The organism is Lysinibacillus sp. BNK-21, from assembly GCF_048684915.1.
GTDB classification, from domain to species: domain Bacteria; phylum Bacillota; class Bacilli; order Bacillales_A; family Planococcaceae; genus Lysinibacillus; species Lysinibacillus capsici.
Genome location: NZ_JBLQTS010000001.1, coordinates 3,161,936 through 3,219,606, shown reverse-complemented (window position 1 = coordinate 3,219,606; position 57,671 = coordinate 3,161,936). Strand labels below are relative to the sequence as shown.

Below are 57,671 nucleotides of genomic sequence, written 5' to 3'. Positions count from 1 at the left end.
CAGGAATGGCAGCAGATATAGATGATGAGACAGAACAGCCTGTTAGTTCCTTAAAGTCAGCCACTGGTACTGCTTTCGCTGGAAAAACGGGCTTTACTAAGGTCGCTGGACGAACACTTGCAACGGCCTTTCAAAAGGACGGGCAAATCTGCGTTGTCGTCACATTAAATGAATCAGATGATTGGAATGTACATCGAGGCTTATCCAATAAAGTATGGCAAGATTATAGTCTTGAAACAGTAGTGAAAAAGGGTAAATACAATGTCAATAAAAAGTTGGCTATTCGTTTACAAGAGCCCGTTCGACTACAGTTAAATAAAGAGGAAAAAGAACAGGTGAGGCAAGTATTACATGTTTCAAGGAAACGCCAAGAAGCAGTCTTGTCTATCTTTATAGGAGAAGAACGGATTTATGCAACGCCAGTAAAAGTTGAATCAGCGGATCGTTAAAAACGATTTGCTGATTTTTTACATTATTTGATCAATTGATGTTAAATTTGGTAAAATGATAATGAATTTAAAGTTCTTAATTTTCGAAAAAAGGGGTGAGGAAATTGAGGAAAGCTTCAATGGAAAGTAATGGTAGGCAAATTCAATTTGGGCTAATCATTATCTTATTCTTATCAAGTTTAATTGTGCCTGTCATTCTTCTATATCCAATTCAAGAGATACTATATCGACCTAATGAATTTTATTATTTTGCACCTTATTTTAATGCTTATATTATCTTTATGGTCTCTTTATTTGTTATGGGCCTCGTACTACTAATCAATTATTTGATCATACCTAAAACGAAAAAAAGAAAGAATATAAAACGTGGTCTAGTATCTACTTCCTTATTAATTGCCTTAGGTTTCATCGCATTAAGCTTTAATACTTATAAATGGATAGATTCAAGAGGTATTCATATGAATCCATTTTTTAGTTTAAAAGTAAATTTTGTCGAGTGGGAAGAAATAGTGAAAGTTGAGCAGGTTAATCTAGAAAAAAGTGGTGTGACAAAGCCTGATCATCTGGTTTTTACATTTCAAGATGGTTCCACAATTGAGGAACCTTTGGCAGGCAACATGGTACTGGCTAAAAACTATATAGCCAATGAGTTAAAGCAGCGTGGCCTAACAATTGAAAATGTATACAAATAAAAGCTGCCGAATGGTAGCTTTTTTTGTGTCAAAATAAACATTTTACAATCGATTCGCATGATTATCAAATGAGTATACTGCTAGTAAACAAAACAAAATCTCAGTTCAAATGTTAAGAAATTAACGAACGAGAAATTAGTCGGAATACTTAATTAAAAAATGTGAAATTTGTTTTTCTTTAATAATGTCTAAAAGTATGACATAATTTTCACAGATTAGCGGGAAAAATAACCCTATTCATTGGATCGAAATCGAATGATGACGAACGTGTCAATGTGAAAGAAAACTAGAGGTGAAAAAATGGAAAGATTACAAAAGGTCATTGCCTATGCAGGCGTTGCGTCAAGGCGCAAGGCAGAGCAATTGATTTTAGAAGGTAAAGTTAAAGTAAATGGTGTAGTGGTTCGTGAGTTAGGAACAAAGGTATCTAATTCCGATACAATTGAAGTAGAAGGTGTAAAACTAGAAAAAGAAGATAAGGTATATTTCTTACTTTACAAACCACGTGGAACAATTTCTGCAGTTACAGATGATAAAGGACGCAAAACTGTCACAGATTTATTTCATCATATTCCGCAACGTATTTTCCCAGTTGGTCGTCTTGATTATGATACATCTGGATTATTGCTATTGACAAATGATGGAGAATTTTCCTATATGTTGACACATCCGAAATTTAAAATTGACAAAACATATATCGCTCGTGTCAAAGGAGTGCCAACAATTGAAGGGCTTAAAAAGCTTCAACGAGGGATCAAATTAGAGGATGGAAAGACAGCACCTGCTAAGGTAAGTATGACATCTTTCGATGAAAAAGCGGGCAAAGCTATTTGTGAAATTACGATTCATGAAGGGCGCAATCGCCAAGTTCGTCGTATGTTTGAAGCGATTGGAACACCCGTTGTTAAATTAAAACGCGAACGCTTTGCTTTTTTAGATTTATTTGGTCTTGCTCCAGGAGAATATCGTGAATTATCAAAGCATGAAGTAAAGCAACTACGTGTGTTAGCAGAAACAGGAAAGCTTGATTAATGCAATGTTGCCAGAAGAAAGTGTGGATACCAATAGAGGTATTTGGATGTTTACACTTTCTTTGTGGTGAAATCGTTCATAAATCATTCATAATTAATAGCTAAGTGTTTTTGTATCATTTTGCTATAATAGGTGAGAATAGTACACCTAGTAGCAGTTTGTTCAAAAAAGCTGTAACACATTTAATCCGGTATTGTTGACGTCAATGTGAAAGAAGCTTTTACATATTTATAGACGTATAGAGAATGAAAAAGTTCTATTTGTTTCTTCAATATGTAAAAGCAACGCAAGCCGTAATTGATAGGGGGTTTATTAACTTGGAGAAAAAGAAAAAACGTCTTGTACTGCGAACTGTCATTTTAGCTGTGTTAGCGTTGGCAATCGGGTACACAGTATATGGAACAGCAACAAAGGAAAAAGTAGAGTTAGTAGCAGTAGGCTCTGAGGCACCTGACTTCACGTTAGTAGATTTAAACGGTGAAAAACATAAATTGTCGGATTATAAAGGGCAAGGGGTATTTTTAAATTTCTGGGGAACTTGGTGTAAGCCTTGTGAGAAGGAAATGCCTGCAATGGACAATCAGTATCAAGAATTTAAAGATCACGGTGTACAAACATTAGCTGTCAATATTGCTCAAACAGATTTTGAAGTACAGAATTTTGTCGATCGATATGGGTTGTCATTTCCAGTAGTTATCGACAAAACAAAAAGTGTTATGACTGCTTATAATGTAGGACAATTACCTGCAACAGTGTTAATTGATCCAGAAGGCAAAGTGGCCAAAATTATTACAGGTGAAATGACGGAGAAAGATATTGCTTCGTACATGGAATTAGTGAAGCCAAATAAGGAGTAAATGACGATGGAAAAAATCATTTGTGCTTGTGGTCATAGTAATCCATACGGCACGAAGCTTTGTGAGAAATGTGGTCGTCCTTTAACCGAAGAAGAAAAACAAAATAAAGTTGTTGATATGCGCTATGATGGTATGGCCATTCGCTCCAAAACATATAACAAATCATTTGTTGATAAAATATGGAATTTCTTCTCAAGTGTTAAAGTTGGTATATCCTTAATTATTATCACATTAATTGCTGCTTCAGTCGGAACATTACTACCGCAAGAGTTTTACGTAAAAGCTTCTGATATGGAGAAGGGGGCTTATTACGCAGACGTATATGGTACATTCGGTAAAATTTATTATACGTTGGGGCTTTCGGATTTATATAGCTCATGGTGGTTCCAGATTTTAGTTGGTATGCTAGCAGTTTCAATTATAGTGGCAAGTCTTGACCGAGGCATTCCACTTTATAAATCATTAAAGAATCAACGTGTTAAAAGACATGAAAGCTTTATGAAGCGTCAGCGCATTGTTGCAGAAGGACAAGTGTCAGCGAGTGCGGAGGAAACGCTTGATAAAGTGGCTCAAAAAATGACTGAGATGAAGTATTCTGTTCGTCGAGATGGTAGCGCTCTCTTAGCTGAAAAAGGACGCTTTTCTCGTTACGGTCCGTACATAAACCATGTAGGTCTCATCATTTTTTTAGGTGGGGTCATGCTACGTCTAGTTCCAGGCTTCTATGTTGATGAATCGATATGGGTGCGTGAAGGTGAAACACGAGCTATCACTGGAATGGAAGGCTATTTCATTGAAAACCGTGACTTTATTTTAGAAACACATGATAATACACCTCAAGGTGAGCAAGTTAAACAGGGTGTGAATGTAGTGGCTAAAAACTTCCAGACCGATATTACACTTTACAAGCAACCTGAAGACGCATTGCCTGGGGATACGGAAAATCTAGAAAAAGTAAAAGACTATTCAATTCGTGTAAACCATCCTTTAAAAGAAGATGGCTTTGCTCTTTACCAGATGGATTATCGTCTAAATGAATTAAAACAGATGAACTTTGAATTAATTAATAAGACGACAGAGAAATCTTTAGGTAAGGTAGAGATTGATTTAACAAATCCTAAAAAAGAATATGATTTAGGGAATGGTTCATCCGTTCAAATTCTTGTCTATACACCTGATTTTGATGGATTTGAAAATGGAGAACCTCAGACTAAAACGTCTATTCCAAATAATCCTGCATTTTTATTTAAAATGACTACACCAGAAACTCCTGAAGGAGAAGTAAGCTTTGTTGAAATTATGCAGCCTCCTTTAGAACCACTGGGTGAAAATAAATACAGAATGAAATTTGCTAGTGCAGAGATGCGTGATATGTCAGGTATTACGGTGCGAAAAGATAGTACCATCCCTATTCTGTTTGTTGGTGGGGTCATCTTTATGATCGGTGTTGCCATTGGCTCTTACTGGAATCATCGTCGTTTATGGCTTCAAGTAGAACCAGACGGCCGTGTGTTAATGGCTGCCCATGTCAACAAAAATATGTTCAGCATGAAAAAGGATTTAGATGCTGTTACAACATTTGCTGCATTGCCTCCGTATAAAGATCAGTTAGAGAAAGATGAGGCTGACGAAGAGCCCACTAATGGTGGCATTAAAGAAAAGGAAGGTGACAACACCTTATGAGTTTGATTGACTTAAGTGGAAACTTACTATTTGTAGCGTTTATTGCTTATCTAGTTGCGACATTATTATTTGGTGGTTCAATTAAGCAAGGTAATGCTACGGGTAAAAATACTGGCAAATGGGGCAAGCTTGCCATTGTGGTTACTATTATTGGTTTCCTATCACAGCTTGGCTATTTTATTACGCGTTGGATTTATACAGGACATGCGCCAGTAAGTAATATGTTCGAATTTACAACTGCCTTTGGTATGTTCATTGTCGGCGCGTTTATCCTAATTTATTTTATTTATCGTTTGACTGCACTTGGATTAGTGGCACTGCCTGTTGCGCTTTTGATTATTGCTTATGCAGCAATGTTCCCGAAAGAAGTAAGTCCATTAGTGCCTTCATTACAAAGTCATTGGTTAACAATTCACGTTATTACAGCAGCATTAGGGCAATCTATTTTAGCCATTAGTGCTGTGGCAGGACTTATTTACTTATTAAAAGTAGTAGATTTAACAAAGCCCTCTAAACAACGTTTTTGGTTAGAAGCTGTCATGTACTGTCTTGTAGTAGTTGTTGGATTTGTCGCGGTAACATCTACATTTAGTGCTATGGATTATGAGTCTAGCTATAATTATGTGGATAAAGAAGGAACTACTCGTAAAATTATTTACAATTTACCTCCAGTATTCGGTATGAATGAATATGAAGTGATAGAAGAACATGGCATGTCGCCATTAGTAGAAATGCCAGCGTTAATTAATGCTAAAAAATTAACAACCGTTGTTTGGTCATTATTGGTAGGATCTGTGTTGTATTTATTAATTCGTTTAATTGCTCGCCGTCGAATTAGTGCCATTTTCCAACCACTTGTTAAACGTGTCAATTTACAATTACTTGATGAAATTGGTTATCGTTCAGTGCTGATTGGTTTCCCTGTATTCTCCCTTGGTGCTTTAATCTTTGCGATGATTTGGGCACAAATTGCTTGGAGTCGTTTCTGGGGTTGGGATCCAAAAGAAGTATGGGCTCTTATTACATGGTTATTCTATGCAGCATTCCTGCATTTACGTCTATCAAAAGGCTGGGAAGGTCGAAAATCTGCTTGGTTAGCACTAATTGGTTTTGGGATTATTTTATTCAACCTAATTGCTGTTAACTTAATTCTTGCAGGTTTACACTCCTACGCGTAACCTGTGAAGCAACAAGCCTTTTCGCTGTAGCGAAGAGGCTTTCTTTTCTTTTCAATATGTGTCACACCATGTACAATAGAAGTTAGAGAAAGATGGAAGAGAGGGATCGTGAAAGTGTCAGAAAATATTTCAGTATTAGTAGTAGATGACGAGGATCGTATTCGCCGCTTATTAAAAATGTATCTTGAGCGAGAAGGATACCTTGTTGACGAGGCCGAAAATGGAGAACAAGCGATCGAGAAATCTTTAGAAAAAGAGTATCACTGTATTTTACTTGATATTATGATGCCTGAAAAAGATGGGCTAGAAGTGTGTGCAGAAATTCGAGAGCGCGCAGCAACACCAATTATTTTATTAACTGCCAAAGGCGAAGAAGCGAACCGTGTACAAGGCTTTGAGCTTGGTGCAGATGACTATATCGTAAAACCATTTAGTCCTCGTGAGGTTGTGTTACGTGTGAAGGCTATTTTACGTCGTTCACAGGCTTTCTCACCAACGACTAATGCATCTTCTTCAAAAGATTTAGTGGTGTTCCAACACTTAATGATTGACCATGATGCACATCGTGTGACTGCAGAAGGCATTGAGGTTAATTTAACACCGAAAGAGTATGAATTGCTGTACTTTTTAGCGAAATCGCCAGACAAAGTATTTGACCGTGAACAACTACTAAAAGAGGTATGGCATTATGACTTCTTTGGTGATTTACGCACAGTAGACACACATGTAAAACGTTTACGTGAAAAGCTCAACCGAGTTTCTGAAAACGCTGCTAAAATGATTGTGACGGTTTGGGGCGTTGGATACAAATTTGAGGTTGTCAATGAATAGAATATGGAATAGTGTTGTCGGGAAGCTATGGGTAACCATATTGCTTCTCGTTTCATTTGTATTATTTGTTTTCACGGTATTAATGCTTGAATTTCTTCAAAATTACCATATGCAGCAAGCAGAAATTTCATTGCGACAAACAGCAGCAACGGTAGCAAGTATAGTAGATGACAATGAAACAGCCGAATCTACCTCTGAATTATTAAAAGATATTTTACCTACAGGAACCAATGCATTGATCGCTATCAGTCATGTTGAAGTGTCCTTTGCGATGCAAGAGGGTGTCAACAAAAAAGAAATACAAGATACTATATTAGCCAATAAATCTTTTCATGAAGTGTTTCAATCAGATGAGCCGATTATTAAAGAAATGATGATGCCTTCTTCAACTGATCAAGAAAAGATGGAATCTTATGTCGTACTTGGTTTTCCCCTAAATGTTGAAAATGCAGTACATGGAGCTGTCTTCATCTACCAAAGCCCAGATGCGCTACATAAAACGTCTAAGGAAACTACGAAAATTGTCTTTTTAGCAGCCTTCATAGCATTTGTGTTGACGACATTCTTCGCATTCTTCCTTTCTTCACGTATAACTTCGCCATTAAGAAAAATGCGTGAATTAGCTTTTGAAATTGCAAAAGGGAATTTTGAAGCGAAAATGCCTACTACCCAAAATGACGAAATTGGTCAGCTTGCCGTTGCCTTCAACCAAATGGGCCGTCAATTAAAGCATAATTTAGAGGTTATCAATCAAGAAAACGAACAGCTTTCTAATATTTTGACATCTATGACAGATGCAGTGATTACGTTTAATAGAGATCGTACAATATTATTAAGTAATCCACCAGCCGAACGTCTGATGCAAAAATGGTTTGTCAACAAAGGCTCCCAAAGTGCTAAACCAATTCCACCTGAGCTGTATCATATGCTTGATCATGCACTGATGTTTGAGGATAAACTAGAAGAGGAAATTGAAATGGATGGCAGCTATTATACATTTACCATTAGTCCTCTTTATAGTGGGGAAATGATACGTGGTGCTGTCGCTGTTATTCGTGATATGACTGAACAGCATCGCTTAGAAAAACTAAGATCGGATTTTATTGCGAATGTCTCTCATGAGCTTCGGACACCGATTGCCATGCTTCAAGGTTACTCAGAAGCATTAATGGATGACGATTTTATTCAGGATCAGGAAGAGCGAAATGAGATTACCAAAATTATTTATGATGAATCGAAGCGAATGGGTCGCCTTGTGACAGATTTATTAGATTTGGCACGTATGGAATCAGGGCATATGACGCTTTATAAAGATGAATTACCAATTAATTCTACTTTTGAACGTATTACACAAAAATTTGCACAGGTAGCAAAAGAAAAGCACGTTCGTCTGCTGTTTGAGAGTGAATTTAATGACGAGGCCATGATTAATATAGATGAGGATCGCATTGAACAAGTGCTTACAAATTTAGTTGACAATGCCCTGAGACATACAGATGAAGGGTCTGTGACTGTAAAAGTAGAGCAGGAGCCGACATTTGCTAAAATATCTGTTCAAGATACAGGACATGGCATTCCTCAAGAGGACTTACCCTATGTCTTTGAACGTTTTTATAAAGCAGATAAGGCACGTACTCGTTCCAAGGGTGGAACTGGTCTCGGCTTAGCCATTGCTAGAAATATTGTGAAGGCACACTCAGGTAATATTATGGTAGACAGTGTGTTGAAAGAGGGTACGACCTTCACGTTTTATTTACCGTTCGATTAATAACAAGTATTGCTATTAATTGGCTGTAACTTCTATGAATGTAAGACGACAAATATTATAGAACGGGGGTGGAGTGCTTTGAATGACTCCGTGTTCCATCGACTATACGATGCATATCACCAAGACGTGTTTCAGTTTTTAATATATTTAGTAAAAAACCGTACACTTGCCGAAGATTTAGCACATGAAGTTTATGTACGAGTGTTGCGCTCATACGATCAATTTGCAGGCAATAGTAGTGAGAAAACTTGGCTATTTGCTATTGCTAAAAATGTAGCAATTGATCATTTTAGAAAGCAAGCTGTACGTCAAAAGCATTCACATGATTTCTTTGACTGGGAAACGGAACAGCTCCATTCAACCACGCCATCACCGGAAGATATGCTACAGGCCAGTGATGAATTTATGCAGGTAGAATCAGCACTTGAAAACTGTACAGGAGACCAAAAAATGGTCATTATTATGCGCTATTTTCAAGATTTATCGATTGCAGAAACAGCGCAAATACTAGATTGGACAGAAGCTAAGGTAAAAACGACCCAGCATCGAGCCATTAAATTTTTAAGGCAACAGCTACAGCCGATTAGAGAACAGGAGGCGAAACGGCAATGACGCATAAGCCATTTGATGATGAACAGCTTGAACATGTCTTGAACAATGCCCCTAAGCTTTCTGACCGCCGTTCAAAAGAAGAAATATTAAATCGGTTAATGGCAGATGCTCGCTTGCAGGATAATAGTCACCTACAAGAAGCGATACAACAACCTATAGAGAATGAAGAAGCACAACAAGAAAGTAAATCTTTAATACAAGATGAACGACCATCACGATTTAAGTTCCGAAAAATGCCGATTTTTACGAGTGTAGCAGCAGTTTTCGCGATAACGGTACTCGTTGGCTTCATGTTCATGAATAATGACGCTAGCCAAAAAGATCTAGCTAGTACGCCAGAAACGGCTAATTACTCTACGTTACAGGAAGATCGTTCTGCTAAAGAGGCAGCTACCCAGGATGAGGCACTTCAATCCAGTATTGTATCGGAGCATGAGCGTATGTTATCTTTACGGTCGTCTGTCTATGAGGAAGATGTGAAAGATGCTGTCGTTTTCCGTATTGGTTTGGCAGGACGCGATGCAGAAAGTGTTCCAATGACATATGTGATACCAAATGAGCGTGTAGCAACTGATTTTGGAACTGAAAAGCCTTCTACCCTACAGATGTATGAAAAATATGCTCCTCAAATAGATGAAGAAGCCAAAGGGTTTACGGATTATCATCCTTTTAAAGGTGAACTGAAGGAGAAGGAAGACAAGCTTGTCCACGTATTACCAAAGGACAATGACTATGATGTTGCATCAGCTACCGTTAATGAGTACAAAGGGACTTTAGAGGATACCTTCTCGGATTCTGAATATACGGAAGTTGAGATTCAAAATGAAGATGGCACACCTTATGAGTTTTCTCAGGAGGGTGAGCCAAGTCAAGCTATGTCATTAACAAACGCCAAGCATTTTAATTATTATTTATACCAAGATGGTAGTGGGGCAGAATATCTGTCACCAGATTTCCGTCAAACATTTGCTAATGTTACAGAGGCACTTACACTAATGAAAAACAAAAATGATGATGTTTATGTAACAGTGGTTCCTGAAAATGTAACATATACCGTGAAAGAGGAAGCAGAAGGTGTAGTCGTAACATTCGATATTCCCTTAGATTTAGCATCGATGGAGCCAATTCGCGCTACCCAATTGATTGAAGCTATGATGTTAACTGCTGCTAGCTTTGACCAACAATTACGCTTGGATAATGTGGTCCAAGAAAGCTGGGAAGGATTCGATTTAAAAACGTATTTGCCAAAGCCTGTGGGGCCAAATAAACAATATATGCCTTAGTCAAAATCAAAAATGGAGCATTCCTGTAACATGGAATGCTCCATTTTTACAATACTTACAAATCTAATCGGAATTTTTTAAGCAGAACTATTTACTTTTTCTTAATAATTAATTATAGTAAGGTTGTAGTATAAAATAATATGATTCATCTTCGGGGCAGGGTGAAAATCCCGACCGGCGGTAATAGAGTGGTGAACCGTTAATGTTTCCATTAACTCGAATGGTTTATGCTTCGCTCTTCAGCCCGCGACCTGTGCAAATTTATTTGCATGGCTGACTTGGTGTGATTCCGAGGCCGACAGTTAAAGTCTGGATGGGAGAAGATGGAGGTACGATCGTCATTCATTGTTATGAAATAAACTATGACCGAGCGCTTTTTTTGTATGGCTTTTTAAACAGTGCTCAAAAATAGTTTAAATTGACGCCTATTCGTCATGCCTTTCTCCCTTGTGCTCTTTATGCATAAGGGTTTTTTTCGTGCTAACAATTGAAAGATCGTCACCTTTCTTCTTGCGAGATTGAATCAGCAAAGAGGAGAGAGTTTTCTATGAAGAAAAATGTTAAACTTCAATCGTTTATTACGATTGGCATGCTGAGCAGTATTTCGTTTTTATTAATGCTTTTTAATTTCCCAATTCCACCATTCCCAGCATTCTTGGAAGTCGACTTTAGTGATATGCCTGCATTAATAGCAGCCATCACAATGGGGCCTGTAGCTGGTATTTTAGTAGAATTATTTAAAAATGTATTGGATTGGATTTTCTCTGGAACGCCAACAGGTGTGCCAGTAGGTCATATTGCCAACTTTGCAACAGGTATTTTATTTATTTTGCCTGTAAGCCTTATTTTTAATCGCTTTAAAACAATTGCTGGTCTTGTTGGAGGTTTAGCGACTGGAACAGTCGTAATGGCAGTAGGGATGAGTATTTTAAACTACGCAGTATTTTTACCGATGTACACATACTTCTTAGGAATGGAACCTGTTGTAGGTGACTCACTTTATAAAATGATTATCGCTGGGATTTTACCATTTAACATTGTGAAAGGTATTTTATTAACGGCTATTATGGCGTTTTTATTTACAACTATGCGCAAGTGGATCGACCGCCAGCGTTCTATCTATATAACAAAATAATTTTTACTAACCTCGGGTGAACATACCTGAGGTTTTTTGTTGGAAGGAATGATGGATAGGGAAAGGTGTGAAGAATAGAAAGGCAAAACTAACGGATAAATATAGAAAAAAGTAATGGGGTAAAAAAGCTAACTAGTACTTTATAATTATAACCTAGTCGAAAGCTATATTTTCATGTAAAATAGAGAAGAGTTTAGAATGTTTGAGGAGTTTGAAGAGATGAGTGGAAAAAAAGGACAATGGTCTAGTAAATTAGGTTTTATTTTAGCATCAGCTGGTGCGGCGATCGGACTAGGGGCAATTTGGAAACTTCCCTATGTAACAGGACAAAGTGGTGGAGGAGCATTTTTCCTTATCTTTGTGTTATTTACCTTGTTAATAGGACTACCGATGTTATTGTCCGAGTATGTTTTAGGACGTGGTACACAATCCGAGGCTGTAACAGCGTATAAAAAAATTGCTCCAACTAAGCCAGGCTGGGCTTGGATTGGTCGAATGGGCGTGCTAGGCTGTTTTTTATTATTAACTTTTTATAGCGTAGTTGGAGGTTGGATCTTTATTTATAGCGGGCTAGGTGTAGCTGGCGCGGTAATTGATCCAGCAGTAGATCCAACTGAATTATTTGGAAAAATTATAGGCACGCCTTGGATTACGCTAGTTGGTCTAGTGTTGTTTACATTAGCCAACGTACTTGTGATTTCATTAGGTGTACAAAATGGGATTGAAAAGGCCAATAAATGGATGATGCCGTTACTTTTCATAATGTTCATTGTCCTTGTTGTGCGTGCAGTTACATTAGATGGGGCAATGGAAGGGGTAAAATTCTTCTTATGGCCTGATTTCTCGAATATTACGGGTAAGGCATTATTAGAAGCCCTAGGGCAATCGTTCTTTGGGTTAGCAGTAGGCTTTTCTTGTTTAGTTACATATAGCTCTTATCTAAAAAAAGATGTCAGTCTTCCGAATTCAGCGGGTTCTGTAGTGCTGTTAACTGTGCTTGTTTCATTTTTAGCAGGTTTAGCGATTTTCCCTGTTGTGTTCGCCTTTGATTTAGAGCCAGCAGCGGGTCCAGGTTTGCTATTTATGGTGCTACCAACAGCATTTAGTCAAATGCCATTTGGTGAAGTGTTTTTAGCCATGTTTTTATTGCTATTTTTATTTGCTACATTAACGTCATCATTTAGTTTATATGAGATTATCGTCGCGGCATTTATGGAGCATAGTCAGAAATCCCGTCCAATGTGGACACTTTTACTTGGTATAGTCGTATTTATTGCAGCTATTCCAGCAGCACTTTCTTCGAGTGTTTTATCGGATATAATGATTTTTGAGAAAAGTATCTTTGATGCAACCGATTTTTTAGTGTCGAATATCATGCTTCCGCTAGGGAATTTATTCATTGCTATTTTTATTGCCTATGTAGTGGATAAAGATTTTGTGAAGAGAGAATTGCTAACGGGTAGTCAAATGGGACAAGGCTATTATTCGACATATCGTATGTTAATGCTAGTTGTTGTACCGATTATCATTCTAGTTGTGTTTGTTAATATGCTACTGCAGTATTAAAGAAAAGGTATATTCTGCCATAGGAAAAATACCTTCTCTTAGTGTTAAAAACATAACAGCCAATAGAAAGGTAGAAATGGATTTCTATTGAAGGCTACTTGCTTTCCTGTGGGCGAGTGCTAGCAGCTTCCTCCGTGTAGGGGCTCACCTGTCTCGTTAACCCACGGGAGTCAAGAAGCCTTCCACACCAACCCAAAAAATCTCAATCTTTTTAGTAAAGGTTTTCAAATAAAGTAAAGGAGTTCATTACTCTTTATGAAGAGGTGTTGTCACTCAGCACTTCACCGCATTGAAAATAAGAGCCTATCCCCTCTAAGAATCCAGATAATGGGTGATTTGATCACTATGCTACTATGAGGTAAAGACACTTTGGAGAATGGTTGATAGCGTCACTCCTATGGGATTTAGCGGCTCATCGGACGCCCCCCTGGAAAGGACGCTGGCGGAACGGAAATCAACCTCTCGCCTTGCAAAGTTGCTATTTCTACCGTTGACTTCTTCTTTTTTTAACAACATAAAAAGGTGTATTCCGTCTAATAGGAATACACCTTTTATTATGATTATAGAGATTAATAATCGTTAAGTGATAGCTCACCTAGCCAATCTTCTTTAATAATCTTCCTTGCTTGTTCTTCACTTTCGGCAATAGGGAATACTTTATCAACCTGTGAAATAGCGAATAAGTTGCGAATGAAATCATCGACGACAATAATGGCGATTTTCTTATCTTTTACAGACACCTTCTTAGCAAAATTAACGATCATACCGAATCCAGTACTATCAATATTTGTTACCCTTTGCATATCGATAATGTATCCGTGTTTTGTGTCTAAGCTAAGTGTTTGCAGCTCTGACTTTATTTCTTCAATCATCCCGTATTCTAAATCGCCTGTAAACGCAATCACAATATAATCAGCCTTTGTGTCAATATTCATTGCAATTTTCTTCTGATTCATCCTATAGCGCCTCCATTTTTCTTTTCTTGTTTGGGGATTTATTCAAACTTAAATTTATTCACTTCATTTTGTAATTTATCAGCAATTGATGATAACTCATCTGAGCTTTGTGTAATTTCGGCAACAGTCGCATATTGCTCTTCTGAGGTTGCGGCAATCTCTTCTGTAGCTGCTGCAGCGTCCTCGATGATGCGAGAAATATCTTGAATGGCTTGTTGCACATCTAGGGAGTTGTCGTTAACATGTGTAAATGCCACTTTCATTTGTTCGACACCTTCTTCAGTTTCGACAACTTTCTCCACGATTTCTTTTAAGGCACTTCCGCCTTTATTGATGATCGTTACTTGCTCCTCGACAGCTAGTAAATTACTTTCCATTGTTCGTACGGTCACAGATGTTTCCGCTTGGATATCATTAATAAGATTAGTAATTTGTCCAGCTGCTAAACTTGACTGTTCAGCTAATTGACGAACCTCTGATGCAACGACAGCAAAACCTTTCCCTTGATCACCTGCTCGTGCTGCCTCGATGGCCGCATTTAGTGCTAACAGATTCGTTTGTTCTGCGATGCCAGTGATAACGGTAATAATACCACCAATTTCTTCAGAGCGCTTGCCTAATTTTTGGATAGAATCTGTTGCATAAGACACTGTTTTCGTAACATCACTTAGATGCATAATCGCTTCATTGATGGCTTCTTCTCCTTTACGTGCGATATGAGTGGATTCGATAGCGCTATTTAAAGTGATTTCAGCTTTTTGTAAGCTCTTTGATACTTCCTCAAGCGTTTTTTGCATCATTGAAACTATTCGTTCAGCCTGATCAGATTGAGTGGTAGTACCAACGGCGATTTCATTCATTGTTAGTGCGATCTGATTAGATGCTTCACTTGTTTGATGTGATGATTCTGCCAAAGTGTGTGATGACTTTGCAATTTGATGTGCACTACCAGCCACAATTTTTATCGTCTCTGTTAAATGATTTTTCATACTACTAAATGCGCGTGCTAATTCAGCGATTTCATCTTTGCCTTTAGGGTTTAACAGTTTAACATTTAAATTTAGTTCTGCTAGTTCCTTGGCATTGGTACTTAGAATGTTAATAGGATTAACAATTTGCTTTTGTAAGAACCAACTAATTCCTCCAATCATTACAATGGCGATCACTAAGGAAATCGCTACATTCTCCAGTGCTGATTTTGTGGCAATGCTTATATAAGGAGCGGTAGGGACAGCGGTTGCCCATACACCGATAACCTCGCCTTGACTATTTACAATCGGATCATAGGCTGCTTGATGCAAACTTCCTAAGACATTGGCAGAACCGATAAAGCGCTTTTTTTCTTTTAGTACAACAGTAGCAACCTCGTCAGAAACCTTTGTATTTAAAGCGCGTTCACCATTATCCACTATATTGGTACTTATACGCGTATCGTTTTGAAAGATGGATACAGCATTCCCGTTTGTGAGTTCTCCAACTTTATCAGCTACCTCAAAGTTTTCTACCATATTGATATCGCCCTTATAGAGTTGGTTGTTTTTAATGGACCATTCACCAGGATATTTAGCGTCTAAATATTCATAGCTCAACTGTATATCTGATAAAAGCTTTGTATCAGCACTTTCTAATAGATTGTTCTTGGCAACAAAAAAATTGACTCCTGCTAAAAGGGAAGTAAGTAAAATAATACAACCAAATATAAGCAGATTCATTTTCTTTCGTATAGATAACTTCATTAAAACGCCCCCAATTTTACGTTTACTTTATAGATGAATCTTTTTGGAAATACCAACTAAAAATTTTGTTTCAGAAATATTTTCGAACCAAATATGGTCGACCATATTTTTGACAAAAAATAAACCGCGTCCACGATCAGCATAATCAAATTTGTCTAAATCGAATTGAAGAACTTTGTCCCAGTCCTTTTCGTCAATGCCTTTTGCTTCGTCAGTGACTGTTATTTTTATCTCTTCGTTTGATTGAGTTACTTGTATTTGAATCTTCTTTTGAGCGGGTGTATTAATTTTTCTCATAGCCTCTACGGCATTGATGACTAGTTCATGAACAACAAATCTTAACTCTCGTTTATAAGGTAGATTATATAACTCTGTATAATTCTCCATTACTTGATCAATAAAGGCTATAGCTTGTGTATCAGGATTTACATTGAGTGTGAATTCCATCTTCAATCACCTACCCTTTAATGTAATTGTTATTGAAACGACTGTGATGTCATCGCTGTAATCATTATCAAATAAATTGTACTTTTGAGAAAACTTTTGTAGTGCATAGCTGTTATCCTGTGAAGCATAGGCGTAGAAAAAGTCCATATCAATTGAGTTTTGCTCGTTCAATGTTAATAATCCATCCGTATAAAGAATAATACGATGCCAGCCTGATAAAGGTATTGTTTTTTTATTTATTTGAATAGTAGGGAATAGTCCGAGGATAGGCGTATTCGCTGGGAGGAAGACTGTTTCTCCAAATTTTCCAAATAAAAAACCAGAAGGGTGAGCCGCATTCACATAGTGCAAAGTGCCGTTTTTTGTATCTAGAAGTATGTAGATTGCTGTCATTAAAAAACGGTCCATATCCTCATCAGAAAATAGCTCGTAAATTTGGCGGTTAAGTTCTTGGATTACGGCTACTGGATCAATTAACTTAGTAATCATTCCTTTTAATAATGATCTGATGGACATAGTAACGAGTGATGCAGCTATGCCATGCCCCATTGCATCGTACAGAAGAATGGCGGTTAAATGGTCATTAATCTTAAACCAGCAGTACATGTCACCTCCTAGTGTATTGGATGTTACGTAAAGACCATCAACCTGTATTTGCTCAAGATTTAATGGAGGAGATAGTGCGTTCTTTTGGAATTTTTTTGCAACAAATAAATCTTTTTGAATCATACTTTCTTGCTGCTTTCGAAGCTTGGCTTCCCTCTGATATTTTAAGGCTACTTGAATTCGAGTCTTAAAATGAGTAAAATCAAACGGCTTTAAAATAAAGTCGAAAATGCCTGCTTCAAAAACCCTATCGATTGTTATGTTTTTTTCGTAGGTAGTAGATAGAAGGATAGGGACATCTATCCAATTTTTAAGTACATGAATGTGCTGACAAATTTCCTCGCAATTGCTGAGTGTCATTTTCGTGTCAAGTACGATTAATTCCAGCTCATCTTTCAAAGCTGAATCTACTAAATAGTTCATTGCTGCTTCCGTTGTTGAAAAGCAATAAATATTGGGGATGCTGATACGATGAAAATATTTTTGCAGACGTAGCACATCATTACTTACGCTGCCAATAATTAATACTGACATGCCTACTTAATTCACCGCCTTATGTATCTATAACTAAATATTTCCTGGAAGCCAACATAATGATTTCTAACCATAATTATATACTCCGTATTTACTGATAATATGAATAAATTAAAATTCTAATTTGCTATAAATTTACCAATAAATATCGCATTATACAAGGCTTTTGTGATATAAAGTAAAACTTAATCAATAGGATTTTTGACATCTTGGTTCTTGGATAGGGTTCACGGGTTATCTTTTTAACGATGTTCTTGATATATCTACAATTGATGCATGGGGAAATAGTGAATACTTCGTCTCTAGTCATGATACTAGACTGTTCATTTTTAGAGTGACGAAGAATTTTTGTAAGACTAAAGGCCTTTTGTAGAAAGTAGTAATTTTGCCCTTTTTTAAAGATGAAAGATCGCTATTTGAGATGGAAATGTGGTAAGAAAAATTAATCTAAAATAAGGATTAATATATTCGATAAAAAGCATGTCATAAAACCTTACATACATATTGCTTATTCTTCAAATTTAATGTATTTTTAGAGCAGTTATAAAAAACGTGTTAATTAAAATTACATTGGAGTGGTGAAGAATGAAACATTATACCAAAGAAGATATTATACGCCGAGTGAAGGAAGAAAATGTGAAATTTATTCGCCTACAATTTACAGATATCTTAGGGACAATCAAAAATGTGGAAGTTCCTGTCAGTCAATTAGAAAAAGCGCTAGATAATAAAGTTATGTTTGACGGCTCTTCAATCGAAGGTTTTGTGCGTATTGAAGAATCAGATATGTATTTAAAGCCAGATATCAATACCTTTGTGATTTTTCCTTGGACTGCTGAAAAGGGGAAAGTAGCTCGCTTTATATGTGATATTGCAAGACCAGATGGTACACCGTTTGAAGGAGATCCACGCTCCAATTTAAAACGAGTATTGAAGGAAATGGAGGAGCTGGGCTTTACGTCGTTTAATTTAGGGCCAGAGCCTGAATTTTTCCTATTCAAGTTGGATGAAAAAGGGCATCCGACACTGGAATTAAATGATAGTGGAGGCTATTTTGATTTAGCGCCAACTGATTTGGGAGAGAACTGTCGTCGTGATATTGTTTTAGAGCTAGAGGGGATGGGCTTTGAAATTGAAGCGTCTCATCATGAAGTAGCACCAGGCCAGCATGAAATCGACTTTAAGTATGCGAGTGCTATTGAGGCATGTGACAATATCCAAACATTTAAACTGGTGGTAAAAACCATTGCTGCACAGCATGGTCTCCACGCAACATTTATGCCAAAGCCACTATTTGGGGTCAATGGCTCAGGAATGCATTTTAATCTCTCCTTATTTGAAGGTGATAAAAATGCCTTCTATGATGAACATGCAGACTTGCAATTAAGCGCAACCGCACGTAGCTTTATGGCAGGAATTATGAAGCATGTGCATGGTTTTACAGCTATCACGAATCCACTTGTCAATTCCTATAAACGATTAGTACCTGGCTATGAAGCCCCTTGCTATGTAGCATGGTCTGCTCAAAACCGTTCACCATTAATTCGCATTCCAGCAGCACGTGGATTATCTACACGAATTGAATTGCGTTCAGTTGATCCAGCAGCAAACCCTTATTTAGCAATGGCTGTAATTCTAGCATCTGGGCTGGATGGTATACGAAAAGATTTAACACCACCAGCTGCGGTAGATCGTAATATTTATAAAATGACAGCAGCAGATCGGGAGTTGAACGGGATTGATAGTTTACCATCCTCATTAGAATTTGCGCTAATTGAATTAGAAATGGATACCATTGTTCGTGATGCATTGGGTGACCATATTTATGATAAATTTACAGCTGCCAAAGAAATTGAATGGAATAAATATCGCACACGTGTCCATAACTGGGAGCGTGAGGAATATTTAACGATGTACTAAAGGTGTTGGGGCTTTTTTAGCTCCAACTTTTTTATGTGACATGTACTTCTTTTTGCTCTATCATAAGATTAAAGGAGTGTGAACGATGACACAGATAACTCAAGTTGTGACAATTCAAAACAATGATATTGTGCAATTTGAACTTGATATTAACCGTGCTTTAGTAGATTTAAAAGGCTTTTTCATACTTGATATCAAATACAATACGCTCTTTATTGGAGAACAGACGGTCATCCATTCTGCTTTAATTATTTATCAGCAAAACAATTACACTATTTAACAAGAGGGGTCATGTCGATGAGACGTGACTTTTTTTAATAAAAGATAAACTCGATTGTTGTGAAAGGTTAATGGTAATCGGGTTTATTCTTCCTTGGATTGTCATAAATTAATTCATCTGGATCATGGATCATCATTTTTCTCCCTAACCAGTACAGTTTCAAAGTAATGAACATCCACAACTTCATTATGTCTTATAATAACTTCTTTAATAATCTTAATGAAATAGCTTGTTATCCTACCGAATTAGCGTGCTTCAAAGTTTTCTACTGCCATTTTACTACTTGATGGAAAGATCTATTTTTTTATCCAAGGCACCTTGTTATTTTACAAAAAATACCTCCTCTCTTATATTTACAGTGGGTAAATGAAAATCGATAGTTGTCGGAAATTTATATGTATTTTATATACTTTTGCTATAATAAAATTATCATGTTCATCGAACAAAGGAGGGGTTTGGTTGAAAATACGGTTAGGTCTTCTTGGCCCTTCAGACTCGATTGAATTTGTCGAAGCTGTCTTGAAAAATTGGCCAGAGTTTATATTTACCTCGATAGAATGTCTAGCACAAGAGGATTTAGATGAAAAAGTGACACCTTTATTGATGGAAGAAATGGATATGTGGCTGTGTACAGGGCCCATCACCTATAATATTGTGCAAAGTTGGAACCAACTAAAGACACCAGTTTTTTATGTTATGTATAAAGGATCATCCTTATATAAAACCGTGTTAAAGGTATTGTACGAACACAAAATCGACGTGAATGAAATTAGCTACGATGCTGGTAATAGTGATGCATGGGAGCAGGCCTTGGTGGAGGCAGGGATTGAAGTAAAGCCTAAATTTGTGGAATCGGAGACAATTTCATTAAAAGAGCTTGTGCACTATCATTTTAAGCTTTGGGAAAGTGGCCAAACAAAGGCTGCCATTACTGGTCATCCCATTCATCATGAACTACAACTGCTAGGTGTTCCAACCTATCGATTGTTCCCATCCTCGATGGCTGTAGAGGCTGTTATTACGAATATGCTACGAACATATGAAATGCTACGCTATAAGGCGACTCAAATTGCTGTACAAATAATCGAAATTGATCCATTTTTAGGAATCGCAAAAAATAACTTCTCAACAGATGAGCTGTTTAGAATGGAACTTAAGATAATGGAGCATTTGCTGACGTACACAAAAAGCATCCATGGTTCCATTAAATCTACAAGATTTGGGCGTTATGTGATTTTCACTACGAGAGGCTTAATGGAGGATATAACGAAGAATTTTAACCAAATGCCTGATATAGAAGATTTCACACCGCTAGATCAAGAGGCCATGACTTGTGGAATTGGGATTGGTCAAACGGTATATGACGCAGAAATAAACGCTGGAAATGCCTTATTGCATGCAAAGGAATGCGGTAAGGGTTCATGGATGGTTTGTTTTGATGATAAAAAAATTGCAGGACCGCTTGGAAAGCCTGAACAACTTACATACTCCTATACCTCAGAAGAATTAGAGGCTTTAAGTCAGAAAACCACCTTAAGTGTGATGACATTAAATAAGTTAAAGTCCTCATTGAAAAAATTAGCAAGTGATGAGCTGAATGCTAATGAGCTAGCAAAATATATGCAGATACCAGCTCGAAGTGCGCGCAGAATATTAACAACCCTTGAGGAAAAAGGATTTGCTGAAGTCGTTGCAGAGGAGAAACCCCATACACGCGGACGTCCACGTAAGGTTTATAAAATTTCTCCATTCTAAGGAGAGTCCATAGATATATGGACTCTCTTGTTATGCTATGAGCGAATTTTGTATTGCTTTACATCTGATGGCAGAGGGGAAGTGTATACCTCACCAGCTCGACGTTCAATTAATTCTGCCTTCGCTTGTTCAATTAATTCTGGTTGTAGAAGGACATCCAGTGCTGTAGAAGCCATAACTTTCCCTGCATGAAGCATGCCTTTATGTGCTAAGGAAGTTGTCCCTGTTGCTACGATTTGCCATGTATGAAGAGGGGTTCCAAGTGGTTCACATGCGGTCATGCATTGTGCAGTTGGGACAAGCCAGCTAACATCACCTACATCAGTTGATCCAGCCATAAATTCATCAGGCTTAAATGGATCAATAATATCCGCAATATCTTTTCCAGCTAATTGACGATTTCTTTGCACATCCACCTTTTTTTCCTCTTCCGATAGTGTTTTACGAATAGCACTAGCAAATTGTATTTCCTCATCTGAATAAGAAGGTGTACCTAATTTAATGAAGTTTTCATACATAACCTGTTCTAATGTTGTATTTGGAAGCACATTAGAAAGAGCTGAGGCTAGATCTATTTCTACCTCAGTACCAGTCATCAGAGCAGCACCTCTTGCAATTTCACAAATACGTTGGTAGATATCCTCCGTTTGAGAAACTCTTGGAGCTCTTACAAAATACAAAACTTCTGCCTCTGCTTGTACAACATTTGGAGAAAAACCACCTGTATTTGTAATGGCATAATGGACTCTTGCTTCAGGAATGATATGCTCTCGTAAATAATTTACTCCTATATTCATCAACTCCACAGCATCAAGAGCACTTCTCCCTAAGTGTGGGCTAGCAGCTGCATGGGCGCTTTTACCTTTAAATTTAAAGTACACTTCGTAACAAGCGAGTGTGGCAACCGACATAATATTATTTGTTGTTCCTGGATGCCAAGTCAAAGCAATATCAACATCATCAAAAACACCCTCTCTTGCCATAAAGGTCTTACCGCCACCGATTTCTTCCCCGGGACAACCGTAATAACGGACCGTTCCTTCGATATTGTTCTCTTGCATGTAATCACGTAATGCAATAGCAGCACCAAGTGAACCTGTACCTAATAAATTATGTCCACACCCATGACCGTTACCTCCTGCTGCTTGTGGATTTGGCTGCGCTATACCGCCATGTTGACTTAAACCAGTAAGCGCATCAAATTCTCCTAGAAATGCGATAACAGGATTGCCATGACCAGACGTTCCTATGAAGGCGGTTTCAATTTGGGCAACACCTTTCTCCACTTCAAAACCTTCATCCTCTAGTGCTTTGCTTAATAGTTCAGCAGATTTAAATTCTTCAAATCCTGTTTCAGCATATTGCCAGATTTGATTACTCACTTCAATTAATTTTTCTCGTTTTTCTTCAATAATTTGTGATAGTCTACTATGTTTGGTCAAATAAACTCACCCTTACCTTTCTTTTTATGCATGATCAATTAAACTACTATTCTTTGATGGAATTCTATAGAATACCGCACAGATTACCACGATGACTAAGGCGCCGATTAGGAAGAAGAAGGCTGCTTGGAATGAGCCTCCAAAACCATCAATAAGAGCACCCATGGCTGTTGGGGCAATAAAGCCAGCCATACCACTAGCGAAATACATCATGCCTAAAAAAGAGCCTATAATTTTTTGAGAAACATACTTAAGCGGAATGGCCAAAATTGCCATTGAAATGGCTGAATCCCCTATAGAGAAGATACTCTGAAAGGAAATCGCTAACTGAATACTCGATGCATTAAACATCATATAAAGGCATAGGCCTGAAACAATGGCACCAATCAATACAATTATTTTTTCTTTTCCAGCAAGTCCTTTATCAATTAAAAATCCTGTGATAATAGCTGCGATTAATCCACAAGCCTGTGGAATCATAGCAAGTGATCCGACTTCTCGTAAATTTAAATTCCGCGTTTGTTCCAAATAGGAGGGAAGCCATGACGAGAAACCCCAATGGACTGTACTTGAGCAAAAGTACATCACGACAAGCATCCATAAAAATGAACTTTTATAGAGTTCTTTCATTGGACGACCATTTGAAGTTTCTGCCACCTGTTGTTTAATAAGCTTTGGGGGATTGTAAAACTTAAACAATAAAAGAGTGACAATTAGACCAACACCACCAATAATGTAAAACATTGTGCGCCAGCCCCAAGTATCAGCAATTAAACCAGCCAAATACAAAGCAAGAACACCACCAATTAATTGAGCAGCTAGAAGCATCGATTTAGCCCGTGCACGAACATCTTTTTTGAAAATCTCCGTAATGGCAACGCCACTGCCTGTCGGTAAACCACCATCACCAAGACCAAGAATAAAACGAATAGCTAAGATTGCCATAAAAGAGCCAATCATCCCCGTAAGTAGGGAGAAGAGGGAAATCATGAAAACAGCAATAACAATTATTTTCCGTGAGCCAAACTTATCAGAGGCCCATCCTGCTAGCAATGTCATCAGTGCACTGCTTAGCCAAAAGCTACTGATGACCAACCCGCTTTGTGTCTGTGTTAAATGTAATTCTTTGCTAATGGGGATAATGGCCACATTCATACCGAACAATGTTAATGAATCGACTAACCATGCTAGAAATAATAATGAAAAGATAAAATTTCGTTTGCCAACACTCAATTGCGTATGTAACTCACTCATTCAATTCTTCCTCCTTTTTAGGACGCTTTATTTTTATTTAAGGACAATAAAGGTCTTGTCCGTTATTATAAATACATTATTGTTATTTTTCAATATATTTTGATTTCGAGTACAATGAAATTTTGAGGAGATAGAGAAAAAAGTGTAGATAAAGGACGAAATTAAGCAAGGGGAGTAGATCATAAAAAATACTTCCCTTAAAACCTGTCCAAAGTTAGCATAAAAAGACAGGTTATATAGCAGTATCTATTTTAAGATGGAATCAAGGAGTGAAAGCAATGAGTTGGATTGAGTCGATACAAAAGGCCATTAATTATATGGAGGAGCATTTATTAGAGGATATTACGATTGAACAGATTGCGCAGGAGGTTAATTCTTCTGTCTTTCACTTTCAGCGAACATTTGCCATTTTGACAGATATGTCTATTGCAGATTATCTGCGGCGAAGAAGATTAACATTAGCTGCACAAGAATTGCTGGGTACTGAACAAAAAATAATCGATCTCGCCTACAAATACGGCTATGAAACTCCTGAAGCCTTTACTAAAGCGTTTCGAAAACAGCACCATGTTACGCCTAGTGAAGCAAGAAAGAAGCAAGGACCATTACAATCATATAATCGCCTGGTCATACAGGTAAGCTTGAAGGGAGCAGAACCAATGAAATATAAAATTATTGAAAAAGACAAGTTCCAAATTGTGGGGGTAAAAAGAACATACAACTGTCAAAATGGGGAGAATACAACGGAAATACCTCTATTTTGGCAAGAGGTAAACCAAAGTGGCTTTGATCACCAGCTATACCAATTAAATAATGGCACGGTCAATGGTGTATTAGGTGTTTGTGTACCAAATACTGAACAGGGACAAAAGGGCTTCATTGATTATTGGATTGCTACTGATCATGTAGGAGAAGTAGGGGAAGATCTCTTAACAATGGAAGTACCTGCATCCAAATGGGTTATCTTTGAAGTACATGGACCTATGCCTGATGCAATGCAAAATACGTGGAAACAAATTTATTCAGAGTGGTTCCCATCCAACCCATATGAACCAGCAGGAACAGCAGAGTTGGAGGTTTATCCTGAAGAGGATGCTTATAGCCCTGATTCGTATTCAGAAATTTGGATTCCAATTAAATAACAAGAAAGCCAAGGATGCTATACTAGTGCATCCTTGGCTTTTATTATTCTATTAAAAAAATTTACCCTTTTTTTAGTTTTGCTAAAGATGTAAAATATATATATGTTTAAAATGAACGGTTTAGCGATGTTTATTAATCGTTACATAATTTCATGAGGGGGTTAAGAAATGATGAGAGGTACGATTCAAAACAAACGTGTTGAAATTTCACAAGAGGATGCACAGCAATACTTAAAGTTGGGAAAAGTTGCGCATGTTGCAACAGTTGATGAGGAAGGTTTTCCTTATGTTATTCCGTTTGTCTATGTATATGAAGGGGAGGACAAACTATACTTGCATATTGGTAATCTTCGAGAAAGTCACTTTTGGTCAAATATCAAACAAAATCCTAAAATTTGTATAGAAGTTTGCGATATGGGTGATTTACATCCAGGCAAAAAATATGCCTGTCAATCCGCACTAGTTTATCAAAGTGTTGTTTTGTTTGGACATATCGAAAGAATTGAAGAGGAAACGAAAAAAGAATGGTTCTTTGATGCGTTACTGGAGAAGTATGGCAAGCCTGAATGGACATTTGAAAGAGAAGGCTATCCGATTATGCCGAAAATTGAACTATTTGAAGTAAAAATAGAAAAGCTGACAGGGAAAATGAATAACGGCATGTATCATTAATCAAAAAGGCTAAGTATTGGTTGAATTCTACCATGCTTAGCCTTTTCTTCTTACGATTTTGTTAAAGTGTAAAGTTGTAGAGTATCTTCAGTATTGTGCTTCTCTTGGTAAATGAAATTCAATTTTTTTAAAACCTTGATTGAATTGATATTGGCAGCGTCAACTTCTGCAGCAATTGTTTCCATTTTTAAGTGCTTAAAGGCATAATCAATTAAAGCAGTTATAGCTTCTGTTGCATAGCCTTTTCCCCAATATTCCTTGCCCAAATCATAGCCAATCTCTGTTAGAGCATTGTCATAATCAAGCATATTAAAGCCACATGACCCAATGATATGATTGGATGCCTTTTCAAAAATAGAGAAGCGGATTGCCTTGTGTTGCTTAGCTAATTGTTCTAGAAGTTCAATCATTTCCAAGGCTTGCTCTTCTTGTGTAAACTGAGTAATGTTCATATACTTGGTTACATCAGGATCAGACCAAATGGTTAATAAACTTTTAGCATCAGCTTTCTCCATTTTTTGTAACCGCAATCTTTCCGTGTCGATATTTTCAATCAATACTTTTACCTCCAAAATTATGATGATGTTGGATGAAAAATATTGCTATCTGCGCATAATTCAGTCCCTTCATATGGATATAAGTTTATTATAATAGAAATGATACATACTGCAAAATACTGGAGGAAATAGCATGATAAAAGTCTCGGAAGAGCAATATCCTATCATTAAACAATTTATTTCAAGAGCCCCGACATTTGTGTATAGTATACTAGATCGAATGATAGAAGGAGCTGTCTATTCTGATACAGCTGCTTTTCAAACATTATTATTTCACACGAAATCAGGGATATACTATGTATATGGCAATGAAAATAAGACTTCGATTGATTATCAGCTTGCCTATTGTTTTCAACAGGCTATAGAACAACAGAAACGGTTTACCTTATTTTCTTATTCTGAACAGTGGAATACTAAAATCGAACATTTGTTAAATAATCAACTGAGAAAGCTAGAACGCTATACATTTACATTTGATGAAAATATTTATAATCATAGAGAGAAGCATGGGGAACGTGACTACGAAGTCAAATTTATTACTGAACCCTTGATTAAAAATTCACTGGAATTTGATCAGACATATTATGAGGAATATTGGGATTCTACCTCTAATTTCCTCAAAAATGGCTTTGGCTTTTGTTTCGTACATAAAGAACAAATCATTAGTGAAGCGGTCTCTATATTTAAATCAAATGAGTATGCAGAAATTGATATTATGACAGATTCGAATTTTAGAGGACAAGGATTAGCAAGTAGCATTGCAGAAACATTTATAGATCATTGTCTTGTCAACCAGCTAAAGCCTTGTTGGGATTGTGACATTTCGAATACAGGATCCATTCACCTAGGCACAAAGCTTGGTTTTACGACACCACAAAAATATGCTATCTATACAAAAAAGTAGCCCACGCGGTTATTAAAAACATCGTGAGCTTTATCTGCTTTTAAAAGAAACGATTTCGTAATTCAAAAACTCGATAGAATAGTCTAGCGTCTCTAGCCATTTTATTTGGAGCGTTCATATGGGGACGGAGGCATTGTTGAAACAATTCATCACAGTATTTTGTGCTACCGTGGCGTTCATAGCATTCATCATGCAGTTTACAGCAAGCATCCACTGCATTTGTAGGCGTACCTGGTCCTGAGCAGCCAGGACCACAGTATCGGTAGCCGGGATAACAAAAACCGAGCTTGCGATTTCTATTCATCTTCTAAACCTCTCTTTTCGATGTTTTTACTATAAAATATGTAATATTTCATCGTAGAAGAGGATAAAAAACTATAAGACTATTCTTTTTGATTTGTAAGGTTCCTGTAAGCTTAAAAATAATTACTTGTAAGGATGGGGAGTTATGCTAGCTATAGCATAAAAGATAAGGAGTTTTTCAACATGAATCCATCCGTTACACAAAAAGAACGAATCATTGCCTTAGATATTATTCGAGGATTAGCGTTATTTGGTATTTTATTTATTAATGTAGGTGCCTATCAGCTCTTGATGGAGGGTGCACCAATGCCTGATATGAGTGGAATCAATGGGGTTATTGATTCACTTATTAATATTTTTATAGAAAAGAAATTTTTCTCTATCTTTTCATTCCTATTTGGGGTTGGTTTTTATATTTTTGCTACACGTGCAGAAGCGCGGGGAGATAGACCGAGAATGCGCTTTGCAAGACGCTTATTGGCTCTATTGGTTATAGGTATTATTCATATTTTTATTTTTTGGGGCTCTATCCTAGCCATTTACGCAGTGATTGGTTTTTTATTGCTACCATTTTACTCTGCGAAGGTTTCAACCATTTCTAAATGGTTGTTTACGATTATCACACTGCATATTCTGGCATTATTAGGACAAATGTATATGCCGTCTAATACAGTTTCGTCAGCTATATTTGGCTTTTTAGGCAATGATGCCGTAGCCATCTTTATTATGTTTTTAAGTGGATTTTTAGTAGCAAAAGCTGATTGGATTGGGCACATTGGAGCGCATAGTCAAAAAATAAAATGGTTGCTTTATAGTACTTTCCCGTTCTTTATTGGATGCTCATTATGGATTTGGTTTGCCTCACAAGCAGAAGACCAACAGCTTCAATCTATCATTGGCTTAGGGGTTGTTCCAACAACCTATTTTTATCTAAGTTGTTTGTTTATTCTATTAGAACATAAAACAATAGCGAAGCTACTTCAGCCAATTGGACGTGTGGGGCAAATGGCCTTTACAAACTATTTAGCGCAAAGCTTTATTGGAACAGCCATCATTTCATTAATGGGGCTAGAAGTAGTTTCACCATCAGAGATTGTAGTGATAGCGAGTATTACGTTTATCATTCAAATAATTTTTAGCGTGATTTGGTTTAAGTTCTTTACAATAGGACCATTTGAAAAATTATGGCGATATATGACTTATGGAAAAAAAGTCGTGTCCAAACAATCGTAAAATACTGTAAATCCCAAACAATCCTACTGTTTGGGATTTTTTCTGCTAAAATAAATTGTATGTTTTTGTAAAAAATGAAACCTAAAATAGGAGATAATCGTAAACTAGGTACCAGAAATAAAGGAGCGTTTATAATATGGCTAAGCAAATAAAAAAATATATGGCTGTGACAACGGCATCTTTGATGGCTGTGCAGCTTGCAGCATGTGGAAATAGTGAAACTCAAACAGCAGAAGAATACCCTTTAACTACTTCTAATCAGATAACTGAAGATCAAAATCAAGCAAATACAAGTGATGAAATAGAAAGTGTTTACAATAGTGAAATGGCTGATGCCTGTGATGAATGGCAAGAAGGTGATGATGGTTCCTTTGAATGTATCGATGAAAATTCACCTTACTATGCCCAGCATTTCTTTAATGGTTTGATGTATGCAACGGCTGGAGCCATGATAGGAAGTGCGATATATAAAAGTCGCAATTTAAAAAATGGTACAGATCGGAATGAGCAAAACAATGGTGGCGGCTCAGCAGTGCCACGATCGTCATCAAGCGCTAAGGATGAAAGTAAACAAACAAATGGTATAACAAACAGTACGCAAAATAAGGCTAGTTCAACTTCAGGTAGCTCAACTTCAAGTGGATCAAATTCTTATTCGAGTGGACAACGCTCCTATTCGACGGATAGTTCATCTAAGAGTTCCAATTCCTACTCCAATAGCTCTTCCTCAAGCACAGGAAAATCGGGCTTTGGTTCAGGTGGGGCATCTCGTGGCGGCTCGTCCTCCTCGTAAGGTTAGGATAGGGAGTGAAGAACATGATGAATCACACACAGCAACGACAAGCATTTTACTCAAAATTCCCTGACTTCTTTCCTGACTTTGAGGATTTAGAGTACGCATTATATGATGTTTTAGAATTGCCAAAGCAACAAATTGATCAACTTCATTATGCAACACAAATGCTTTGGCGCATCTTTTTAAAAGTCGGGAAACAATTTAAACATTTATCGGTCGATCAGCTCTTAGCCTTAGGTATTCGACCAGAAATGATCCCATATATTCAATTAGATTATTTACAGCAGCAATCAATTCTGGCACGATTTGATTTTATTTGTACAGAGGAGGGCTACATTAAATGTTTAGAGTTAAATGGAGAAACCCCTTTTCTTGTACAAGAAACCTTCAAGATGAATGACGCACTATGTCAGCATTTTGGCTATAAAAATCCCAATGATGTAACAGCCTTACAAAAAGCATTGTCGGGCGCTCTTTTTGCTGCCATTCAATATTTACATAATGTCAAAAAGCCGAAGATTGTCATCACAGGAAAAACAGCGAAAGAGGACTACGAAGAGTATTGCCAGGTACAGTTTATCAAGTCCTGTATTCCTTTTGACATTGAGTATGTGCCCATACAAAAGCTTATTATCTTTTCTAATGACACGTCCGAGGTAGCACAAGGTCTTTATACACCTACAATGGAGAAAATTGATATTTTATTTAGACCCGCACACCCTGTAGAGTTTTTAATAGATGATGTGGCAGCAGATGGTGATCGCATTGGCTTGCATCTTTTAGAGCTTGTCAAAAAACGACAGCTAGCCATTATTAATCCACCTGCTGCCTATGTATTACAATCGAAAATCTTATTATGGTTAATATGGGAGCGGAGAAATGATCCATTGCTCTTTACTTCCGAGGAACGTGCAGCTATTTTGCAATATATGCTTCCTACATACCTTACAGCAGAACCATTTATTCGCGATGATGTACCCTATGTCAAGAAGCCTGTTTATTCTCGTGAGGGAAATACAGTAGAAATTTACGCAGGAAGTGGGCGGAGAGTAAATGCTTCTACATCCAAACACTATGATGATAATTTGTTTATTTACCAACAGTATGTGGAGATGCCTAGTATAACAGTGCAGTTAAAAGAAGGATATCGTGCTAAGAAGTGGCTAATTGGCTCATTTGTTGCTGATAATCGTGCATGTGGTTTAAGCTGTCGGGTAGGCAATCAAATTACAGAATGGGATTCACATTGGTTAGCCGTTGGTTACAAGGAATAGCAAATCTATAGTGCTGAAAAACAAAACCACCCATAAAATTTTTTTAGAAGGTGAAAATGGATTGCCGTTGCAGGCTACTTGCTTTCCTGTGGGCGAGCGCCGAACCGCTTCCTTCGCTCCGTGCAGGGTTTCGCCTGACTCGCTATCCCACGGGAGTCAAGTAGCCTTCCACTCCAACCTACAAAAGTGTTATCTTTTTAGCAAAGGTTTTCAAATAAAGTGAAGGTGTTCACTTCTTGTCACTCATCACTTCTCCACATTGAAAATAAGAGCTTATCCCCGCTATGAATACAGATAATGGGCGATTTTATTACTATGCTACTATTAAAAAAGTAAAGACACTTTGCAGAATGGTTGATTGAAGAGGAGCCAGCGTCACACCTAGGGGATTTAGCGTCACTGATGAGAGCCTGGAGCGAACGTAAGTGAGAGAAGCGGCTCATTGGACGCCCCCTGGAATGGACGCTGGCGGAACGGAAATCAACCCTTACCCTGCCAAAAGGTATTATTTCTCCTAGCGATATTATCTTTTTTCAACAACATGAATTGGCGAGACTTTTTAAAGTATCGCCAATCGTTTGGTCCTTATTCATTCCAGCCTTTACAGACATCAATCCATTCTTTATAGGGAGCATATGTTTCAAGTTCTGAAATGGTTACCTCAATGGCTGAATTACTACTACCGCACGCTGGAAATACTGTAGTAAAACGTTTTAAAGATTCATCTAAATAAATGGCTACGCCCTCATTCACACCAAAAGGGCATACACCTCCGACATCATGGCCGATCATCGTCTCCACATCATCTTTGGATAACATCTTTGCCTTCGTACCAAATACGGCTTTATATTTTGCATTATCGATTTTTGCGTCACCAGCAGCCACAATTAAGATCGCTCCATCATTTACAAGAAAAGATAAAGATTTTGCTATGCGCTCTGGCTCACAGCCAAGCGCCTGTGCTGCTAACTCAACTGTTGCGGAGCTTTCTTCTAATTCTTGTATTTTGTGTTCTACATGCCATTGTGCTAAATGGCGACGTACTTTTTCAATTGCCATATGTACACCCTCCTACTTGTATCAATTATGCCCTAGCATAGGTTGTCGAGATTTTTTGAGATTTTCGAAAAGATCCCTTTTCTATAGTTGATATACCACCTTCATACAAAAAGCATTCATTAAATCCAGACAAAATTAATTTTACCATAATTTTCAGAATATATAGTTGTGAATGCTTTATCTTTCGGGTACCATTGGTGTAAGGAGTGTAAAATTACACTAGGGAGGTCTTTGTATGCTTAAGTTTATACAAATAGTATCGATACTAATTGGTTTATCCGTTGTGACATTAATAGTGGCATTCATGATCACATTGAGTGGTGGGCTGCATTTAATTAATTTGGTCTTTACTATACCCATTTGTTTATTTGTCTGGATTGTATGTAGTATGTTTAAATGGACCAATACAAAAAAACGAAGGGGCTTGCTATTTGGTGTCATGGGAATCGCCCTGTTGATTGCAGCCATGAAACCGATTCAACATTATTATAAAATGAGTATTCCCACTGTTGATGCGGAAATTGATGTAACAGTCTATCAGCCATTTGTCCCTGGCAATGAAATAGTGAAAAATAAAGCTTCCTTACAATTGACAGAGTCATTACCACGACTAGATGGTGCAACAGCCATGTACCCTTTATATGCGGCTTTTGTGGAGGCTACGTATCCCAAAGGGGAATATCCTCCATATAATAGTAGAGTTCAAGTAAGTCGTACACCAGAGGCCTATCAAAATTTAATAGCTGGAGATGTTGATTTAATCTTTGTGGCAGCCCCGTCCATCTCACAAGAATGGCAGGCAGAAAAGGAAGGACTTACATTTGATATGACGCCAATTGGTCGAGAGGCATTTGTCTTTTTTGTGCATCGTAAAAATAAAATCGATAATTTAACACTTGAGCAGGTCAAAAAAATATATGCTGGAGAAATAACTAATTGGCGTGAAGTGGGTGGGGAGGATGAGGCCATTCGTGCTTTCCAACGCCCAGCAGATAGTGGAAGCCAAACGACACTAGAAAAGCTGATGGGCAATACGCCAATCATGGAGGCACCCACTGAAGATGTTGCATCAGGAATGGGTGGAATCATTCGTGAAGTGTCGCAATATCGAAATTATAAAAATGCCTTGGGCTTTACGTTTAGATATTATTCTACAGAGATGGTTGGTAACAAAAAGATCAATTTACTATCCATTGACGGAGTAGCACCAACAAAAGAGAATATTCAAAATGGTACATATCCTTTAGTGTCTGAATTTTATGCCATCACAGCAGGAACGGAAAATCAAAATGTACAGAAACTGATTGATTGGATACTTTCTGAGGAAGGGCAGGCAATGGTAGAAAAGGTTGGCTATGTACCAGTGGAAAATCATTGAATAGTTTGCTATACTAAGAGTAATAATCGAATAAAAGTTTTCTAGGGTTCCGTAGCGCTTGCTAGTCTGGTCCGAGAGAAAACCACAAATTGATTTTGTGACACGGAAGGATAAAAGCCTGGGAGATACTGTTTAAAGACAGTTTCTTCAGGCTTTTTTTGTTTGGCTAAAATCAAGTCATTTGGCGAATGCTGAAAAAGTAGTTGGAGCATCCAATTATTCGGCCGTGTCTTATAAAATGGAGGGATTTATGATGAATAAACAATGGATCAGCGTCATTATAGCGGCTTGCTTTGAAGTTGGCTGGGTCATTGGGTTAAAGCATGCAACAAGTGTACTAGAATGGATTGGTACAGCAATTGCCATTTTTATTAGTTTTTATTTGCTCATTAAAGCAGGTGAGCATCTACCAGTTGGGACCGTTTATGCAATCTTTGTCGGATTAGGAACAGCTGGTACTGTATGTGCGGATAGCTTGCTATTTGGAGAGCCGTGGAAATTAGCAAAAATCATATGTATTGTTGTGTTACTTGCAGGAGTTGTAGGCTTAAAGCTAGTAACAGGAGAGCCTAAGGAACAAGAGGTGAGTGAATAATGGCATGGATGGCATTAGTTGTTGCAGGGTTATGTGAAATGTTGGGCGTATATATGATTAGTAAATATAATAAGACAAAGAGTATGAAAAATTTAGGACTGTTGATTGGTGCATTCACCTTAAGTTTTGCAGGCCTTGCCTATGCGATGGAAACATTACCAATGGGTACTGCCTATGCGATCTGGACAGGGATTGGTGCAGCTGGGGGAGCGCTGCTAGGTATGCTGTTTTTTAATGAATCTAAGGACTGGCGACGCATTGTTTGTATTATCCTTGTATTAGGATCAGCAATCATGTTGAAATTGCTATCATAATTAATCAGGCACTCCTCTTATGCAGGAGTGCCTGTTTTTATATTATTTTTTTACGTCTTTTGTCCATTCAGCCACTTTATCTGGATTAGCATCAACCCATTCTTTCGCAGCGTCTTTTGGATCTTTACCATCCATTACTTCTAACATAACACTTTCTAAATCTTCTGCTGTCCAGTGGAAGTTATCGAGTACTGAATATACATCTGGTAAATCTTCTTTTAAGCCTTTACGTACGAATGTATTAATCGTTTCTTCTCCACCATATACACCCTTTGGATCTTCTAAGTATTTAAGATCATATTTCGCAAATTTCCAGTGTGGTGACCAGCCTGTGACAATAATCTCTTCCTTATCTTTCAGTGCTTTTGATAATGCAGTTGTCATCGCACCAGAAGAAGAAGTAATAAAGTTCCAATCTGCTAAATTATCATATTCTTCTAATGCTTTTTCTGTAGCAGCAGTAATGCCCGCACCTGGCTCAATACCAGTGATTGTATGATCTGCTTCATTAGATAAATCTTCAATAGAATTGACATCCATATAGCTTGGTACAACTAAACCAATTTTTGCACCAGCAAGGTTTTCACCTAGCTCATCTAAATCAGCTTTATATTTTTCATATTGTGAAGCATGTGTATGTGGTAGCCAAGCAGCAACCATTCCATCAGCCTCTCCTTTCGAGACAGCCTCCCACATGATCGCATTATCCAAAGGAGTTAATGTTACATCATAACCTAAATCTTCGAGTACCTGCCCAACAACATTCGTTGAGGCAATTTCTGTATCCCACTCAACATAGGCTAGGTTTACCTCCTTAGAATCACTGTTTTTTCCAGAACTTGAGCCTGAGTCGCCTCCACTACATGCAGCAAGCATGAAGCCTAGACCTAGAGCCATTCCTAACTTTGATAGTGTTTTCAGTTTCATCGAATCTCCCTTTCTCTTCATCATTTTGTATCCAAACTGCCGACATCCACAGGAGGATGGATGGTAGCAAGAAAGATGACATTTCTATAATGCTTTCTTTTTATTGAGGCTTTGTGTTAAACGGTCAATAATGATCGCGAAAATAACTAAGCCTAATCCTGCAACGAAGCCATTCCCAACTTGAGTACGTTGAAGGGCTGTTAATACTTCACGTCCTAGACCAGGAGCCCCAATCATAGAGGCAATAACTACCATAGAAAGTGACAGCATAACGGTTTGGTTAATCCCTGCCATAATGGTTGATTTAGCAAGGGGGATTTCTACTTTAAATAATTTTTGGCTAGCTGTACTACCATAGGAGTCTGCAGCTTCCACTAATTCTTTTGGTACTTGACGAATACCGAGGTTTGTCATACGTACAGTTGGGGGTAAAGCAAAGATAACGGATGCAAAGACACCAGGTACAATACCAATACCAAAAAAGGCAACAGCTGGAATTAAATAGACAAAGCCAGGCATTGTTTGCATGAAATCTAGTATTGGTTTAATAATGTTTTCAGCTACCGTTGATTTTGACATTAAGATACCTAGTGGAATACCGATGATGATGGATATAATACTGGAAAAGATCACAAGCGTGGTTGTTTCCATAAGATGAGTCCATAATCCTTGGTTATAGATAAACAACAAGCCAATTAATGAGAATGCAGCAAGCCCTAACTTTTTGCCTGAAACGAAGAAGGCAAATATCACGACAAGAAGTATAAGAATAATGGCTGGGATACTAATTAATAAATCAGTGACCTGATTCATGAGTAGTTTTCCGAATTGCTGAATAGAGTTAAAGAACGCTGAAAAATTACTCGTCAACCAGTCCATAGCTGATTCTACCCACGGAGCTAGTGGTAATGTTGGAATATTATCTAAAAAGTTATTCATGTGATTCGGCCTCCTCATCGCTAGTTGACAGTGCTTGGATGACAACGCCCCTAATTAGTACACCAAGCAAGCGACCATCTTTCACAACGGCAATAGGAGTAGGAGAATTATAAATCATCCCTAAAATATCCTGTAGTAGCATATCTGGTGGAACAGTTAATACTTCTGATTGCACAATAGAATGGACGGTTTGCTCTTGTTTCTTCGCTGCAGCTAGTGCATCGTCTGCAGTGATATAGCCTTTTAAATGTCTATTTTTATCAACAGCCATTAATAAACTTACAGCCTCTTGACGCATACGCTTTAGTGCCACTTTAGGGCCATCTAGGTCTGTATTGACATAAACTGGACGTACCATGACATTTTCAGCTGTCAATACTTTAGAACGATCCACATCTTCCACGAATGTTTTGACATAATCATTTGCTGGGTTGGTTAATATTTCTTCACCCGTACCAATCTGAATGATAGAGCCATCCTTCATAATGGCAATGCGATCCCCAATGCGTAATGCTTCATTTAAATCATGTGTGATAAATAAAATTGTTTTTTTCAATGTTTGTTGTAGATCGAGTAGCTCATCTTGCATTTCCTTGCGAATCAATGGATCAAGTGCTGAAAATGCTTCATCCATTAGTAATATTTCAGGATCATTAGCAAGGGCTCGTGCTAAACCAACACGCTGCTGCATACCACCTGATAACTGATTTGGATACTGGTCTTTATAAGCGAGTAATCCAGCATTTTCTAAAGCCTGTTCAGCTTTTGCTTGCCGTTCTTCTTTTGAAATACCTCGAATTTCAAGGCCATATTCGGTATTTTGAAGTAATGTACGATGGGGGAATAAACCGAAGTTTTGGAAAACCATGCTCATTTTGTTTCTTCGTACAGACCGTAGACTTTCTTTTCCCATGGTAGAAATATTTTCTCCATCGATATATATATTTCCGCTCGTTGGTTCAATTAGGCGGTTTAGGAGCCGTATAAGCGTGGATTTGCCACTTCCTGACAATCCCATAATAACAAAGATTTCTCCTTCGTTGACAGTAAAGCTTGCATCGTATACTCCAACAGTTGCACCTGTTTCTTTTAAGATATCAGTCTTACTTTTTTGTTGCTTAACGAGTTCTAGTGCTTGGGGAATATGTTTGCCAAACACTTTCGATACGTGTTCTATTTTAATTTTTTCCATAGAAGCACTCCTTTCGTAGATTATTACTATGTGAGGATAATGATACCCAAAAATAAACAAGTAACAACCTTACTGTAGCAAAGGGTTGTTACTTTTGTCAAATCGACAAATAAGAAAAAACCCGCTTAAACGCTGTTATATCAGCGCTTAAACGGATTTTAATTTGGGTATAAAAAGCTTTGAACTCTAGCGAAACTTTCATCATTTCCAACAAAATAAATAATGTCCCCTTTTTCAAATGAGACATAAGGACCAGGGGATAGTAATAATTCATTGCCACGTCGAATACCAACGATAGTACTAGAAGTATTTTGCCAAAAATTTAAAGCTTGTACAGTTTGATGAATGCATGGACTATCAGCTGTCATTTCTAATTGATAGGGGATGAACGGATTGACTGACCGGTAATGCTCTGTGCGGCTAATTAGTTGCTTTGCCTTGTCTTGTAAATTAATCAATTCATGATGTTGCTTTTGAATACTTGTCAAAAGCTCATTTTGTATTTCATGAATCGATTGTACATCATGAAACTGTCTGACGAATTGAGCCGCTTTTTCATACGATTTTATAATTACGCCACTACCTTTTGAAGCTTCAACAATTTCTAAGTCTTGCAAAACGGCAATAGCTCTTCTTGCCGTCTCAGCAGAAACATTATATTGACTGGCAAGAGAGGATCTTGCATATATTTTATCGCCAATGCTGTATTTTCTTTCAACAATCTTGGAGGCAAGATCAATGGCTATTTGTTGATATTTTGGTTGCTTTAGTTGAACATTTTTTTCTAAGTTCATGTTAAACTTCCTTTCGTCATTACAGTACCACAGCTTATTATAGACTAGCCTGCACAGAAAAAATAGCATCTCCATAAGCTAGTAGTATATGATGAAAAAGTAATAATAAAATTATCATCCCTAATAATTATAATTAAAGAGTAATAGCTGTCGATTGACACTTTTTAGTTATTATTATAAACTAAGTTACGTTATGTAAGTGATGTGAAAATACATGTGCTCAGTTGGTGAATTTAGCCAACTGTTTCTATAGAAGGTTGGAGATTAATATGAAAATTACAACTAAAGTGATGGACTTAGTAAAAGATAAAATGACGTTAGTAAAGCATACAAATACAGAGAATATTTGCCTAGTTGGACCAGTGAAATTACCTGTAAAACAAGGCGATTTTTCTGCAACTTTTCAATGGTATAACTGGCTTAAAATTGATGCGAATTTAACTAAAGAAGAAATCATTGATGGATTAGCCGCTGCTAATTTAGCATTTTTACAACAATCCTCTGTGCTTGTATATGGTGATTTTACCCATTCAGAAGATGCTTTAATCCGAATGCATAGTATTTGTCACACAGGCGACATATTTGGCAGCCAGCGTTGTGATTGTGGATACCAGTTGCATGAGTCTATGAAAATGATAGTTGAGCATGGCTGTGGTGCTATATTTTATTTAGCTGATCATGAAGGTCGTGGTATTGGACTATTCTCTAAATCTCTTGCTTATTTATTGCAAGAGGAAGGGCTCGATACAGTTGAAGCAAACCATGCACTTGGCTTCCTAGATGATACACGTTCTTATGACGAAGCACTTGCGGTATTAGCTACACTGCGTACCAAACCAGTAACACTTATTACAAATAATCCGAAGAAATTGGCTGCATTACAGGCTCGTGGCATGGCTGCGGAAGGGCATGTTCCTTTATGGGGCGGTTTGACAGAGACGAATCGTTTTTATTTAGAAACGAAAGTTGAAAAATCTGGACATATACGTGAAAAGCAATAGGTGGAGGTTGCGATGATGATGAATGTAGATGAAAAGTATATGCAACTGGCTTTGGATTTAGCAGCTAGTGCTAAAGGAAATACGAACCCTAATCCACTTGTTGGGGCTGTAATCGTGAAGAACGGTGTGATTGTAGGTACAGGTTTACACAGAAAAGCAGGGGAACCACATGCTGAAGTGCATGCTTTTCGAATGGCTGGAGAGCATGCACTGGGTGCTACGTTATATGTAACGTTAGAGCCTTGTTCACATTATGGTAAGACACCTCCTTGTGCCAATTTAGTGAAGGAATCTGGTGTCAGTCGAGTGGTAATTGCTATGCAAGATCCAAATCCAGCAGTAGCAGGTCGTGGCATCCAATTGCTACAAGATGCTGGAATAGTGGTGGAAGTAGGGGTTTTAGAGCAACAAGCGCGCCGTTTAAATGAGCGTTTTATTCACAATATGCTTACGCATCGTCCTTTTGTTATTTCAAAATTTGCTATGACTTTAGATGGGAAAATTGCTACGCATACAGGACATTCAAAATGGGTAACTGGAGAGGGTGCACGTGAGGATGTTCACCATATTCGTCATGAAGTAGATGGAATTTTAGTTGGCGTGGGTACAGTCATTGCTGATAATCCTTCTTTAACAACAAGACTAAAAGAAGGATATGGAAAAAATCCAACACGTATTATTATGGATAGTTCTCTACGTACACCTGACAATGCAAATGTCTTGAATACAGAGGATGCACCAACGATTCTTGTTTGCAGTGACGACGTAAGCCAAGAAAAAATTCATTTATTTACAGAAAAAGGTGTTACAGTTTTACCCGTACAAAAAAATGAATATGGATTACAGATTGATGAGATGCTTGAAAAGCTTTATATACACGGCATAACAGATATTTTGCTAGAAGGTGGAAGTAAAATGAATGCTTCCTTTTTACAGCAAGGTGCAATCGATAAATATGTAGTATATATAGCACCTAAAGTTTTGGGTGGAAATCTATCGTTAACGCCGTTTGCTGGCTATAATCCCTCTCTCATGCATGAGGCATGGAATGTTGAGTTTGCTTCATTTGATAAAATAGGCGAGGATTTGCGTATTATTGCCTATCCAAAGCAGGGTGAAAAAAAGTGAACTATCAAGCAGATGTCTGTATAGTAGGGGCAGGTCCTGCTGGTGCATTGTTATCCTACCTACTTGCTAAAAAAGGGCTGTCAGTGATTTTATTAGAGCAAAATGTAGCACTTGGTCAGGCATTTCGTGGCGAGCATTTAAATGAGGAAGGGGAGGCTGTTTTAAAAAGCCACCATCTTTTCGAAGCAGTCGAGGCACTCGGTATATTACGAATGGAGAAACTTGAGTATTATGCTGGTGGCAGAGCATTTAAAACAATTCTTCCAGATGAAGCAATAGGACATTTAGGCATTCATGTACCACAGGCAAATTTATTAAAAGGAATTTTACAAAAAGCACAGCTGTTCCCTAACTTTACATGCCTGCTACATACAAAGGTAACAAAGCTGATCGCGGATGCTACTGGTCATTATAGAGGCGTTATGGCGATAAAAAACGGAGACCCTATACAAATCGATAGTCAGTTAATTATCGGTGCAGATGGTCGTTATTCTACTATTCGTAAGCAAGCACATATTGATGTTCAGAAACAGAAGCATGGCTTTGATTTACTGTGGGCTAAAATTCCTGCGCCATCTGATTGGGAACCATCCATAAAAATGGCACTCATCGATAATAAGCAGCTGTCATTGTTTACACAAGTTGGTGGTTATCTTCAAATAGGCTGGAATATTGAGCAAGGTAGTTTCCCTCAGCTTCGAAAACTAGCATTTACACCCTTTATCCAGCAGCTTGTGGAGGCATTTCCAGAATTAACGAAGACAGTGCAGGCACAGATAACTTCCTGGCAGGATTTTGTTTTGCTTGATGTCTTTAGTAGCCATTGTAATAGTTGGGGGACAAAGGGCCTTGTCTTGCTAGGGGACGCTGTTCATACAATGACACCAACAGGCGCTTTTGGGCTGAATAGTGCACTAAAAGATGCAGATTGTCTTGCATCATTGCTAAATAAAGACACACTAGCACAATTTAACGTACAATATTTTCAACAAATGCGTAAGCAAGCCATTGAGGAAGTATTAGCAAAACAAATTGAAAAAGAACAGACATTTGCTTCTAACTTTATAAACAAGGCTTCGTGAAAGGACGAACAACTAGATGAAGTTTGGCTTTGATATAGATGACACATTAATTGATTTACGAGCACATGCCTTTTCACTTTATAATAAAAAGCTTGGCAAAAAGGTTTCCTTTGAAACCTTTCAAGCGATACAACGAGTAGAAATTCATGAACCATTTGGATTAACAGATGAGGAAGGAACTGCCTTGTGGAATAGCGCATTGGAAGAGATCTATTTTACGGACTGTCCATCTTTTGATGGTGCTTTAAAAGCCCTCCAAGCTTTAGCAGAGCAGGGACATGACATTTACTATATTACATCTCGTCCAAAACAATATTGTGCGCAAACAAAAGCTTGGATGGAGGCACAGGGCTTTCCAATAACAGACGGTCATTTTTTTTGTGGCATGCAAGATGCAGAAAAGGTAGCCATTATAAAAGAGCTTGCTTTAGATATTTATGTAGATGATAAACCAGCAGTACTTGAGACACTTCATGATGTGACAACTAAGGTAATCTTAAAGAATCAATCTTATAACCAGCATGTAAATCTTCCACGTTTATATGATTGGCAAGAGTTTCAAACGATGTTAACAAAATAAAGGATTGGTGCAACGACTAACCGTTGTACCGATCCTTTTTTGCTAAAATCGACTAAGTTTAAAGGTAGATAAATCTTGTTTACTTTTGCCTTCTATAATTAAATCTGCAAGAGCTTCCCCAACAGCACTACTAAATTTAAAGCCATGACCAGAAAAACCTGCAGCAATCACAATATTCTGATGTTCAGGTAAAAAGTCGATGATGAAATCTTCATCTGGTGTCATCGAATACTTACATGTTTTTCCGTATTTAAGCGTTCCATGCTGAGGCATAAAATGATCAACGAAGTTTTGTAAGTCAACAGCATCAGACGCATCAAACGGACGTAGAGGGTCGTTTGGATTAACCACATCACCACCATCGTGTCGTCCAAGTTTTAACCCCGCTCCATCAATACTTGGAAAGCCGTAGTAGGTTGAATCGGCGAATTCAAAGCAATAGGCTGGAAAAACTTTATCACGATACAGCTGCTCATCTGCCTCAAACCATGCAAAGGTTTTCCGCGTTGGTGTGACGGGTATGCTCACATCTACTGTTTGTAATAATTCTGTTGCCCATGCACCCGCCGTTACTATTAATTGCTTTGCTTTATAGCTATTATGTACTGTTTGTACCTGTACAATATCACCAGCTTGGATAGCCAATACTTTTTCATTTGTTTGGAGGCTTGCACCCGCCTCCAAGGCTAATTTTTTATAGGCTTGAATACATGCTTCGACACGAAGGACACCAGCTGTAGGTTCAAAGCAAGCAACTAAATTTTTTGACAAGAATAACCCTGGCCATTTGTTCATTGCTTCAGCAGGTGAATAGTGTTCAAGCGCTAAATTATAGAGCGCAGCACTAGCCTCCACATTTTGAATAAAGGCACATGTTGGCTCTCCAATATTAATTACACCAGTTTGTATAAATAAGCTTTCATTTGTTAAAGACTCTAGCTCTTGCCAAAGCTCGCCAGCTCTTTTTACAAAAGGTACATAGCTAGCTCCTTCACCATAGGCAAAGCGAATGATTCTTGTATCCCCATGATGACTACCTTCTTCATGGGGTGGAGTAAAGGCATCTAGCATAAGTACATTTTTTCCTTCCTTTGCTAAAAAGTAACCAGCCGCCATCCCCATGGAGCCAGCACCAACTATTATGACATCATAGTCCATTTTAATCCCTACTTTTTTACTCTAGTATAACAGATTTATAGGGAAGGAAACAGAAATTTTAGAAAATAAATAGACACAGCACCTGCAATCCGAATGGACTAGAGATGCTGTGCGTTGTAGATAGCTACTATTTTGAGCTTGGTAAAATTTTATTAAGGAAAATCGCTACGAGCGCAGCGGTTGCAATAGGCGAACCAAATAAATACTGCACGGTTGTAGGTAAGGAATACAGGAAATCATCAGGCAATAATGTCAATGCTAACGTTAAAATAACAGGAATCGCGATGACATACATTTCCTTTTCACCAATATGTTCATTTTTCATGACCTGTAAACCACTAATGGCTATTATGCCGCAGACGATCACAAATACACCACCAATAACAGCTGAAGGAATTGCTGAGATGAGTGCTGCTAATTTACCAGAGAAGCCGAAGACGATAAACCAAATACCTGCTGCTATAAAGACACGACGGCTCGCAATCCCAGTAATAGAGATAACACCTGCATTTGTTGAATAACCTGTCACAGGAGTGGAGCCAAGTAAAGAAGCAATAAAGCAGCCAATTCCTTCACCAATAACACCACGGTTAATTTGTTTATTTGTTAAAGGTTGGTCGATGACATTGCTAATGGCAAACCATGTTCCTGTTGTTTCAGCCATTAAGACAATATATATAATGACCATTGTGATAATAGCAGAAAAATTAAAGCTAAAACTAAAATCTGCAAATGGAATTTGTGGCATGCTAAACCATTTGGCTTGCGATACAGGAGATAAATCTAAAACACCCATGATATTTGCTGCAATACTACCAGCAATTAAGGCGATGATGACAGAAGCAATTCGGAATAGACGTCCTTTTTGATGGAAGACTGTGCCTAACATGACACAAATAATTAATACGAATGCTGAGATAAGTGCTAAATAAATGTTTTGATTTATGGATGCGCCTGCACCATTAAAAATATTATCACTTAAACCAACAGGCATTAAGGACAATCCAACCACAAAGATAATCGTTCCACCAACAATTGGTGGAATAAATGTTTGGACAATTTTATTGAAGATACCTGTATAGCCTAAAATAATAACCAAAATGGCTCCAATTAAACTAGCACCTAGCACAGTACTCCAACCTAAATCACCACTACCACTTGCTGCATAGATCCCAACAATGGCACCAAGTGGAACATAGGATGGACCTTGTGCCATCGGTAATTTCATACAAAAATGTGTTTGCACAATCGTTGCGACCCCAGCTGCAATAAAGGTTGATTGAATCAAGGCGCTTGCCTGACCAGTTTGTAGACCGATTAGCATGGCAATTAAAAAGGGCACCACATAAACATCCATAGCCATAACATGCTGTAAACCGAGTAGAGCAGACTGACCGAACGAAATTTTTTCATCTGGTAACACGGTTAATTGTGTTTGTTTTGTTTGATTAGTTAGTTTTCTATGTTGTGTTTCCACGAAGTTGTACACCTCAAAATGATAGATTTTTATTAGAGAATAAGAGAATGATTAGCCTCTCGTATGAACTTTATTTCCTTGCACCCATACCTCGCGGATATTTTCTGGGCGTACAAGATACATGATTTTTTGGAATATATCGTGTAAATCTTCATTTGGATCAAAAATCGGAAGCCTAGCAGTAGGAATTTTTGTATCGATAATTTGTACATCCCATGTATAGTTTTCCTGTAAACGGCCAATTGGAAGACTTAAGCTTTCTCCACCACCAGCTGTCGCTAGATAGAAGGCCTCATTTATTGTAATGCGTGAATTTGGGACACCACGCTTTTCGGCGGAAATGGTTGTATCTACACCATCCTCTAGCATTCTCGATGACATAACAGCTTGTCTTGCATTATCAAAAAGACTTGGAGAAAATCCGCCTGAAACATCTGAACCTAGTCCAATATCAACGCCCATTGCATGAAAGCGGGCGATTGGAATCACGCTGTTAGCAAAATAGGCATTAGAGATTGGACAATGACCTATGGCAGTGCCAGTTTCAGCAAATAATCTGGCATCCTCATCGCTTAAGAAATTACAATGAGCCATGACAGATTTTTCACCTAACAAACCAAAATTATGTAAGGCGACGGCATCATTTTTGTTGAATCGTTCTTTAACGTAGCTGTGCTCCCAGTCACTTTCACTACAGTGTGATTGGATATGTGTATCATACTTCGCAGCTAATTCACCTAAGCCCTTTAAGGCACCGTCTGTACAGCTTGGAATAAAGCGAGGAGTGACAACGGGGTAAACACCCTGTTTAGTCGTTTTGGCTAAATTTTTTACAGCTAAAATAAATTCTTCCGTATCCTCTAATGCGGTTTTTGTGTTTTCATCTCGATAAAAATCAGGATTCTGTTCAGGATCGTCCATGACCACTTTTCCGACTAATCCTCGTTGTCCCTTTTCAGCACAGATTTTCGCTAAAAGTACACTGGCCTCCTTATGGACCGTCGCAAAATATAATGATGTAGTTGTACCATTGGCAAGTAGTGTGCTTACTAAATCCTCATAAACTTCTTGAGCAAATACTAAATCGGAGAATTTTGATTCGATAGGGAAAGTATATGTGTTTAACCAATCGTAAAGAGGAATGTCTAAAGCTGTCCCAGATTGTGCCCATTGAGGTGCATGTACATGCAAATCGACAAATCCCGGTAGGAAATATTGGCCTTCAGCTAATGCATGGAAGTTATTTTGATCTTGATATGTAATTAATAGTTGTTGGTAATCAGGTTGTTCGGGAGCGATAGTTTTAACAATCATACCGTCAGCATTAATGAAAAATAAATAATCCTTTAAAATGTGAACGTCAGTAGCAGATTTACTAGTAAAAGCTGTTCCTTTGAAAATATACGTATATTCAGACATAAAAACCACCTTAATGTTCGTTTATTGATAATAACACGGATTATTATAGGCTATAAAAACTATTAAGTCTACAAAAAAACGAATATTAATATAATGACTAAAGAAATGCATGCACCTTTTTAACTACATTTTTACAGCTTTGACAAGCGTTGATAGATAATAAAAGAAGGCATCTATTTGAGAGTGCCTTCTTTCTATATGATCGATTCATTGATGATGTGAAGAAAATTATTAAAGGATGTGGAGTGATGCAATTCATTTTTTCTTGTACAAAGGTAAATCGGTCGTTGGATATCAATGTCCTTAATAAAAACGCGGGCAACTTGCTGCTGTAGAATAAAGCTAGAAGCTGCTATGGATGGTGCTAGCATTGTACCAAAACCTGCCGCAATGGCATGTATGGATTCATTAATCCCGTCTAGTTGTAAACCTACTTTCGGTGGAGGAATTTTATGCACTTTACATAGGGCATTTAAGTATTCTTTTGTGGAACTACCATCCTCCCTTGTGACGAAGGGCTGCTGCATAAGTTCTGCAAGCGATACTGTTTGACCTGCCAGATGATGATTGTACGGCACAATAAACCAATAATCCAAATTCATTAGAAATTGATAATTAATATCAGCATGATGTCCATCTTCTTTGACGATAAAAGCTAAATCAGCTTTATAATGGAGTAAATCCTCAATCACTTGCTGGGAATTGGCGGTCTTTAAATGAATATGTGTTGCTGGATAAACTTGTTTAAATTGAGCTAACCATTTAGGTAGTAAAAAATGGGAGGGAACATGCGTGGAGGCAATTTGCAGTTCTTCATTGCCCGTATTTTTAAGCTGTTCAACTTTATTTTCAATATCAGTTTCTAGATCAAATAAGCGCTGTGCCTGTTTGTATAAAAAAGTACCATTTTGTGTTAGCGAAATGCCCCTACCTTTGGCTTCTAGCAGTGTCAAGCCTAGTTCTTTCTCTAAATTTCGAATTTGAATGGTTACAGCAGGCTGACTTATCATAAGTGTCTGTGCCGCTTTGGAAACACTATTGAGTTCAGCCACCTTTATAAATAAACGTAGAGCATGTAAATTCATGTCGTTACACCTTTCATAAATTTTTTTTATGCTTTTATATACATTATATATTAGATTTATTAATTTGCGCTCTGTATCCTTTTAATTACAGTAGAATATATGAGAGGGGGGTTCATCATGAATCGACAACATATAGGAATTGTCTTTGGAGGAATTTTATTATTAGTTGTTGCTATGGGGATTAGTCGATTTGCCTTCACACCGATTCTACCCTTTATGCGTCATGATGTAGGGTTTTCATTGGAAGTGGCTGGTTTTTTAGCTTCAAGCAATTATATTGGTTATTTCATTGGCGCATTATGGGCAGGGTTCATTTATCGTCAACGTAAAAATGTTTTAATGGCAAGTGTTGTTACCAATGTCCTATCTGTTATATTAATGGGCTTAATAGAAGTGTATAGTGTTTGGCTAGTTCTGCGTTTAATTGCGGGCATTACAGGGGGCCTTATTTTTGTGTTAACATCGAGTATTATTATGGATTACTTGGCGAAGCATTCATTATCACGATGGTCTGGCTATGTATTTAGTGGTATAGGCTTAGGGATTGCTATTTCAGGTTTATGTGTACCTGCTATAGAAGCAAGATTTGCTTGGCAGGGTGCATGGTTAGGCTTAGGAATTTTATCAGCGATTTTTTTATTTATTACCTCTTATTTATGGAGAAGTTTAGTGGTGCAGGACAGCACAAAAGTTACGAAATCTCTTGATACAAAAATGACAAAGGGTTTTATGCCATGGCTGATTTTATCCTATGGTTTAGAGGGGTTAGGCTATATTATTACAGGTACTTTTTTAGTCGATATTATTCATAATATTCCTTCTCTTCAAGCTTACTCTTCCTATAGCTGGGTCATTGTGGGGCTCGCGGCTATTCCATCAGCTCCTGTTTGGACGGTCTTATTAGAGAAGTTTTCAGCTATAAAAATTTTGTTTGTGGCATACATACTGCAAGTGGTTGGTATCCTGTTACCTGTTTTTGCACAAACGGTATGGAGCGTTTTATTAGCATCTTTTTTATTCGGTCTAACCTTTGTAGGAATTGTCACGCTAACTACTTCCTATGCACGACAGCTATTCCCGACAAAGAGCGGATTCGTTGTTTCTTTATTAACAACCTTTTATGCTTTTGGACAAATTATCGGACCGATTATCGCAGGAAAACTGGTCGAAGTTTATAGTAGCTATAAAGCAGCACTTATATTTGCTGGTGTCATAGTGTTTCTTGCATTGCTCGTTATGGTAATTGGTAGATGGCTAACTATAAAAAAAGAAGCTGTTGCTGAACATACAATTTCTATATAACGCATAAAAGCCAGAAATCCAAATAGGATTTCTGGCTTTATCATTTACTTAAAGAAGCCGTGCCTCTATCTACATGATATTAAAAAATAAAATAAAAGTCTATATATTTTTTTCTTTATATGGAAAAATAGACAAGTGCACATAGGACGTAACGTTACGATTTTACTTTGAAATGGGGACTGTAAATGAACACAGAACAAGCTATTCAACGCTGGAATCGATATGCGGAAAGGTATACAGCAAACTACGATGAGCAGGGGGATATTCATCGTGTCGTACTGTTAAATCCCACTATCTTTTCTTTGCTAGGTGAGGTAGATGGAAACCATCTATTAGATGCAGGATGTGGAGAAGGCTATTTAAGCAGATTACTGGTAAAGAAGGGTGCAAGAGTAACAGCTGTTGATTTTTCACAAAAAATGCTAGACATTGCTATGGAAAGAACATCACAGCAGGAAGCTATTCAATTTTTACACGGGAATTGTGAAAATTTATCCTTTTTAGCAGATGAACAATTTGATGGTATTGTTTCAAATATGGTTCTCCAAGATTTAGAGGATTATCAGGCTGCTTTATGTGAGATGTTTCGATTATTAAAACCTAATCGCACTTTTATTTTTTCGATTTTACACCCATGCTTTGTGACACCAAATAGTGGATGGATGAGACATGAGCAGCTAGATCAACAGTATTGGAAAGTCCAACGTTATTTTTATGAAGGGGAGTATCACCAGCTAGATGCTGACCCACCAATAGTTCTATACCACCGAACATTAACAAGCTATGTGCAAGCAATTAGGCAAGCTGGATTTACTATTGAGACTATGGTAGAGCCCAAGCCATCACAAGACATGCTAAGGAAGTACCCTCAATTTGCGGAAGATTTGCATTGTGCAGATTTTATTGTTTTTAAATTAAAGAAATAAAGGAGAAGTACCGATGCGTTTATTTCATGTCAGTGAAGACCCTACTATTATGATTTTTCATCCTCGACTGCCTGAGCGACCAGATTTAGATGCCAAAAAAGGGCTAGTATGGGCAATCAACGAAAGATGCCTGCCAAACTATTTAACGCCAAGAGATTGTCCGCGTGTCTGCTTTCATGCAGGAGATCAAACAACAGAGCAGGACAGACAGCAATATCTACATCAAGCTTCACATGTAGTAGTCATAGAAAACAAGTGGTGGGAAGTATTGAAAACTACAAGTCTTTACCTATATGAGTTTGATAGTAATGGATTCACTTTACAGGATGATATTGCGGGCTATTATACGAGTGAAATAACACAAATGCCCATCCATGTCTCAGAGATCAATGATATAGCTAAAGCATTATTGGAGCGCAATGTTGAATTGCGAATCGTGGATAGCTTATGGGAAATACATGATAAAATCCAAACTACAAGCTTAAATTGGTCCATGTGCAGAATGCGCTTTGCACAACCAAGATTCTAAAAACAAGCCTCGTTATGCACCTATTGCATGGACGAGGCTTATTTATTATTAGACAGTCGATGTTTGTTCAATTGGTGCTGAAGAGATATTGACTAATTTCTTGTCTTGATATGTAAAAATATAATCATAGTTAGTTGTTTCATTGAGCATCTTAGGTAAATAATATTTTAAGTCCGCAATACCTACATTTTCAGGGTGTAAAATCCAAGTAAGCTCCTTCCAATCAAGAATGCCCTCAGCAACCTTTATCGGTGTTACATATGGAAAAGATTCAGGTAGTTCCGCTATAAACGCATACATACAGCCATAGTTAACAACGCCATCTGTCCAGGTAATCTTACCCTTATAGGTAATATCCTCAACCGTAATGCCTGTTTCTTCTTTAATTTCTCGTAAGGCACCAGCTAATGGTGTTTCATCCTGTTCAATTTTGCCACCAACACCATTCCATGCGCCCATCCACTGAGGCTTATCTCTATTCAATAAAAGGATATAATCACCTTTCTTCAGAAAACAAATTGTAAATTCAGCCAAGTTTGTTCCTCCCTTTTCTTTAGTTATCTGAATTGGCAGGAGACCAGCCAGTCTGCTGACTCCAATGATTTGCTTGTTTTAAAATTTCCCATATGATCGATTCTTTAGATTTTGTATAAAGTTGACGATTATATTGGTATTTCTTAGCCAATTCATATTTTACCTGCTCATAGCGACGACAGTAATCTGGATGACGGCGCAAAAAATCTCGAAATAATAAGGCTAGCTGCTCTGCCCAACTACCAGCCTGTCGAACATGAATATGTACTCGTCTATCTCCAGGAGCCTCTCGAAAATAGCGTTTAGACTTGTCTGGATTTTCTGCTCGATAACTAAAACCTAGAGATTCTAATGGAGCTTTAAATGCTGCCAATGGTGTAAACGATGTGACGGATATTTGTATATCAATTACAGGCTTTGCTGCTAGCCCTGTTACAGCAGTTGAGCCAATATGATCAATTCTCAGCGCTATGTTTCCTAAGGCCTCCCTTAATTGACAGCCTATGCTATGAAATTCCTTAGCCCATTCATCTGTATAAGGTAAAATCAAAATAGGATCAGGCATTTTATCTCCTCCCTTGGTCTTCATAATTATTGTAGCATGCGTGTTATAGTGGAATAAAGATAGTAGAGGGAGTGAGAAAACGATGATTTTAATAAGTGCTTGCTTAGCAGGTTTAAATGTTCGTTATAATGGCACAAACAGTCTAGATGAAAAAATACAAAAGCTTGTGTTAGAAAATAAAGCTGTCACGGTTTGCCCAGAGCTGATGGGAGGCTTTTCAACGCCCCGCGAACCGGCTGAAATTGTAGGTGGCAATGGACAAGATGTACTTGATGGCAACGCAACAGTGGTTGAAAGTTCTGGACGAGATGTCACAGATTTATATCTGAAGGGAGCCTATGCAACTTTACAAAAAGCACTTGAGGTAGGGGCAACTCATGTCATTTTAAAGGAATATAGCCCATCCTGTGGCAGTGCAAAGATTTATAACGGTGCGTTTAATGGAACAAAATTAGCTGGCGAAGGAGTAACTACGGCATTGCTTCGAAGAAACAATATTGTCGTGCTATCTGAAGAGAATTTTTTTGAATGATTAAAGAGAGGCCCCTAAACTAGTAGGGGCCAAATTTATTTATTCAACAATTAATATGCGAGGCGACGTTTTAGCAATTATTTTGGTCGAAATCCAGCCGCCAAAAATGGCAGCTATTACACTTACAAAGCTTATACCGATACTTGTCGGCCAGTTTATAACAAGCGGTAGTTCGAGTAAGCCATAATCTAAAATAATCGACTGAAGTGCAAGAGGAATTAATTTTATCCCGATAAAGATTCCTGCTAATGCACCCATTATGGATAGAATTAAAATACCGATTGTAATCGACCATCTAATATTTGTAGAGGTCATTCCAATCGATTTATAAATGCCATACGTGCTACTTTCTTTTCTAACATTAATTCGTGATACACTAAAAATAATGATGCAGGTTACGATGATAAATAAAATACCAACAATTGAAAGGGGAATGACTAAAACGGCCACGACTTCTTGAAAGACGGCATCTAATAATAGCTGTTGTGTGACAGCTGATACAGAACTTTTAAAGTGCGTATTTAAATCCTCAACGAATGGCGTAGCGACTGTTTCATCTAAAAGATTAATCATACTTACCTCTGAAGTAGTGTAGGTAGTATTATAAACTTTAATAACCTCTGCTGTAATCCTTGCTGAATTTGACATATTTGCTATCGATTGATAGATTCCAGTAACAATAAGAAAATGCGGTTTCCCCTCAAGATAAACTTCTACAATATCGCCTATATTTTTATTTAAAGCGCGAGCGACATTGAGTCCAATCGCGATTTCGTTCTTACTGATTGGATTACGGCCAGACATTGTCACATAGCCAGCGGCATCAAAGCTACCCTCAATCACATTGACATTAATATTTAATGGGGGATTGCTGTCATTAGGAAGTATGCCTGTGAATTGATCAAGCCATGCATGATCTTTAACCCGTTCATCAGCCATTAAAAAATCTTCAAATTGTTGTTTTGTAAAGGTTTCTTTATTAGATACAGTTACTACTACATGTGAGGCATCATATCCCCATGAAGGAGATGTTTCTTTGATGGAAATAAAGCTATTTAATATGACTACACTAAAGACTAGTATGGCAGACGTAATGGAAGTAAGTGCAATAACAAGAATGGAACTTTTTATGTTTTTTGTGATACTTTTAAGACCAATTTGAAGTTGAATCGGTAGACTGCTTAATCGAAATAATCTATTCGAGCTGTTTCTGCGCCGATTCATTTTACTATTTGCACTTTCTGACATCCCATATTTGATGGCTTGAACAGGCTCTACATTTCGCGCCTTGTTTGAGTAGAAATAGGCAGTGAGTAGCACGATGCCAAATAAGATGAGAGCAATCACTATGTTAAATAGAGTATCTTGATGTATGGTTAAATGATTTCCTGCTTTCATATATGATAAGGAGCTTTCTATAATTATTCTGGAAAGGAATTTACTAATGATGATGCCAGGTATAATCGCGACAGCAGATAACAATCCGAATTGTAATACGTAAGTAATACTTATCTCTCGAGAAGAAAGACCCAATGATTTTATAACGCCTATTGTTCTGTAATTCGTTAAAATGGCATCGGAAATGCTAAAACCAATAACAAACAAGGAAACCAAAAGCATAGCTATACCAAAGGCGATCATAATAAAGCCAATGATTTTATTAATGATCAAATAAAAAGAAGCTATTTCTTCATATTCCATTTTAGATTCAAGATAAGGTCCCTGCAGATACTTTTCAAAATCACCCCAATAATTGGTGTTTTGCTGATAGTCATTAAAGCGTAATGCCATCATGTACTGATCAGAACCTGTCATGGTTGCTAAATGCTGTTGATAATCAGTATTGTTCATCCAGATACGAGCATTTGTTGTAAAAGGGCCTCCGTATGGCATATCAACCACAATACCTGACACTGTTAAATTAAACGTGCTCTCACCTGTATGAAATTCAATTGCATCACCGAGCGAAATGGTAGCGCTTGATGCCAATGATGTGGGAATCCAAATCGTACCCTTAGGAGGAGAGAGTTGCTTTTCACCCTCAGAAAATAGTAATTGATCAATCATAAACGGTGTATTTGGCGTATTCATCATAAATAAATAGATATTGGATATTTCTTTCCCATTGAAGGTAAATCTAGATAAATTTCTATAGGGTATGAGACTAGAAGTAGTCACGCCTGGTTGCTCTTGCCACCATTCGTTTACAGCAATCGGGTTATGAATATTGTTACCCATTGTTAAAATTTGATGGGCACCATTTGAATCATGATGGGCTTTTTCAAAAATATTGTTTGTATTGGTCAGTATAGTGACAGAAGTCGCCAGTAAAAGTGTTGATAAAAAAATAAGGACAACCATCAGTCCATTTTGTATTTTCCGTTTTCTTATATAGGAAGAGCAAAGGGTTATAATCGCGTACATTTTTTACTCCTTCCCGGCAACATAAGAAAAGATAATGTGTTCCCGTTCTTGTATGTTGGTATGATCATATTTTTCAAAGTTTAAGATCCCATCTATTTTTCCATCCTGAATGATGATTAGGCGATTCGCACGACAAGCTGCCTTCATATCATGTGTAATCATGACAATGGATTGCCCATTTCTATTTAAATTCGTTAAGGTATCTAATACTGCTACACCTTGATCAAAATTTAAACTACCAGTAGGTTCATCTGCAAATAACACTTCAGGATTGTTGACCAACGCTCTAGCAATGGCAGCTCTTTGTTGCTGTCCACCTGATGTTTGAGAGGGTAATCGATTTCGTTGCTTTTCAAGTCCCATTAAACTTAGTAGTTGCTCCGCTTTTTGTATGACTTCTTTTTTATTTTTTTTCGCGATGTATCCAGGAAGAGCAATATTCTCTAGTAGCGTCATATCTGGAATGAGATTGCTACTTTGATAGATATAGCCAACCTTCTGTGAACGCAAAGTAGCTAACTTTCGTTCAGAAAAGGTATCAAGTTTTTCTCCCTGAAAATAAACCTCTCCTGCTGTAAGGGCATCAAGCCCACTTAAAAGATAAAGAAGCGTTGATTTACCAGAACCAGAATTCCCCATAATAACGGTGAAATCCCCTTTATAAATGTCGACATTCATATTCTTAATAGCATGGAATTGTTCGCTGCCGGTTGAATAGGTTTTACATAAATTTTGGGCTCGAATCAGTATCTCTTTTTCCATGATAAGGCCTCCTTAACTCATTTTCTTTAGTGTAATATGTAATTATTAGTAAGTCCTTATGAAATTATTAATAAATTCTTACAGACAGAGTAACCTTTCTTAATAGTAAACGTTATAATATGCGATTTAATAGATGTAATAAATAAGGAGGTTTGAGATATGCCCTTAACATTTGCTCATCCAGCGGCAGTCTTACCTTTTTCTCGAAAAAGTAAATATATTCATTTTTCTGCATTAGTTTTAGGAAGTATGGCTCCAGATTTTGAATATTTTTTAAGAGGTCGGCCGATAGGGGAGATTGGTCATACCTTTGTAGGGTTCTTTTTATTCAATCTGCCACTCGTTCTTTTCATCTATTTGATTTATCAACGGTTTATCCAACAGCCAATCATGAGCCATTTACCAGAGTTTTTACAAGCTACAGAAAGCCATCAAATTGCAGGAAATAACATTTGGAAAGTATTTGTTTTTGGCTACTCTGCATTGCTGGGCATGTTAACACATGTCATATGGGATTCATTTACACATCAAAATGGGCTTATGGTGACAAAACTTCGAGTTCTTACTCAAACATATACTTTCTTTGGCTATCAAATACCGATTTATAAATTTCTACAACACGGGAGTACCTTGTTTGGCATTGTGTTAATCTTTGGATATGTATATTACAGAGCAACTTTAAGCAAAGATATAAAAATACCAGCTATATCGCCACGGAAAAAACGCATCTTTTGGAGTTTACTAGCTGTTTTAACGCTCGGATATGTATGTCTATGGCAGCTTATTAACGGCATTCCTTTAAGAAGTTATGGAATATGGGTTGTCCGTATTATCGATTCATTTTTTGGTAGTATACTTACCCTTTCTTTCTTTTTAGCATATAAGAAAAGAACGTTGAAAGAAAAAAAGACTTCCTAAAACGGGAGTCTTTTTACGAGATGGGGAGTATAAGTGTAAAGGTAGTGCCTTCATTAGGCTTACTATGAAATGAAATGGACCCATGGTGCGCTTCCATAATATGCTGACAAATGGATAGGCCAAGTCCTGCTCCTTCATTTTTAATGACTGATTCACTTCCAGGCTGCCGACCTCTAAAGTAACGTTCAAAAATAAAAGGCATATCTTCGGGAAGCATTCCATTACCAGTATCTATTACTTGGATATAGAGTGATTGATTTTCGATATAGGTAGTAATGGTGATGGTATCTTCATGAGAAGAATGTTTTAACGCATTGGTAATAAGGTTGGAGATCACCTGCTCTAGTCGATCAGCATCTACTAGAATAAGGACATTAGGAATACTAGTAGGTCTTATAAAATGAATATTTGTTGTTTGGACATAATATTGAATTGGTTTCAGAATGTTTGTAAGAACGTCTTGGCTATATTGTTCTTTTAAATGGATCGGGATATGACCAAGCTCCTTTAAGGTATGAATAAATAAATCATCAACTAGCCTCGACATCTTATCCGTATTAGACTGCATGATTTGAATATAGGCCATAAGCGAATCTTCATCTCGACAAATACCCTCTGAAATAGCGTCTAAATATGCTTTGATTGTGGTTAAGGGAGTTCTCACTTCATGAGATATATTAGAAATGAGCTTCTTTTGAGTTTGCTCTTGTTCATTGTGCTGGATGGCTAACTGTTTAATCTCTAATCGCATTTGATCAAATACTGCATACAATTCACCAATCTCATCCATTTTCGAGTGGATGGTAATTTGTTCGTAATTTCCTTTTACAATTTCCTCTGTGTTGTCCTTTAGATCATCTAAAGGCTTTAAAATATCTTTATGAACTTTCCTTACTATGAATAGGGCAAGGCAAATGATCAAAAGGCTCAAGAAGCCAATAAAGACTAATAAAAGAATCGAGTTGGAATTAGTCTGTTTTAAAGGAAAGAGAATGTCTTTGTTCAGGGAAAAAATAGCATTACCTATCTGTTCATTGCTTTCTCCATTCATAATCGGAAAGGCTATATTAATCTTTCCAGGCTCTTGTTGTGAGGTAAATAAATCATAATGTATATCATGTTTAATATGAATAGTAGTTGAAACATCATTCTTAATTGAAGTGTAACTTACTGTTCCATCTAGTTGAACTACTGTAATATCAATATTCTTGTCATCACTCATTTGTTGTAGCGTGCTACGTACAGCTGAATCTAATGCGAAATTTGGAAAATGATCTTCTATGTACAATAATAATGGATTTACTAATAAACGAATTTGATTAATAACATATTTATCTTGTGATTCTTCTTGAGAAGTCTCTGTTGCAAAGTATAGTGAAAGGACAACGATAAACAATAATACAACACAGATTAATAGAGTCCATAACCACTTATTCATCCAATTTTTTAGGTACATTTGATTCTCCTATGAGTGATTGGGTGTACTGAATTTATAACCAACTCCCCAAACCGTTTGAAGATAAACAGGATGAGAAGGGCTGACTTCAATTTTTTCTCGAAGCCTTCTAATATAAACTGTAATTGTATTTTCATCTCCATAGGTCTCATAACCCCAAACGGCATCAAGTAACTGACCTTTAGAGAAAACTTGATTTCTATTTTTAGCTAGGAAAAATAGCAGTTCAAACTCTTTTGCTGACAGTGGTATTGGCTTGCTATCACGTAAAAAAATATATTCCTGTTTATTTATGACCATATTATCTATGTGAATGACATCTCCTCCCATATGCCGTCCATTATGCTGAAGCCATCTATCCTGTCTTCGTAAATGAGCGTTAATTCTTGCGACAAGTTCACTTAGAGAGAACGGTTTTGTCATATAATCATCTGCTCCAAAACCTAATCCCAGTACTTTATCTGTATCACTTCCTCGAGCACTTAAAATAAGAATGGCAACATTGCTGTTTTCACGGATTTTACGACATATTTCAATGCCATCACAATCGGGTAGAGAAAGATCAAGGATAATGAAATCAGGTTTAGATTCTTGCAAATAATGGATTGCTTCATGACCTGTTCGAACAATATGTGAATCGAACTGATTAACACTTAAGTAGTCCCTTATAATATTAGCTATATCATTTTCGTCTTCAA

Annotated in this window: 56 protein-coding genes and 2 riboswitches (2 of these 58 running past the window's edge); of the genes, 33 read left to right on the top strand and 23 right to left on the bottom strand. The window is 37.5% G+C overall.

The genetic code is table 11. From position 1 onward, the window contains the following. From ACMGGO_RS16520 to ACMGGO_RS16465, 12 genes are all read left to right on the top strand, one after another. Positions 1-449 carry the 3' end of a D-alanyl-D-alanine carboxypeptidase family protein gene (locus tag ACMGGO_RS16520; protein ID WP_054550607.1) on the top strand. The gene continues 622 nt to the left of window position 1, outside the view, so the window shows 449 of its 1,071 coding nt (coding positions 623-1,071); its start codon lies beyond the left edge, outside the window; the stop codon is at positions 447-449. A gap of 104 nt (positions 450-553) precedes the next feature. Further along, a complete protein-coding gene (locus ACMGGO_RS16515) occupies positions 554-1,141 on the top strand; it encodes a hypothetical protein (protein WP_374805588.1) in 588 nt (195 codons plus the stop codon). Positions 1,142-1,441: 300 nt separating this feature from the next. Further along, positions 1,442-2,173, top strand: coding sequence for a pseudouridine synthase (locus ACMGGO_RS16510; protein WP_004232209.1), 732 nt, complete (start codon positions 1,442-1,444; stop codon positions 2,171-2,173). A 317-nt stretch (positions 2,174-2,490) separates the two neighbouring features. After that, complete coding sequence (gene resA, locus ACMGGO_RS16505; protein ID WP_004232210.1) at positions 2,491-3,030, top strand: thiol-disulfide oxidoreductase ResA; 540 nt, start codon at positions 2,491-2,493, stop codon at positions 3,028-3,030. 6 nt (positions 3,031-3,036) lie between these two features. Continuing rightward, on the top strand, positions 3,037-4,713 hold the full coding sequence (resB, locus tag ACMGGO_RS16500; protein WP_048391292.1) for a cytochrome c biogenesis protein ResB: 1,677 nt from the start codon (positions 3,037-3,039) through the stop codon (positions 4,711-4,713). After that, positions 4,710-5,891 (top strand): c-type cytochrome biogenesis protein CcsB, encoded by a 1,182-nt coding sequence (gene ccsB, locus ACMGGO_RS16495; protein ID WP_048391290.1) that lies wholly within the window; start codon positions 4,710-4,712, stop codon positions 5,889-5,891. Before resB ends, ccsB begins: the two co-directional genes overlap by 4 nt. A gap of 114 nt (positions 5,892-6,005) precedes the next feature. Continuing rightward, on the top strand, positions 6,006-6,722 hold the full coding sequence (locus ACMGGO_RS16490; protein ID WP_004232215.1) for a response regulator transcription factor: 717 nt from the start codon (positions 6,006-6,008) through the stop codon (positions 6,720-6,722). Continuing rightward, a complete protein-coding gene (locus ACMGGO_RS16485) occupies positions 6,715-8,490 on the top strand; it encodes an ATP-binding protein (protein ID WP_066036607.1) in 1,776 nt (591 codons plus the stop codon). Before ACMGGO_RS16490 ends, ACMGGO_RS16485 begins: the two co-directional genes overlap by 8 nt. 78 nt (positions 8,491-8,568) lie before the next feature. Continuing rightward, complete coding sequence (sigX, locus tag ACMGGO_RS16480; RefSeq protein ID WP_009370717.1) at positions 8,569-9,102, top strand: RNA polymerase sigma factor SigX; 534 nt, start codon at positions 8,569-8,571, stop codon at positions 9,100-9,102. Then, complete coding sequence (locus ACMGGO_RS16475; RefSeq protein ID WP_257961741.1) at positions 9,099-10,385, top strand: RNA polymerase subunit sigma; 1,287 nt, start codon at positions 9,099-9,101, stop codon at positions 10,383-10,385. Before sigX ends, ACMGGO_RS16475 begins: the two co-directional genes overlap by 4 nt. A 143-nt stretch (positions 10,386-10,528) precedes the next feature. After that, positions 10,529-10,714: riboswitch (FMN riboswitch) on the top strand. 218 nt (positions 10,715-10,932) lie between these two features. Further along, positions 10,933-11,520 carry an ECF transporter S component gene (locus ACMGGO_RS16470; RefSeq protein WP_036080135.1) on the top strand — a complete coding sequence of 196 codons (588 nt, stop codon included), beginning with the start codon at positions 10,933-10,935 and terminating at the stop codon, positions 11,518-11,520. A 219-nt stretch (positions 11,521-11,739) separates the two neighbouring features. Beyond that, complete coding sequence (locus ACMGGO_RS16465) at positions 11,740-13,086, top strand: sodium-dependent transporter (RefSeq protein WP_066036662.1); 1,347 nt, start codon at positions 11,740-11,742, stop codon at positions 13,084-13,086. Positions 13,087-13,655: 569 nt separating this feature from the next. Here ACMGGO_RS16465 and ACMGGO_RS16460 read toward each other — a convergent pair. Genes ACMGGO_RS16460 through ACMGGO_RS16445 form a run of 4 tightly spaced genes read right to left on the bottom strand, consistent with a single transcriptional unit; the run spans position 13,656 to position 17,365 of the window. After that, on the bottom strand, positions 13,656-14,042 hold the full coding sequence (locus tag ACMGGO_RS16460) for an STAS domain-containing protein (RefSeq protein WP_009370722.1): 387 nt from the start codon (positions 14,040-14,042) through the stop codon (positions 13,656-13,658). A 38-nt stretch (positions 14,043-14,080) separates the two neighbouring features. After that, on the bottom strand, positions 14,081-15,778 hold the full coding sequence (locus tag ACMGGO_RS16455) for a methyl-accepting chemotaxis protein (RefSeq protein WP_066036608.1): 1,698 nt from the start codon (positions 15,776-15,778) through the stop codon (positions 14,081-14,083). Positions 15,779-15,805: 27 nt separating this feature from the next. Next, positions 15,806-16,225, bottom strand: coding sequence for an ATP-binding protein (locus tag ACMGGO_RS16450; protein WP_279496436.1), 420 nt, complete (start codon positions 16,223-16,225; stop codon positions 15,806-15,808). Positions 16,226-16,231: 6 nt separating this feature from the next. Further along, positions 16,232-17,365: a response regulator gene (locus tag ACMGGO_RS16445; protein WP_048391278.1), complete on the bottom strand. Its 1,134-nt coding sequence runs from the start codon at positions 17,363-17,365 to the stop codon at positions 16,232-16,234. 585 nt (positions 17,366-17,950) lie between these two features. On the opposite strand from ACMGGO_RS16445, the gene glnA reads away from it, so the two are divergent. The 3 genes from glnA to ACMGGO_RS16430 all read left to right on the top strand — a co-directional run bounded on the left by glnA (position 17,951) and on the right by ACMGGO_RS16430 (position 21,320). Next, entirely contained in the window at positions 17,951-19,285 is a 1,335-nt protein-coding gene (gene glnA / locus ACMGGO_RS16440; RefSeq protein ID WP_048391277.1) for a type I glutamate--ammonia ligase, read from the top strand. Between the two features lie 85 nt (positions 19,286-19,370). Beyond that, positions 19,371-19,565 carry a hypothetical protein gene (locus ACMGGO_RS16435; RefSeq protein WP_048391275.1) on the top strand — a complete coding sequence of 65 codons (195 nt, stop codon included), beginning with the start codon at positions 19,371-19,373 and terminating at the stop codon, positions 19,563-19,565. Positions 19,566-20,024: 459 nt separating this feature from the next. Next, a complete protein-coding gene (locus ACMGGO_RS16430; RefSeq protein ID WP_048391274.1) occupies positions 20,025-21,320 on the top strand; it encodes a transcriptional regulator in 1,296 nt (431 codons plus the stop codon). A gap of 35 nt (positions 21,321-21,355) precedes the next feature. Here ACMGGO_RS16430 and ACMGGO_RS16425 read toward each other — a convergent pair whose 3' ends face one another. Together ACMGGO_RS16425 and ACMGGO_RS16420 are read right to left on the bottom strand one after the other, a co-directional pair. Continuing rightward, positions 21,356-22,762: a M20 family metallopeptidase gene (locus ACMGGO_RS16425; RefSeq protein ID WP_374805590.1), complete on the bottom strand. Its 1,407-nt coding sequence runs from the start codon at positions 22,760-22,762 to the stop codon at positions 21,356-21,358. Between the two features lie 24 nt (positions 22,763-22,786). Then, positions 22,787-24,016 (bottom strand): MFS transporter, encoded by a 1,230-nt coding sequence (locus ACMGGO_RS16420; RefSeq protein WP_048391272.1) that lies wholly within the window; start codon positions 24,014-24,016, stop codon positions 22,787-22,789. A 278-nt stretch (positions 24,017-24,294) separates the two neighbouring features. On the opposite strand from ACMGGO_RS16420, the gene ACMGGO_RS16415 reads away from it, so the two are divergent. Together ACMGGO_RS16415 and ACMGGO_RS16410 are read left to right on the top strand one after the other, a co-directional pair. Beyond that, on the top strand, positions 24,295-25,158 hold the full coding sequence (locus ACMGGO_RS16415) for an AraC family transcriptional regulator (RefSeq protein ID WP_066036610.1): 864 nt from the start codon (positions 24,295-24,297) through the stop codon (positions 25,156-25,158). 168 nt (positions 25,159-25,326) lie between these two features. Continuing rightward, positions 25,327-25,830, top strand: coding sequence for a pyridoxamine 5'-phosphate oxidase family protein (locus tag ACMGGO_RS16410; RefSeq protein WP_305193174.1), 504 nt, complete (start codon positions 25,327-25,329; stop codon positions 25,828-25,830). A 50-nt stretch (positions 25,831-25,880) separates the two neighbouring features. Here the strand turns inward: ACMGGO_RS16410 and ACMGGO_RS16405 are convergent, their stop codons facing one another. Then, on the bottom strand, positions 25,881-26,387 hold the full coding sequence (locus tag ACMGGO_RS16405; protein WP_054550613.1) for a GNAT family N-acetyltransferase: 507 nt from the start codon (positions 26,385-26,387) through the stop codon (positions 25,881-25,883). A 133-nt stretch (positions 26,388-26,520) separates the two neighbouring features. Here ACMGGO_RS16405 and ACMGGO_RS16400 point away from each other — a divergent pair, with 133 nt between their 5' ends. Continuing rightward, positions 26,521-27,291, top strand: coding sequence for a GNAT family N-acetyltransferase (locus tag ACMGGO_RS16400; protein ID WP_420282071.1), 771 nt, complete (start codon positions 26,521-26,523; stop codon positions 27,289-27,291). Positions 27,292-27,331: 40 nt separating this feature from the next. On the opposite strand, the gene ACMGGO_RS16395 is transcribed toward ACMGGO_RS16400, so the two are convergent. Beyond that, on the bottom strand, positions 27,332-27,595 hold the full coding sequence (locus ACMGGO_RS16395) for a Parvovirus coat protein VP1-like protein (RefSeq protein ID WP_081011051.1): 264 nt from the start codon (positions 27,593-27,595) through the stop codon (positions 27,332-27,334). Positions 27,596-27,777: 182 nt separating this feature from the next. Here ACMGGO_RS16395 and ACMGGO_RS16390 point away from each other — a divergent pair, with 182 nt between their 5' ends. From ACMGGO_RS16390 to ACMGGO_RS16380, 3 genes are all read left to right on the top strand, one after another. Next, the gene (locus ACMGGO_RS16390) at positions 27,778-28,827 is read left to right on the top strand and encodes a DUF418 domain-containing protein (RefSeq protein ID WP_420282070.1); all 1,050 of its coding nucleotides are present in this window, start codon (positions 27,778-27,780) and stop codon (positions 28,825-28,827) included. A 136-nt stretch (positions 28,828-28,963) separates the two neighbouring features. Continuing rightward, positions 28,964-29,620, top strand: coding sequence for a hypothetical protein (locus ACMGGO_RS16385; RefSeq protein ID WP_103117651.1), 657 nt, complete (start codon positions 28,964-28,966; stop codon positions 29,618-29,620). 23 nt (positions 29,621-29,643) lie between these two features. Further along, positions 29,644-30,897, top strand: coding sequence for a glutathionylspermidine synthase family protein (locus ACMGGO_RS16380; protein ID WP_420282069.1), 1,254 nt, complete (start codon positions 29,644-29,646; stop codon positions 30,895-30,897). A gap of 585 nt (positions 30,898-31,482) precedes the next feature. Here the strand turns inward: ACMGGO_RS16380 and ACMGGO_RS16375 are convergent. Then, on the bottom strand, positions 31,483-31,956 hold the full coding sequence (locus tag ACMGGO_RS16375; RefSeq protein ID WP_004232289.1) for a YbaK/EbsC family protein: 474 nt from the start codon (positions 31,954-31,956) through the stop codon (positions 31,483-31,485). Positions 31,957-32,191: 235 nt separating this feature from the next. Between ACMGGO_RS16375 and ACMGGO_RS16370 the strand changes: the two genes are divergently transcribed. From ACMGGO_RS16370 to ACMGGO_RS16360, 3 genes are all read left to right on the top strand, one after another. Then, positions 32,192-33,334: a PstS family phosphate ABC transporter substrate-binding protein gene (locus ACMGGO_RS16370; RefSeq protein WP_420282068.1), complete on the top strand. Its 1,143-nt coding sequence runs from the start codon at positions 32,192-32,194 to the stop codon at positions 33,332-33,334. 30 nt (positions 33,335-33,364) lie between these two features. Continuing rightward, positions 33,365-33,461: riboswitch (guanidine-I (ykkC/yxkD leader) on the top strand. A gap of 126 nt (positions 33,462-33,587) precedes the next feature. Beyond that, positions 33,588-33,929: a DMT family transporter gene (locus ACMGGO_RS16365; protein WP_004232293.1), complete on the top strand. Its 342-nt coding sequence runs from the start codon at positions 33,588-33,590 to the stop codon at positions 33,927-33,929. Beyond that, positions 33,929-34,243, top strand: a complete 315-nt coding sequence (locus ACMGGO_RS16360; protein WP_328025458.1) for a multidrug efflux SMR transporter — start codon at positions 33,929-33,931, stop codon at positions 34,241-34,243. The genes ACMGGO_RS16365 and ACMGGO_RS16360 overlap by 1 nt, the downstream gene beginning before the upstream one ends. Positions 34,244-34,285: 42 nt before the next feature. On the opposite strand, the gene ACMGGO_RS16355 is transcribed toward ACMGGO_RS16360, so the two are convergent. From ACMGGO_RS16355 to ACMGGO_RS16340, 4 genes are all read right to left on the bottom strand, one after another. Further along, on the bottom strand, positions 34,286-35,170 hold the full coding sequence (locus ACMGGO_RS16355; RefSeq protein ID WP_048391254.1) for a glycine betaine ABC transporter substrate-binding protein: 885 nt from the start codon (positions 35,168-35,170) through the stop codon (positions 34,286-34,288). Between the two features lie 84 nt (positions 35,171-35,254). Then, positions 35,255-36,109: an ABC transporter permease gene (locus ACMGGO_RS16350; protein WP_048391252.1), complete on the bottom strand. Its 855-nt coding sequence runs from the start codon at positions 36,107-36,109 to the stop codon at positions 35,255-35,257. Then, a complete protein-coding gene (locus ACMGGO_RS16345) occupies positions 36,102-37,301 on the bottom strand; it encodes a quaternary amine ABC transporter ATP-binding protein (protein ID WP_048391251.1) in 1,200 nt (399 codons plus the stop codon). Before ACMGGO_RS16345 ends, ACMGGO_RS16350 begins: the two co-directional genes overlap by 8 nt. A gap of 158 nt (positions 37,302-37,459) precedes the next feature. Further along, on the bottom strand, positions 37,460-38,095 hold the full coding sequence (locus ACMGGO_RS16340; RefSeq protein ID WP_420282067.1) for a TrkA C-terminal domain-containing protein: 636 nt from the start codon (positions 38,093-38,095) through the stop codon (positions 37,460-37,462). 269 nt (positions 38,096-38,364) lie between these two features. Between ACMGGO_RS16340 and ACMGGO_RS16335 the strand changes: the two genes are divergently transcribed. Genes ACMGGO_RS16335 through ACMGGO_RS16320 form a run of 4 tightly spaced genes read left to right on the top strand, consistent with a single transcriptional unit; the run spans position 38,365 to position 41,886 of the window. Beyond that, positions 38,365-39,096: a GTP cyclohydrolase II gene (locus ACMGGO_RS16335; protein ID WP_420282066.1), complete on the top strand. Its 732-nt coding sequence runs from the start codon at positions 38,365-38,367 to the stop codon at positions 39,094-39,096. A 15-nt stretch (positions 39,097-39,111) separates the two neighbouring features. Beyond that, the gene (ribD, locus tag ACMGGO_RS16330; RefSeq protein WP_420282064.1) at positions 39,112-40,224 is read left to right on the top strand and encodes a bifunctional diaminohydroxyphosphoribosylaminopyrimidine deaminase/5-amino-6-(5-phosphoribosylamino)uracil reductase RibD; all 1,113 of its coding nucleotides are present in this window, start codon (positions 39,112-39,114) and stop codon (positions 40,222-40,224) included. Continuing rightward, positions 40,221-41,306 (top strand): FAD-dependent monooxygenase, encoded by a 1,086-nt coding sequence (locus tag ACMGGO_RS16325; RefSeq protein WP_326140435.1) that lies wholly within the window; start codon positions 40,221-40,223, stop codon positions 41,304-41,306. Before ribD ends, ACMGGO_RS16325 begins: the two co-directional genes overlap by 4 nt. A 16-nt stretch (positions 41,307-41,322) precedes the next feature. After that, complete coding sequence (locus tag ACMGGO_RS16320; RefSeq protein ID WP_066036621.1) at positions 41,323-41,886, top strand: 5' nucleotidase, NT5C type; 564 nt, start codon at positions 41,323-41,325, stop codon at positions 41,884-41,886. Between the two features lie 42 nt (positions 41,887-41,928). Here the strand turns inward: ACMGGO_RS16320 and solA are convergent, their stop codons facing one another. From solA to ACMGGO_RS16300, 4 genes are all read right to left on the bottom strand, one after another. Beyond that, on the bottom strand, positions 41,929-43,044 hold the full coding sequence (solA, locus tag ACMGGO_RS16315; protein ID WP_326140436.1) for an N-methyl-L-tryptophan oxidase: 1,116 nt from the start codon (positions 43,042-43,044) through the stop codon (positions 41,929-41,931). Positions 43,045-43,171: 127 nt separating this feature from the next. After that, positions 43,172-44,521 carry a uracil-xanthine permease family protein gene (locus ACMGGO_RS16310; protein WP_048391244.1) on the bottom strand — a complete coding sequence of 450 codons (1,350 nt, stop codon included), beginning with the start codon at positions 44,519-44,521 and terminating at the stop codon, positions 43,172-43,174. A 51-nt stretch (positions 44,522-44,572) separates the two neighbouring features. Continuing rightward, positions 44,573-45,940, bottom strand: coding sequence for a guanine deaminase (gene guaD / locus ACMGGO_RS16305; protein ID WP_066036623.1), 1,368 nt, complete (start codon positions 45,938-45,940; stop codon positions 44,573-44,575). Positions 45,941-46,134: 194 nt separating this feature from the next. Continuing rightward, entirely contained in the window at positions 46,135-47,025 is an 891-nt protein-coding gene (locus ACMGGO_RS16300; protein ID WP_420282063.1) for a LysR family transcriptional regulator, read from the bottom strand. Positions 47,026-47,142: 117 nt separating this feature from the next. Between ACMGGO_RS16300 and ACMGGO_RS16295 the strand changes: the two genes are divergently transcribed. From ACMGGO_RS16295 to ACMGGO_RS16285, 3 genes are all read left to right on the top strand, one after another. Continuing rightward, positions 47,143-48,327 carry a YbfB/YjiJ family MFS transporter gene (locus ACMGGO_RS16295; RefSeq protein ID WP_420282062.1) on the top strand — a complete coding sequence of 395 codons (1,185 nt, stop codon included), beginning with the start codon at positions 47,143-47,145 and terminating at the stop codon, positions 48,325-48,327. 185 nt (positions 48,328-48,512) lie between these two features. Continuing rightward, positions 48,513-49,253, top strand: a complete 741-nt coding sequence (locus ACMGGO_RS16290; RefSeq protein ID WP_420282061.1) for a class I SAM-dependent methyltransferase — start codon at positions 48,513-48,515, stop codon at positions 49,251-49,253. 13 nt (positions 49,254-49,266) lie between these two features. Beyond that, complete coding sequence (locus ACMGGO_RS16285) at positions 49,267-49,782, top strand: DUF6886 family protein (RefSeq protein ID WP_420282060.1); 516 nt, start codon at positions 49,267-49,269, stop codon at positions 49,780-49,782. Positions 49,783-49,830: 48 nt separating this feature from the next. On the opposite strand, the gene ACMGGO_RS16280 is transcribed toward ACMGGO_RS16285, so the two are convergent. Together ACMGGO_RS16280 and ACMGGO_RS16275 are read right to left on the bottom strand one after the other, a co-directional pair. Then, the gene (locus ACMGGO_RS16280; protein ID WP_066036627.1) at positions 49,831-50,316 is read right to left on the bottom strand and encodes an NUDIX hydrolase; all 486 of its coding nucleotides are present in this window, start codon (positions 50,314-50,316) and stop codon (positions 49,831-49,833) included. A gap of 19 nt (positions 50,317-50,335) precedes the next feature. After that, positions 50,336-50,881 carry a GrpB family protein gene (locus ACMGGO_RS16275; protein WP_420282059.1) on the bottom strand — a complete coding sequence of 182 codons (546 nt, stop codon included), beginning with the start codon at positions 50,879-50,881 and terminating at the stop codon, positions 50,336-50,338. Between the two features lie 82 nt (positions 50,882-50,963). On the opposite strand from ACMGGO_RS16275, the gene ACMGGO_RS16270 reads away from it, so the two are divergent. Beyond that, positions 50,964-51,413: a DUF523 domain-containing protein gene (locus tag ACMGGO_RS16270; RefSeq protein ID WP_066036629.1), complete on the top strand. Its 450-nt coding sequence runs from the start codon at positions 50,964-50,966 to the stop codon at positions 51,411-51,413. Positions 51,414-51,452: 39 nt separating this feature from the next. Here the strand turns inward: ACMGGO_RS16270 and ACMGGO_RS16265 are convergent, their stop codons facing one another. Next, positions 51,453-53,837, bottom strand: a complete 2,385-nt coding sequence (locus ACMGGO_RS16265; RefSeq protein ID WP_420282058.1) for an ABC transporter permease — start codon at positions 53,835-53,837, stop codon at positions 51,453-51,455. 3 nt (positions 53,838-53,840) lie between these two features. Further along, positions 53,841-54,599 (bottom strand): ABC transporter ATP-binding protein, encoded by a 759-nt coding sequence (locus ACMGGO_RS16260; RefSeq protein WP_112117594.1) that lies wholly within the window; start codon positions 54,597-54,599, stop codon positions 53,841-53,843. A gap of 159 nt (positions 54,600-54,758) precedes the next feature. Between ACMGGO_RS16260 and ACMGGO_RS16255 the strand changes: the two genes are divergently transcribed. Then, a complete protein-coding gene (locus ACMGGO_RS16255; RefSeq protein WP_420282057.1) occupies positions 54,759-55,517 on the top strand; it encodes a DUF4184 family protein in 759 nt (252 codons plus the stop codon). Between the two features lie 13 nt (positions 55,518-55,530). Here ACMGGO_RS16255 and ACMGGO_RS16250 read toward each other — a convergent pair whose 3' ends face one another. After that, positions 55,531-56,973 (bottom strand): sensor histidine kinase, encoded by a 1,443-nt coding sequence (locus ACMGGO_RS16250; RefSeq protein WP_420282056.1) that lies wholly within the window; start codon positions 56,971-56,973, stop codon positions 55,531-55,533. A 9-nt stretch (positions 56,974-56,982) separates the two neighbouring features. Then, positions 56,983-57,671, bottom strand: the 3' portion of a protein-coding gene (locus ACMGGO_RS16245; protein WP_115673491.1) for a response regulator transcription factor. Its footprint extends 31 nt past the window's final position; the window shows 689 of its 720 coding nt (coding positions 32-720); its start codon lies beyond the right edge, outside the window; the stop codon is at positions 56,983-56,985.

Coding starts and splice junctions, on each gene's coding strand:
- ACMGGO_RS16510 (WP_004232209.1), top strand. CDS start 1,442: ATGGAAAGATTACAAAAGGTCATTGCCTATGCAGGCGTTGCGTCAAGG.
- resB (WP_048391292.1), top strand. CDS start 3,037: ATGGAAAAAATCATTTGTGCTTGTGGTCATAGTAATCCATACGGCACG.
- ccsB (WP_048391290.1), top strand. CDS start 4,710: ATGAGTTTGATTGACTTAAGTGGAAACTTACTATTTGTAGCGTTTATT.
- ACMGGO_RS16485 (WP_066036607.1), top strand. CDS start 6,715: ATGAATAGAATATGGAATAGTGTTGTCGGGAAGCTATGGGTAACCATA.
- ACMGGO_RS16475 (WP_257961741.1), top strand. CDS start 9,099: ATGACGCATAAGCCATTTGATGATGAACAGCTTGAACATGTCTTGAAC.
- ACMGGO_RS16470 (WP_036080135.1), top strand. CDS start 10,933: ATGAAGAAAAATGTTAAACTTCAATCGTTTATTACGATTGGCATGCTG.
- ACMGGO_RS16465 (WP_066036662.1), top strand. CDS start 11,740: ATGAGTGGAAAAAAAGGACAATGGTCTAGTAAATTAGGTTTTATTTTA.
- ACMGGO_RS16460 (WP_009370722.1), bottom strand. CDS start 14,042: ATGAATCAGAAGAAAATTGCAATGAATATTGACACAAAGGCTGATTAT.
- ACMGGO_RS16455 (WP_066036608.1), bottom strand. CDS start 15,778: ATGAAGTTATCTATACGAAAGAAAATGAATCTGCTTATATTTGGTTGT.
- ACMGGO_RS16450 (WP_279496436.1), bottom strand. CDS start 16,225: ATGGAATTCACACTCAATGTAAATCCTGATACACAAGCTATAGCCTTT.
- ACMGGO_RS16445 (WP_048391278.1), bottom strand. CDS start 17,365: ATGTCAGTATTAATTATTGGCAGCGTAAGTAATGATGTGCTACGTCTG.
- glnA (WP_048391277.1), top strand. CDS start 17,951: ATGAAACATTATACCAAAGAAGATATTATACGCCGAGTGAAGGAAGAA.
- ACMGGO_RS16435 (WP_048391275.1), top strand. CDS start 19,371: ATGACACAGATAACTCAAGTTGTGACAATTCAAAACAATGATATTGTG.
- ACMGGO_RS16420 (WP_048391272.1), bottom strand. CDS start 24,016: ATGAGTGAGTTACATACGCAATTGAGTGTTGGCAAACGAAATTTTATC.
- ACMGGO_RS16415 (WP_066036610.1), top strand. CDS start 24,295: ATGAGTTGGATTGAGTCGATACAAAAGGCCATTAATTATATGGAGGAG.
- ACMGGO_RS16410 (WP_305193174.1), top strand. CDS start 25,327: ATGATGAGAGGTACGATTCAAAACAAACGTGTTGAAATTTCACAAGAG.
- ACMGGO_RS16400 (WP_420282071.1), top strand. CDS start 26,521: ATGATAAAAGTCTCGGAAGAGCAATATCCTATCATTAAACAATTTATT.
- ACMGGO_RS16395 (WP_081011051.1), bottom strand. CDS start 27,595: ATGAATAGAAATCGCAAGCTCGGTTTTTGTTATCCCGGCTACCGATAC.
- ACMGGO_RS16390 (WP_420282070.1), top strand. CDS start 27,778: ATGAATCCATCCGTTACACAAAAAGAACGAATCATTGCCTTAGATATT.
- ACMGGO_RS16385 (WP_103117651.1), top strand. CDS start 28,964: ATGGCTAAGCAAATAAAAAAATATATGGCTGTGACAACGGCATCTTTG.
- ACMGGO_RS16380 (WP_420282069.1), top strand. CDS start 29,644: ATGATGAATCACACACAGCAACGACAAGCATTTTACTCAAAATTCCCT.
- ACMGGO_RS16375 (WP_004232289.1), bottom strand. CDS start 31,956: ATGGCAATTGAAAAAGTACGTCGCCATTTAGCACAATGGCATGTAGAA.
- ACMGGO_RS16370 (WP_420282068.1), top strand. CDS start 32,192: ATGCTTAAGTTTATACAAATAGTATCGATACTAATTGGTTTATCCGTT.
- ACMGGO_RS16365 (WP_004232293.1), top strand. CDS start 33,588: ATGAATAAACAATGGATCAGCGTCATTATAGCGGCTTGCTTTGAAGTT.
- ACMGGO_RS16360 (WP_328025458.1), top strand. CDS start 33,929: ATGGCATGGATGGCATTAGTTGTTGCAGGGTTATGTGAAATGTTGGGC.
- ACMGGO_RS16355 (WP_048391254.1), bottom strand. CDS start 35,170: ATGAAACTGAAAACACTATCAAAGTTAGGAATGGCTCTAGGTCTAGGC.
- ACMGGO_RS16350 (WP_048391252.1), bottom strand. CDS start 36,109: ATGAATAACTTTTTAGATAATATTCCAACATTACCACTAGCTCCGTGG.
- ACMGGO_RS16345 (WP_048391251.1), bottom strand. CDS start 37,301: ATGGAAAAAATTAAAATAGAACACGTATCGAAAGTGTTTGGCAAACAT.
- ACMGGO_RS16340 (WP_420282067.1), bottom strand. CDS start 38,095: ATGAACTTAGAAAAAAATGTTCAACTAAAGCAACCAAAATATCAACAA.
- ACMGGO_RS16335 (WP_420282066.1), top strand. CDS start 38,365: ATGAAAATTACAACTAAAGTGATGGACTTAGTAAAAGATAAAATGACG.
- ribD (WP_420282064.1), top strand. CDS start 39,112: ATGATGAATGTAGATGAAAAGTATATGCAACTGGCTTTGGATTTAGCA.
- ACMGGO_RS16320 (WP_066036621.1), top strand. CDS start 41,323: ATGAAGTTTGGCTTTGATATAGATGACACATTAATTGATTTACGAGCA.
- solA (WP_326140436.1), bottom strand. CDS start 43,044: ATGGACTATGATGTCATAATAGTTGGTGCTGGCTCCATGGGGATGGCG.
- guaD (WP_066036623.1), bottom strand. CDS start 45,940: ATGTCTGAATATACGTATATTTTCAAAGGAACAGCTTTTACTAGTAAA.
- ACMGGO_RS16300 (WP_420282063.1), bottom strand. CDS start 47,025: ATGAATTTACATGCTCTACGTTTATTTATAAAGGTGGCTGAACTCAAT.
- ACMGGO_RS16295 (WP_420282062.1), top strand. CDS start 47,143: ATGAATCGACAACATATAGGAATTGTCTTTGGAGGAATTTTATTATTA.
- ACMGGO_RS16290 (WP_420282061.1), top strand. CDS start 48,513: ATGAACACAGAACAAGCTATTCAACGCTGGAATCGATATGCGGAAAGG.
- ACMGGO_RS16285 (WP_420282060.1), top strand. CDS start 49,267: ATGCGTTTATTTCATGTCAGTGAAGACCCTACTATTATGATTTTTCAT.
- ACMGGO_RS16275 (WP_420282059.1), bottom strand. CDS start 50,881: ATGCCTGATCCTATTTTGATTTTACCTTATACAGATGAATGGGCTAAG.
- ACMGGO_RS16270 (WP_066036629.1), top strand. CDS start 50,964: ATGATTTTAATAAGTGCTTGCTTAGCAGGTTTAAATGTTCGTTATAAT.
- ACMGGO_RS16265 (WP_420282058.1), bottom strand. CDS start 53,837: ATGTACGCGATTATAACCCTTTGCTCTTCCTATATAAGAAAACGGAAA.
- ACMGGO_RS16260 (WP_112117594.1), bottom strand. CDS start 54,599: ATGGAAAAAGAGATACTGATTCGAGCCCAAAATTTATGTAAAACCTAT.
- ACMGGO_RS16255 (WP_420282057.1), top strand. CDS start 54,759: ATGCCCTTAACATTTGCTCATCCAGCGGCAGTCTTACCTTTTTCTCGA.
- ACMGGO_RS16250 (WP_420282056.1), bottom strand. CDS start 56,973: ATGTACCTAAAAAATTGGATGAATAAGTGGTTATGGACTCTATTAATC.